This window comes from Paraclostridium sp. MRS3W1 (assembly GCF_032465715.1).
Lineage (GTDB): Bacteria > Bacillota > Clostridia > Peptostreptococcales > Peptostreptococcaceae > Paraclostridium > Paraclostridium dentum.
The window spans coordinates 1-47,750 of the sequence record NZ_JAWDJM010000190.1 but is presented as its reverse complement, the minus strand read 5'-3'; the positions used below and the strand labels follow the sequence as shown (position 1 = coordinate 47,750).

44 protein-coding genes are annotated in these 47,750 nt (G+C 27.6%); 2 read left to right on the top strand and 42 right to left on the bottom strand.

What is annotated here, in order from left to right; genetic code table 11:
* The 17 genes from RWY47_RS16705 to murJ (RWY47_RS16625) form a co-directional block, all read right to left on the bottom strand.
* Positions 1-2,572: glycosyltransferase (locus RWY47_RS16705; protein ID WP_316030377.1), on the bottom strand; the 2,572-nt coding region annotated here is incomplete at its 3' end.
* Positions 2,573-2,657: 85 nt separating this feature from the next.
* On the bottom strand, positions 2,658-3,470 hold the full coding sequence (locus RWY47_RS16700) for a flagellin N-terminal helical domain-containing protein (RefSeq protein WP_150843186.1): 813 nt from the start codon (positions 3,468-3,470) through the stop codon (positions 2,658-2,660).
* A gap of 111 nt (positions 3,471-3,581) precedes the next feature.
* Entirely contained in the window at positions 3,582-3,902 is a 321-nt protein-coding gene (locus tag RWY47_RS16695; RefSeq protein ID WP_150843187.1) for a flagellar protein FliT, read from the bottom strand.
* A 19-nt stretch (positions 3,903-3,921) separates the two neighbouring features.
* Complete coding sequence (fliD, locus tag RWY47_RS16690) at positions 3,922-5,496, bottom strand: flagellar filament capping protein FliD (RefSeq protein WP_150843188.1); 1,575 nt, start codon at positions 5,494-5,496, stop codon at positions 3,922-3,924.
* Between the two features lie 11 nt (positions 5,497-5,507).
* On the bottom strand, positions 5,508-5,888 hold the full coding sequence (gene fliS, locus RWY47_RS16685; protein ID WP_025162498.1) for a flagellar export chaperone FliS: 381 nt from the start codon (positions 5,886-5,888) through the stop codon (positions 5,508-5,510).
* A gap of 12 nt (positions 5,889-5,900) precedes the next feature.
* On the bottom strand, positions 5,901-6,113 hold the full coding sequence (gene csrA, locus RWY47_RS16680; RefSeq protein WP_224170389.1) for a carbon storage regulator CsrA: 213 nt from the start codon (positions 6,111-6,113) through the stop codon (positions 5,901-5,903).
* Entirely contained in the window at positions 6,097-6,495 is a 399-nt protein-coding gene (fliW, locus tag RWY47_RS16675) for a flagellar assembly protein FliW (protein ID WP_224170388.1), read from the bottom strand. The genes csrA and fliW overlap by 17 nt, the downstream gene beginning before the upstream one ends.
* Positions 6,496-6,505: 10 nt before the next feature.
* A complete protein-coding gene (locus tag RWY47_RS16670) occupies positions 6,506-7,438 on the bottom strand; it encodes a flagellin N-terminal helical domain-containing protein (RefSeq protein WP_224170387.1) in 933 nt (310 codons plus the stop codon).
* Between the two features lie 16 nt (positions 7,439-7,454).
* Positions 7,455-8,729, bottom strand: a complete 1,275-nt coding sequence (flgK, locus tag RWY47_RS16665) for a flagellar hook-associated protein FlgK (RefSeq protein ID WP_224170386.1) — start codon at positions 8,727-8,729, stop codon at positions 7,455-7,457.
* Positions 8,730-8,752: 23 nt separating this feature from the next.
* Positions 8,753-9,166, bottom strand: coding sequence for a flagellar protein FlgN (locus RWY47_RS16660; protein ID WP_224170385.1), 414 nt, complete (start codon positions 9,164-9,166; stop codon positions 8,753-8,755).
* A gap of 12 nt (positions 9,167-9,178) precedes the next feature.
* Positions 9,179-9,439, bottom strand: coding sequence for a flagellar biosynthesis anti-sigma factor FlgM (flgM, locus tag RWY47_RS16655; RefSeq protein WP_021429688.1), 261 nt, complete (start codon positions 9,437-9,439; stop codon positions 9,179-9,181).
* 20 nt (positions 9,440-9,459) lie between these two features.
* Positions 9,460-9,783 (bottom strand): FliM/FliN family flagellar motor switch protein, encoded by a 324-nt coding sequence (locus RWY47_RS16650; protein WP_142729896.1) that lies wholly within the window; start codon positions 9,781-9,783, stop codon positions 9,460-9,462.
* Between the two features lie 17 nt (positions 9,784-9,800).
* Positions 9,801-10,226, bottom strand: coding sequence for a YaaR family protein (locus tag RWY47_RS16645; protein WP_142729895.1), 426 nt, complete (start codon positions 10,224-10,226; stop codon positions 9,801-9,803).
* Between the two features lie 12 nt (positions 10,227-10,238).
* On the bottom strand, positions 10,239-11,558 hold the full coding sequence (locus RWY47_RS16640; protein ID WP_224170384.1) for a GGDEF domain-containing phosphodiesterase: 1,320 nt from the start codon (positions 11,556-11,558) through the stop codon (positions 10,239-10,241).
* Positions 11,559-11,621: 63 nt separating this feature from the next.
* Positions 11,622-12,320, bottom strand: coding sequence for a lytic transglycosylase domain-containing protein (locus RWY47_RS16635; protein WP_021429687.1), 699 nt, complete (start codon positions 12,318-12,320; stop codon positions 11,622-11,624).
* Positions 12,321-12,839: 519 nt separating this feature from the next.
* A complete protein-coding gene (locus tag RWY47_RS16630) occupies positions 12,840-13,769 on the bottom strand; it encodes a TraB/GumN family protein (protein WP_224170383.1) in 930 nt (309 codons plus the stop codon).
* Between the two features lie 261 nt (positions 13,770-14,030).
* Positions 14,031-15,572: a murein biosynthesis integral membrane protein MurJ gene (murJ, locus tag RWY47_RS16625; RefSeq protein WP_316030376.1), complete on the bottom strand. Its 1,542-nt coding sequence runs from the start codon at positions 15,570-15,572 to the stop codon at positions 14,031-14,033.
* 252 nt (positions 15,573-15,824) lie between these two features.
* Between murJ (RWY47_RS16625) and RWY47_RS16620 the strand changes: the two genes are divergently transcribed.
* The gene (locus RWY47_RS16620; RefSeq protein WP_021429633.1) at positions 15,825-16,688 is read left to right on the top strand and encodes a mechanosensitive ion channel family protein; all 864 of its coding nucleotides are present in this window, start codon (positions 15,825-15,827) and stop codon (positions 16,686-16,688) included.
* Between the two features lie 62 nt (positions 16,689-16,750).
* Here the strand turns inward: RWY47_RS16620 and galU are convergent, their stop codons facing one another.
* The 20 genes from galU to RWY47_RS16520 form a co-directional block, all read right to left on the bottom strand.
* Entirely contained in the window at positions 16,751-17,713 is a 963-nt protein-coding gene (gene galU / locus RWY47_RS16615) for a UTP--glucose-1-phosphate uridylyltransferase GalU (RefSeq protein ID WP_021429650.1), read from the bottom strand.
* Positions 17,714-18,018: 305 nt separating this feature from the next.
* On the bottom strand, positions 18,019-18,933 hold the full coding sequence (locus RWY47_RS16610) for a TraB/GumN family protein (RefSeq protein ID WP_224170382.1): 915 nt from the start codon (positions 18,931-18,933) through the stop codon (positions 18,019-18,021).
* 147 nt (positions 18,934-19,080) lie between these two features.
* Positions 19,081-23,256, bottom strand: coding sequence for a collagen binding domain-containing protein (locus tag RWY47_RS16605; protein ID WP_316030375.1), 4,176 nt, complete (start codon positions 23,254-23,256; stop codon positions 19,081-19,083).
* A gap of 249 nt (positions 23,257-23,505) precedes the next feature.
* Positions 23,506-24,288 carry a DUF169 domain-containing protein gene (locus tag RWY47_RS16600; RefSeq protein WP_224170711.1) on the bottom strand — a complete coding sequence of 261 codons (783 nt, stop codon included), beginning with the start codon at positions 24,286-24,288 and terminating at the stop codon, positions 23,506-23,508.
* A gap of 10 nt (positions 24,289-24,298) precedes the next feature.
* A complete protein-coding gene (locus RWY47_RS16595) occupies positions 24,299-25,135 on the bottom strand; it encodes a MetQ/NlpA family ABC transporter substrate-binding protein (RefSeq protein WP_224170710.1) in 837 nt (278 codons plus the stop codon).
* Positions 25,136-25,148: 13 nt separating this feature from the next.
* Positions 25,149-25,814 carry a methionine ABC transporter permease gene (locus RWY47_RS16590; RefSeq protein WP_224170709.1) on the bottom strand — a complete coding sequence of 222 codons (666 nt, stop codon included), beginning with the start codon at positions 25,812-25,814 and terminating at the stop codon, positions 25,149-25,151.
* A gap of 2 nt (positions 25,815-25,816) precedes the next feature.
* Positions 25,817-26,791 (bottom strand): methionine ABC transporter ATP-binding protein, encoded by a 975-nt coding sequence (locus tag RWY47_RS16585; RefSeq protein WP_224170708.1) that lies wholly within the window; start codon positions 26,789-26,791, stop codon positions 25,817-25,819.
* Between the two features lie 192 nt (positions 26,792-26,983).
* Positions 26,984-27,424, bottom strand: a complete 441-nt coding sequence (locus tag RWY47_RS16580) for a hypothetical protein (RefSeq protein ID WP_224170707.1) — start codon at positions 27,422-27,424, stop codon at positions 26,984-26,986.
* Between the two features lie 145 nt (positions 27,425-27,569).
* Positions 27,570-29,102, bottom strand: coding sequence for a murein biosynthesis integral membrane protein MurJ (murJ, locus tag RWY47_RS16575; RefSeq protein ID WP_224170706.1), 1,533 nt, complete (start codon positions 29,100-29,102; stop codon positions 27,570-27,572).
* Positions 29,099-30,430, bottom strand: a complete 1,332-nt coding sequence (locus tag RWY47_RS16570; RefSeq protein WP_224170705.1) for an O-antigen polymerase — start codon at positions 30,428-30,430, stop codon at positions 29,099-29,101. Before RWY47_RS16570 ends, murJ (RWY47_RS16575) begins: the two co-directional genes overlap by 4 nt.
* A gap of 15 nt (positions 30,431-30,445) precedes the next feature.
* Entirely contained in the window at positions 30,446-31,420 is a 975-nt protein-coding gene (locus tag RWY47_RS16565) for an SDR family oxidoreductase (RefSeq protein ID WP_224170704.1), read from the bottom strand.
* A 2-nt stretch (positions 31,421-31,422) separates the two neighbouring features.
* Positions 31,423-32,763: a nucleotide sugar dehydrogenase gene (locus RWY47_RS16560; protein WP_224170703.1), complete on the bottom strand. Its 1,341-nt coding sequence runs from the start codon at positions 32,761-32,763 to the stop codon at positions 31,423-31,425.
* A 20-nt stretch (positions 32,764-32,783) separates the two neighbouring features.
* Complete coding sequence (locus tag RWY47_RS16555) at positions 32,784-33,329, bottom strand: acyltransferase (protein WP_224170702.1); 546 nt, start codon at positions 33,327-33,329, stop codon at positions 32,784-32,786.
* Positions 33,330-33,359: 30 nt separating this feature from the next.
* On the bottom strand, positions 33,360-34,511 hold the full coding sequence (locus RWY47_RS16550) for a glycosyltransferase (RefSeq protein ID WP_224170701.1): 1,152 nt from the start codon (positions 34,509-34,511) through the stop codon (positions 33,360-33,362).
* 21 nt (positions 34,512-34,532) lie between these two features.
* Positions 34,533-35,639, bottom strand: coding sequence for a glycosyltransferase family 4 protein (locus RWY47_RS16545; RefSeq protein ID WP_224170700.1), 1,107 nt, complete (start codon positions 35,637-35,639; stop codon positions 34,533-34,535).
* 10 nt (positions 35,640-35,649) lie between these two features.
* Positions 35,650-36,783, bottom strand: a complete 1,134-nt coding sequence (locus RWY47_RS16540; protein WP_224170699.1) for a DegT/DnrJ/EryC1/StrS family aminotransferase — start codon at positions 36,781-36,783, stop codon at positions 35,650-35,652.
* Positions 36,784-36,794: 11 nt separating this feature from the next.
* Positions 36,795-37,421, bottom strand: a complete 627-nt coding sequence (locus RWY47_RS16535) for an acetyltransferase (protein ID WP_224170698.1) — start codon at positions 37,419-37,421, stop codon at positions 36,795-36,797.
* 11 nt (positions 37,422-37,432) lie between these two features.
* Positions 37,433-38,035, bottom strand: a complete 603-nt coding sequence (locus RWY47_RS16530; RefSeq protein WP_224170697.1) for a sugar transferase — start codon at positions 38,033-38,035, stop codon at positions 37,433-37,435.
* A 90-nt stretch (positions 38,036-38,125) separates the two neighbouring features.
* On the bottom strand, positions 38,126-39,961 hold the full coding sequence (locus tag RWY47_RS16525; RefSeq protein ID WP_224170696.1) for a polysaccharide biosynthesis protein: 1,836 nt from the start codon (positions 39,959-39,961) through the stop codon (positions 38,126-38,128).
* A 38-nt stretch (positions 39,962-39,999) separates the two neighbouring features.
* Positions 40,000-40,626 (bottom strand): YveK family protein, encoded by a 627-nt coding sequence (locus RWY47_RS16520; RefSeq protein WP_224170695.1) that lies wholly within the window; start codon positions 40,624-40,626, stop codon positions 40,000-40,002.
* Positions 40,627-40,878: 252 nt separating this feature from the next.
* On the opposite strand from RWY47_RS16520, the gene RWY47_RS16515 reads away from it, so the two are divergent.
* The gene (locus tag RWY47_RS16515; protein ID WP_224170694.1) at positions 40,879-41,412 is read left to right on the top strand and encodes a VanZ family protein; all 534 of its coding nucleotides are present in this window, start codon (positions 40,879-40,881) and stop codon (positions 41,410-41,412) included.
* Between the two features lie 126 nt (positions 41,413-41,538).
* On the opposite strand, the gene galE is transcribed toward RWY47_RS16515, so the two are convergent.
* The 5 genes from galE to RWY47_RS16490 all read right to left on the bottom strand — a co-directional run.
* Complete coding sequence (gene galE, locus RWY47_RS16510) at positions 41,539-42,540, bottom strand: UDP-glucose 4-epimerase GalE (RefSeq protein WP_224170693.1); 1,002 nt, start codon at positions 42,538-42,540, stop codon at positions 41,539-41,541.
* A gap of 103 nt (positions 42,541-42,643) precedes the next feature.
* On the bottom strand, positions 42,644-43,753 hold the full coding sequence (wecB, locus tag RWY47_RS16505) for a non-hydrolyzing UDP-N-acetylglucosamine 2-epimerase (RefSeq protein ID WP_224170692.1): 1,110 nt from the start codon (positions 43,751-43,753) through the stop codon (positions 42,644-42,646).
* Positions 43,754-44,069: 316 nt separating this feature from the next.
* Positions 44,070-45,299: a nucleotide sugar dehydrogenase gene (locus RWY47_RS16500; RefSeq protein WP_224170691.1), complete on the bottom strand. Its 1,230-nt coding sequence runs from the start codon at positions 45,297-45,299 to the stop codon at positions 44,070-44,072.
* A 64-nt stretch (positions 45,300-45,363) separates the two neighbouring features.
* A complete protein-coding gene (locus RWY47_RS16495) occupies positions 45,364-46,719 on the bottom strand; it encodes a hypothetical protein (protein WP_224170690.1) in 1,356 nt (451 codons plus the stop codon).
* A 59-nt stretch (positions 46,720-46,778) separates the two neighbouring features.
* Positions 46,779-47,750 (bottom strand): hypothetical protein (locus tag RWY47_RS16490; protein ID WP_316030374.1); only part of this gene is annotated, 972 nt, incomplete at its 5' end.

Here is a 47,750-nt window from a genome sequence, read left to right as displayed (position 1 = left end):
CTATTAAATCTAACTTTAATAAAATTTGTATTATATTCCTTAAAAAGAAAGGTTGTCTTTTTATAAATGCTTTATCTAATATCTTTAAGAGTTTTTTATTTTTATATAATATATTTTTAAATGTTTCATACGATAAATCAAATTCATAGTTTTGTATTGTTCTAAAAAATCTATAACATATAGATATAAATACTATTACATCATCTTTTGTTTCTCCATTGAAATTTTTTATATATTCAATCATATTATCCTTAGTTAGGTTTTTTCCAATTTTAAATTCTATAAATTTATATAAATCTATATCATTTTTAATTTGATATATTAGTATCAAATCTTTATAATTTTCATTTAATTTATCAATTTCATTCTTACATATACTTAACAATTCAAAATCTGTTGAATCTTTTATTATTTTTTTATAAAAAGCTTCAGCCTCTTCTATATCCATTAAACATTCTTTTACATATGCTATATTAAAAATAGTATCAAGATTTGAAACATCAAGCATATATGCTTGTTTTAATATACATTCTGCTTCTTTAAAATCTTGTGTTGATATTTTTATAATAGCTTTTATATTTAAAATTTGTATGTCATTTTCAAACATGAATTCATTTTCTATTAATAATTGTTCTGCTTCTTTTATATTTCCTTGATTTATACTTAACTCAATCATAGATTTAAATTGTTTTTTTAAAATTTTCATATCTAAATCTTCATTAAAGTCTTTTTCAAAATTTAAAATTAAAAATTCTAATCCTTTTCTATAATTAATATTAGATATTAATAAACTTTTCATTATTTTTAAATATTTAATTTTATCAAGTTCTTTAATTCTTTGAGCTCTAACTATATTTATTATTAGCTTTTGATCTTTATCATTTATAAATTCTACTAATTCATCTTCATTTAATTTATCATTATAAATTAATCTCAAATAGTCATAACCATACATTATATACATTAAAAATAAGTTTATATATTTTTCGTCTTCCAAATTTCCATATATCAACATTTGCTTCAATGCAGGAACATAAAATTTAAGCTTATTTATATCCAATGTCGTTTCTTGATTTATTAAGTATTCATATAAATCTAAAATAAAATCTCTTCTATTATTAATTAAATATTCAAAATACATTTCAATTTTATTAAAATCAATTTCTTCCAATAATAAATTCAAATCATATTCTTTAAATCCAAAGTAAATTATATCCCCATAATAATTTTCTTTTTCTTCACTTAAAATCATTATTAATTCATTTAAATTTAATTTTTCTCCTAGTCTTATCTTATTAAGTAAACCATAATTATCTTCTATATTGGCAAAAACTTTAAACAAATTTTTTTTATCTGATTTAGGTATGTTTAACAACATAGTTTCTATACTACTTTTAAATATATTTTTTTCAGTAATAGTTAATTCTTTTTTCATATACATATTAACTATTTCATATTCTTTTTTTAATTTCACCAAACTCATAAACAATATATTATATATTTTACTTGCTTGGTTAGAGTTTATTTTTTTTGATTCTATCTCAACTTTTTCATACATTCCTAAATTGTAATATATATTAATCATATCTAGTTTAGCGTTTTCTCTAAAGCTTATGGTATCGCATACGCTATATAAGTCATTAGCTTGAGTTGATATTTCATAATTGTCTAATAAATACAAATATCTATTGTAATTATCTAAGCTTTCCTTATATTTTTTAAGGTTATTTTGGCTTATTGCAATATAACAATAAATATCAATATTCTTATTATCATTTTTTATATAGTCTTTGCATATCTTTTCACATTTTTCGTGTTCATTTAACTCAATATATAATTTTGCTAGCCCTGAAATTACATATGAGTATGTAATTCTAGACTTATTGTATATTTCATGGCACTTTTCCATATAAATAAGAGCCTCTTCTTTTTCTCCAAAAGCTGAATAGTTCATAGCTAACTGATAGCATACGTAAGGGTTATTAGGATTGGCTTTTAATTCAGATAGTAAAATCTTCTCATTTCTATTAAGTTTTTTTTGTTTAACCTCTTCATTTTTATACATATATCCATAGTGATTAAAGTTAGCTATATCGTTAAATGTAGGTTCTTTGTATATTGGTTGTTCATGGATCGCACCTTCATATCTAAAATCTTTATCTTTTTTAAATAATCTAACAATAGATGCTTTGTTAAAAATGGTTCTATCTTCTGACATTATGTTTGTTAATTCTATAGATGCGCTATTATATTTTTTATGTCCTCCATTTTTAAAGAAATCAATTAAAATTTCACAGTTTACTAATTCTTCATCGGCATCTAATACAAGTATCCATTCTCCACTTGCATGTTTTATTGATAAGTTCCTCATTTGAGCAAAGTTATCATACCATTTTTCAAAATAAACTTTATCTGTGTATTTTTTAGCTATTTCAATACTTCTATCAGTTGATCCTGTATCTAAAATTATAAGTTCACTCTTTATATTATTCATTAAAGGATCTAATGATTTTAAAGTTGTATCTAAATATTTTTCTTCATTTTTTATCATCATAACTATACTCAGTAGCATAATATTATATCCTTTCAATTTAATTAAGTTTAAAAATAAAGAGTAAAGCATATGCTTTACCCTTTAGTTTAAAACTTAATTATAATTATCTTAATAATTGAGTTACAGATTCTGGTTGTTGCTTAGCTTGTGCAACCATAGCTTGAGATGCTTGGTTTAATATGTTTAACTTAGATAAGTTAACCATTTCTTTAGCAACATCTACGTCTCTTATTCTAGACTCTGCAGCTGATAAGTTTTCAGAAGATGTAGTTAAGTTAGAAGAAGTGTATTCTAATCTATTTTGGATAGCTCCTAATTTAGATCTTCCATCGTTTATAGATTCTAATGCAGTATCTAAAGCAGTTACTAATGCAGTAGCTTCAGCTTCAGTTCCAACTTTAACAGCTGAACTTAATGTATTTTGTATAGTTTTTAAGTTTATATTAGCTATAGCTCTTGTTTCTTGGTTTGCACCAGCTTGTATAGTCATAGTAGCATTAGTTCCATCTAATATAGTTTTTCCGTTGAACTTAGTTTCAGAAGCTATTTTACCCATTTCTTCGTTTAATTGAGTTAACTCTGTGCTTATTTTAGTTCTATCTTCAGTTGTTAAAGTAGAGTTTCCAGCTTGAACTCCTAATTGTCTCATTCTTTGAGCTATGTTTCCAGCTTCTTCTAAAGCACCTTCTTGAGTTTGTACCATAGATATACCATCTTGTACGTTTCTATCTGCTTGTTCCATACCTTTTATTTGAGCTCTCATTTTCTCAGATATAGCAAGACCTGCAGCGTCATCTCCTGCTTTAGTTATTCTTAATCCTGTAGATAATTTCTCCATAGATTTTCCAGATAAAGCAGTGTTTTTGCTCATTTGGTTAGTTGCTATCATAGCATTCATATTAGTGTTTATTCTCATGATTTTACTCTCCTTAGTTTTTTACGACATCCTTGTCTTTTTTTATTGTATTGCAATTACTTGGCCAAGTATCGCTTACAATATTATATATCGGAACTATTTATAAAAACTTTACACTTTTTTGTTAAAAATATTTAAATTTTCTTTACCTATGTTAATATAGGACATACTAGCTTTTTTTGATCTATTGTGTTCTTTTATTTCTTCTTTTGTATGTTCTATCTGTTTTTTTAATAAAGACTTTATAGTCTCATCTATATCAAGTATATTTTCTTTTAAAAGTATATCTTTGAATTGTTTTGAATTCGTAACATCATCTAGAATATTTTGTCTTATATCCAAAAGTTCATTTATATCTTCTACATCCTTATTTTTCAACTTATTTATTAGATCTAATGATATATCTTTATATTTATTAGCAAGTTCAATCATAATTTAACCTCTTTTAAATTTACATTTGTGCAAAATAATTCATCTGTGAATTAAGCTTATTCATACTTGCTTCTAATTGACCAAATTGTTTGTATAGTTTATTTTCTCTATCATCCATTTTTCTTTGAAGCAGTTTTATAGCTTCTTCCTGTCTTTTTATTTGCTCTGAGTAAAAATTATTTACAACTGAAGAAGTTTTTTCAAGCCCAGCCTTTTTGGCAAAGACAGATGATGATGTTCCTACATAATCATACATAGTATCTTTCATTTTTTCTAAAACACTATCATTTCCACCTGCAAATGCATCATATACTTTTTGGCTATTATTTTGAAGTTCTTTTTTAAACTTATCTTCATCTAAAGATAATTGACCTTTTTTCGTATAATCTTCACTTGAAGTTAAACCACAGTCCATTAAAAACTTCATATTATCTCCAAATATTGCATTTTGCATTTTGTCCATAAAGCTTCTCATCTCAGAATCATTTCTTAATAATCCTTCTTTAGCTTTCTTTTCCCATCTTTCAATCTCTTCTTCACTCATATCTTTCTTTTGAGCTTCTGTTAGTGGCGGATACTCTTTATTTCCTTTTTCTGTAACAAGAGAATATATTTTATCCATTATCTTATTGTAATCTTCTACAAACTTTTTCATATTATCAACTACAGGCTGTACATCTTCTTTTGAAGTTATATCACAAGTCCCTGTAGTATGTACATTATATGATATTCCATCTATACTAAATGAATTAGACTCTTCATTTAACGTTTTTGTAAACGATCCATCTTTTGCTTTAACTTCTATTTGTGAATTTGAACCTTTTGCACTTCTTGAAGTTGGTGAAGTTACTAAAAAATCTAAAGCTCCACTTTCATTCCCAGAAGAATCAACTATTTGCAGTTTAGAATTTTCTCCAGTTTTAGTACTTTCTATCGTAAATTTACCTGTCATTTCACTATAAGATGCTTTAACATTTCCATCTGTGCTATCATTTATCTTCTTTATTAAAGTGTCTACAGTATCAGCAGGCTCTTTTACTACTTTATTTCCATCTTTATCTAGTACAAAATTTCCACCCTTGTCTGTTTCATATAAAGGTTCTGTTCTTATTGTTATTTCTTTAGATACATCTTTATCTCCATCGCCAAATTTTATTGAAAATTTTTGTTCTCCACTTAAACCTAGACTTTCTAGTGTGCTATCATTTTTTATTCCTGCCTTAGTAGAGCTCATTTTAGCAGATTGAGCTAGCTTTACAACATCAAAACTATAATCAACTTTATTAGCTCCCGCACTTCCTGAAGCTGTAATTACATTCTCATTTGAACTTCCTATAGTTAATGTATTCCATGCTTTACTACTCATTATAGAGTTTGGAGAAGTTACTGAAAAATACTTATCTTGTAAAGATTTAATATCTTTCATCACTTCTCTATATATTTCTTGTTGCCATTTTACTGTCTGTTGTTTTTGCTTTACTTTATCAATTTTTTGTTGTTCTCCTGAAAGCATGTCTTTTATCATAGCATCAGTGTCCATACCTGTTGCAAGACCCGGGATTCTTACACTACTTGCACTTCCAACACTTGTCATAAAATTACCCCCTATTTACCAGTTTTAATTCTCATATCAACTTCATGCCACATATCCCTTATTTCCTCTATCAAAGGAAGTACTTCATCTATTATTTTTATATCTTTTTTCATGTTTGCTCTAGCTAATTCATTTTTTATGTATTCATATAATTGATATAAATCATCCATAGCTTTAGAGCTTCTATCCATAGTTATCATAAGCTCTAAAAATATATCTTGGACTCTAACTAATTCTTTATGAGCTCTTTCTATATTTCTATCAAGTATGGCTAATCTAGCTATTTTTGTATATTTAACTGCTCCATCTACTAGCATTAAAAGCAGTTGCTCTTTAGATGCCGTATTTACAGAATTTTGTTTGTACGCATTGTATGGATTTGCCGTGTACATATATTACCTCACCTACTTAAAATAATTTAAAATATCATCTAATTTAGCTATCGCACTTGAATTTTCTTCTTTTACTTTTTCATATATTTCTTTTCTAAGTATTATTTTATCCTTCGGTGCATCTATAGCTAATTTAACACTTCCGTCCTCAACCTTAACTATCTTTATTTCTATGTCATCTCCAATTAACAATGACTCATTTTTTTTCCTAGAAATTACTAACATCTTTACCACATCCTATTAAAGGTTCTTTTATATCGTACTTATCGTCTTGTAATATTAATTGCACACCTAATTTATTTTTTACACTCATTACTAAAGGTGCCTTTAGATTTACAGTGCTATCTTCTAGTTTTTTCCCAAGTGTCACTATATTTAATAATAATACTTCCTCTGGCTTATCTATTTTTAATGAGTTTATAGTGTCCGTATCTAATTTAATTTCATAATCTTTTTTTATATCAAAAGGTGATACAACTATAAACCCTACACTTTTATCATCTAAAGAATTTACAACTTTAAATTTTTGATTTTCTTCAATATCATTTATCTCAAAGTTTTTGTGGCTTTCAAACCCTGGAAGTCCTTTTTCAAATACTACTTTCATAATTCCACCTCTATCTTAAATAATCTAATATACTAGGTTGTATAAGCTTTGCTCCAACTTGAATTGATGCATTGTATACCATCTCTGCAGATTTTAATTCTATAAATTTATCTACATAATTTACATCTTGTTCTAATGATAATACACCTTTCATATTTAATATATTTTCATCATTAAGATCTTTTATTTTTTCTGCCGTATTTACCTTCACTCCAAATTTAGTTCTAGTATCAACAGTATGATTAAAGAAGTCATCTATATTTTTCTTTACATCTCCCAATAGTTCTTGTTTATTATCCTCTACATCTACTCCATTAGCTATATCATTCATAAGCTTTGATAAATCATTTATTGAATCTAAATAGTTCTTTCCATCTTTATTGAATATTTCACTTGCAGAAACATTATAATCTAAGTTTATTCCGTCAGAAATTTCAGCTTTTAAGTCTTCCGAATTTATATTTGGGTTTAATTTTAATGTAACAACTCCATCTTTTTCTTCTATTTGAACAGGTGGTTCATCTACAGAAGTTCCGCCAAACATATATCTTCCACCATGAGTAGTATTTAAAGTCTCTCCTAAAGCTTTGATTTTCTCATTCATCTCAGCTTGTATAGCTTTCATTTCTTCATCTGAATAAGTTCCGTTACCAACCTTTAATATACTATTTTTTATATCTCCAAGTAGAGTTCCAAACTCTTCTAGGTTGGCATCGGTATTATTCATCCAACCTACAACTTCCTCTACATTTTGATTATGCTTTTCTGCATACTTAATTTCATTATTTAAATTCATTATTTTTATAGCTTTATGAGGATCATCTGATACTCTATTTATTTGTTTTTGTGAATCTAATTGTTTATTTAAATTGTCCATTCTTTGTAAACCTTGTTGAACGTCATACATATGACTTCTAATCATTGATGAATTTGTTATTCTCATAACTACCCTCCCAAAATTATCTTACTAGTCCATTTATTACAACATCTAGTAATGAGTCTATAGTTGAAACTACTTTTGCACTTGCATTATACGCATGCTGAAATTGTATCAAGTTTATCATTTCTTCATCTAATGACACTCCTGATACATTTAATCTTGAATTATCTATTTCTTTTAAAACCTTGCTTTGATTTTTTTCATTTCTTCTAACTTCTTGAGTTTCATTTCCTAGTCTCTGTATTATACTATTGTAGAAATTATTTATAGTTATATCTTCTCCACCAATACTTACTTTTTCATCTTTTAATTTATACATTTTTTGCGCAGTCTCTGCTGTTATATTTAAATCTGTAGTTTTATCTAAAATATCATCTTTTACCTTTAGTATAGAGTCTGTTCCAGTTTCAAATATATCTACTCCTAAAGTATCATTTACACTTTTTTTGATACCTTCTGCCAATTCCTCTAAATCCTTTTTGTATCCCTCTATTTTATCAAGCATTTCAAAAGAACCTTTAATTTCTCCAGATACACCTGGTATCTTTTTTAGATCATCTTCAGTTATATTTTCTCCGCTTGCTATTTTATCCTTTAATAGCTTTTGAACATTTTCATCATTTATGTTCATTTTAAAACTTAAATCATCTAAAATTCTATCTCTTTCATCCATTAAATCATTAGGAGATTTTCCGCTACCCTCAACTAATTTAATTTGTTTATCAAGCTCTTTTAATTCTTTTAACTTTCCATTTATATCATCTATATTTTCATTTAATTTCTTTTTAGCATTTTCACTTAACTCATTTAATTTTTTATATACATTACTTATATTTTTAGCTAAGTAGTCACTATTTTGAATAACTATATCCTTAGATCCAACGTCATTAGGATTTTTTGAAAGTTCTTGCCAGCTCATAAAGAAATTATTTATAGATGAAGAAATACCTGTTTCAGATGGTTCATTAAATATATTTTCCATAGTACTATAATGATCATATTTCACACCTATTTGGCCATATGTATGACTTTCATTTCTAAATTGGAAATCATAAAATGAATTTCTAACCCTAACTATATCGGTAACTTCGACTCCTGTTCCTAATTGCCCAGCTCCTAACTGACTGTTATATCCAGGATAACTGTATGCACTTCTTGCTTTTTGTTCTACTTGTTGTCTTGAATACCCTGGAGTGTTTAAATTGTTGATATTGTGAGAAGTCGTTTGTATTGATGCCTGACTTGCACTCATACCAGTTCTTGCTGATTGTAAACTACCTAATAATCCTGACATATATTCCCTCCACTTATTTAATTTTACTTTCCTACTTGTCCACAATAATTATATGTACCTGTTCCTTGACTTGGCTTTATTACGTTTAACATTTTTTTAGTAAAAAATAATTTTTGCTTTAAAATAACATGATTTGATTCTTTTTGAACTTCTATCATTTTAATAGTTTGTTTTATTTCCTCATAAGCTTCTTTAATGTTTTTATCATCATTTGCTTCTATTAAAGTCCCCATACTAAAATCAGATCCAACTATATTTCTTCTTTGGATTTCTAACTTTGCTATATCTCTAGATACATTTTCTAGTTTTCTTGCAATTTTATCTAATAATGTTGGGTCTTTTCCAAGTATTAAATCATACTGTTCATCCAGCAAATTTAATAACTCTTTAAACATTTTTCTTTGTTCGTATATTATAACTTTTAACTCTGGACTCATTTTTTTCTCCTCCTACAATTTTTCTACTATTTTTTTAGCTAAAATTCTAGAATCAACTTTATAAGTTCCATTTTCAATTTGCTGTTTAAGTCGATTTATTTTTTCCATATCCATAGGTTCTTCTTTTGAACTAACTTTGCTTAAATATTTCCCTAGTTCTGATATTTGCACACTATCAGTATTATTTTGACTTTTATTTTCATTATTGTTTTTTAATTTATCCATCTTATATATGCTATTGAATGCTATATGTTTATCATTAGTAACTTTCAAAACGCTACCTCCTCAAGAATTTAATATTCTTCTTGCATTGATTTTATCTTTGATAATCTTACCGCTATTTTATCGTTTATTATCATACTTTCTCCGCTTGCTATAGTTACCCCATTTATACTTATATCTAATGGTTCTTCTAAATACTTATCTAACTCTAAGATATCTCCCTCTTTGAGATTTACTATACTAGAAATTTTTTCTCGAGTACTGCCTACTAAAACTTCTAATTCCATCTCTGCATGTGATATAGCTTCTATAGCGTTTATAGATGCTACTTCACCCTTTTGTAATTGTTCGAACTGAGGTTCATATATCTCTTTTATTTCGTTTTTGCTTTGCATAAGTGTCTCTCCTTATTTTACAAATATAGGTCAATTAAAAGCCCATTAATGTCATCTATTTCTGAAATAATATCTATATTGTCTTTTTCATTTTCTAAAACAGACTTGGTTAAGTTCTCTAATTTTTCATCAACTACTTTTACTGTTTTAAAATAATTATTGCTCCAAAAAGAGTCTTTTTTATCTGTTTCATAGGTATAGTCAACTACAGACTTTAAATATTTTTGTATCGCTTGCTTATATCTAATGACATGTGAATACCCTCTTGTATTTGCTAAGTCTTTTCCTATGTCTTTAATTTGATTTAAATATCTATCTACCTCTTCTTTGCTTTTAGATATACTCACCTTATTGAAACTATCACTAAAGCTTAGTGACTGCTTTGGCTTCTTTATATCTATTGAACTATTTTCACTAGAAATTTTAAATTCTCTTATTTTCATATTTACCTCTAATTAATAAAATTCCCCTACAGTTAATTCTTCCGCTGTTGTAAGTTTTTCTTCTTTTACTGACTCAATTAACTCATTTAAATCCATAGGTTTATAAAAATAGTATCCTTGTACTAAATCACACTCCATACTTTTTAATCTTAAATATTCCTTTTCTGTTTCTACACCTTCTGCAACAACAGTTGTTTGAGTTGTGTGAATCATATTTATTAAACTTTCAACAAACATAGGATTTCTATTTGAATATTCAACTAAGGATTTATCTATCTTTATTTCATCTACATTATAATTTTTTATATAGTTAATTGAGTTGAATCCTTTTCCAAAATCATCTATTGATATTTTTATTCCAGTTTTTTTAATATTATTTATTATATCATTTATCTTTATTATATCTTCTATATTTTCACTCTCTGTTATTTCTAATTTTAAAGATTTAGAATCAAATGTAGTTTCATCTAATATTTCAATTATATCGCTTATAAAATCTTTTTCTTCTAATTGTAGTGGTGATATGTTTACTGATAAATCTATATTTGTGTTTAATTTCTTATTTAAGTAATTTATATCTATACATGCCTTCTCTAGTATCCATTTGCCTAAAATATTTATATATCCACAATCTTCTGCAAAGGATATTATTTTTTCAGGGTGTATATATCCATGTGTTTTACTAAACCATCTTATTAAAACTTCTACACCTACTATTTTTTCTGTACTTAAATCTATTTTAGGTTGGTAATGCAACTTAATTTCATTACTCTTTATTGCACTCTCTATCGATTGTATACTTATATGTTCTTCATATGTATCATTATATATCCCAACCCTATTCCCCTTACTAATTAAATTTTTCATGCATATATCTAATTTGCTAATAGAATCAGCTATATCTAAATCATCATTTTTGTATATAACTGCAGCTATATTAAAATTGATGTAAACCTTATATATATCTTTTATTTCTTTTGTTAATATAGATTTAATTTCTTCCATGAATTCATAAATTCTCTCATTATTTGTATTTGTCTTATGAATTATAAAATCAAAACTTGAAAGCCTAGCTATTACTGCATTCTCACAATTACAGTTTTCTTCTAAACAAATAGCTATAAATCTCATCAATGTGTCTCCAATTTCCATTCCATAATGTACATTCACAAAATTTATTCCATCTACATTAATCTTTATAATAGTTCCATTTGGTTTATTTGATATATAATCAAAAAAGTAATCCTTATTGTATATACCTGTTAACGTGTCTTTTTTATTCATATGTGCTCTTACATTATTTTTAATTTCTATCAATTGCTTGTAGTTCATATTTACCCCCTTGCGCAAAAATCGCTAGATGTATATTTAAGTATCTACAAGGTAATATTTAGTTTATCCCTTATAATATTTCATAACTTTAGGCACATAATTTTGTGTTTCTTTTGGCATTAAATATATATCTTCTGGAGAATTAACTCCTCTTTTTCTCATTCTTGTCGGTCCTCCATTATACGCCATCAAAGCCATTTTCGTATCGCCATTGTACTTATCTAAATATTCTTTTATATGTCTTGTTCCACCATCTATATTCTCATATATATCATATGGATTTTTAACACCTAGATCTCTACAATTTTCAGGCATAAGTTGCATTAAACCTTTAGCTCCTGCTTTTGATGTACACTTAGGATTAAAGTCAGATTCTACTTTTATTATTGATCTTATTAAATTTTCATCAACCCCGTATTTCTTAGATGATATAGCTATAGCATCTTCTATTTGTGCATTTACATCTTTATTTTTAGATGTTGATGTAAGTTTATTACTATTATGCATAGAATTTACTGTATCTAAGTTTTCAGTTTTATTATTTGATGGTTGTATATTGTTATTGTTATTATGATTACAACATGTACAACAATTGTTTACATATTGATTAGTTCTACCTTGCGGCGTATTTGCTACTGCTTTTAATAAACCTAATATTAACATATCAAATGCTTGTCCGCTCTCTGTGTTATTGTAAGTTTTATAACTATTGTTATTTGACATTAATGCTGTCATTTTTAATAAATCTATATTGTCAATCATTTTATCACCTCTAATATATACTTATAAATAGTTATACGACATGTATTTTTAAAAGTTTAGTATAGTTATTTAAATTTTACTAAAATGATAGGTATTCACTTCCTTCAGACAAAGACTTTAAAAGCAGGCTTTAAGTCTTTCGTCAGTTAAATACCTATCATTTTTGTATTTAGAGTTTTGAGTTTTAGAAAAAAGGAAGTATTCACTTCCTTCAGACAAAGTCCTTAAAATCAGACTTTAAGCCTTTCGTCAGTTAAATACCTATCATTTTTGTATTTATGATTTTGAGTTTTAGAAAAAAGGGAAGTATTCACTTCCTTCAGACAAAGTCCTTAAAATCAGACTTTAAGTCTTTCGTCAGTTAAATACCTATCATTTTTGTATTTAAAGTTTTGAGTTTTAGAAAAAAGGGAAGTATTCACTTCCTTCAGACAAAGTCCTTAAAATCAGGCTTTAAGTCTTTCGTCAGTTGAATACTTCCCCTTTTTCTTATTTTATTATAATATAAAACTTATATTTTTACTTGATTTGAGTTACTGTATATCCCATATTTTCAAGATTTTTTAATATACTGTTTTCTCCGAAGAAGTGAAGAGCTCCTACTGATACAATATATTTTTGTTTTTGTTTTGCTAATTCATCAATTTTCTTTGCCATTTGTTCATCTCTTTTTAAATATTGTGTTTCATACTCTTTTGAGTTTTCTTTTTGTAGTTTGTTAGCTTCTTGTTCCATATATCCAGTATCCCCTTTTATAAAGGCATACATATTTTCATTCAAATCTTTAGTTGTATCTTTTAACGTTTTTGCGCTAAATGTATTTACAAAGTCTTTTAAATCTTGTGTTGATTTTTTTAATATATCTACTTGTGTTTCATTACTTTCTAGTGATACTATTGTCTTTTTATCTTCACTAAACTTATTTGCTAAATAACTATTTAAAGAAGTACCTGTTAATCCTGCTTTTTCTGCTTCTACTTGTTTAACTAATGATAAAAATCCACTTGGACTTAGATTTTCAACTTCTTTATATTTTAGTCCTAGTGATTCTAGAATTTTGTCTAGCTTTCCTTGTTCTTCTTTTGTAAGTAAGTCTTTTAGTTTTTTATCTTTTAAATATATTTCTTTTTGCTGTTGTTCTTGCAGATCTTTTACTGTTTTTTGATCTTTAAAATTTATTTCAAGTGCTAAGGCATCTGTTTCTTTCAATATTTTTTTCATTGTCTCGTTATTATAATCTAGATTTGGTTTGCTCGGTTGCATAGACCCAGTTAAATATATAGTATCATTTCCTTTTTTAGCTTCCCAGAAAAACCCTTTCATAGGCACTGTTGATTTTTCCGAAGTTTCGCTTTGATTGGTATTAGTACTTTTATTTGTACATCCTGCACCTAGGACTAAAATTACAATTGGTAGTGTTAATAATAGTAACTTCTTTATAAATTTCATGTAAATCCCCCTTGTCAATTATCTTCTGTTGTTATAATTGTAACATAGTTTTTTATTTATTGCGAATTTTAAGTATACTAATTAGGGAGATTAATATTCACTTCCTTCATCCCTATCCTACTTTATTAGATAAAAAAAGATGACTACCTATTTTTGAAAGTGGTTAATATATAAGTTGTAGATACCTTTAAAGCATCTTTTCAGCTTTGGTATCAAAACTTATATATTATCTACTTTCATTTATATTGAGTCATCTTTTTATTATCTTTTTAACTTTTTCTTTATCATATCTATTGCCATATTTACTTCTTCTACTTTAAATACTATTATAAGTGCTAAATATATTGCTCCACCTATAGCTATAGAAACACCTAAAGATATTACTTCTTGTATAAATCCTAATCCTAAAATTCCAAATAAGAATTTATATACAAAATATGTTACAACTCCCATTACAAGAGATGCTACTACTGTCTTTATAAATGTAGATCTTATTTTATCTTGTCCATAATACCCTATTTTCTTCTTTAAACTTATAAATAGAAGTATTATACATATGATAGCTGATAAACTTGTTGCTAAAGCTAATCCTCCATGCCCCATAACTTTTACTAAAGCTATGTTTAACACAATATTTAAAATAACTGCTATAATACCATTTACCATTGGAGTTTTGGTATCTTTTAATGAATAAAATACTTTTCCTAATATATCTCTTAATCCAAACCCTACCATACCAACTGAATAAAATACTAAAGCTGTTGCAGTTAGCGTAGTTGATCTATCATTAAAAGCTCCTCTTTCAAATAATATTCTAACAACTGGAGTTGCAAGTATCATAGCCCCAACTGATGCCGGAACAACTAATAAATTTACACAGTTTACACTATTAGCTACAGACTCTGCAAATTTCTCTTTATTGTTTTCAGTTGATAATTTAGATAAAGTAGGATATATAACTGCCCCTAAAGTTGCAATAAACATCCCCATAACAAATCCATTTAATCTATTAGCATTATTTAATGCTGTTATTACTCCATCTTCAAGCCCCGATGCTAAACTTCTATCAACCATTGCATTTATTTGATTTACAGCTACTCCTATAAGTACAGGCATAACTAACCATAACATTTTCTTTAAATATTCATCTTTAAAATCTATCGTAGGCTTAAACTTATATCCTTTTTTTATAGCAAATGGAACTTGGAATAAAAATTGAGATAACATACCAATTAATGTTCCTATTGCTAATATATATATATTTCCTGTAACTGCACTTAATATTATAGATGTTATTATTATAATGTTATTAGGAAATCCTATCATACCTGGTATAGTAAAGTTTCCTTGTATTTGTAAGTATGAAGTCATTAAATTACTCAATCCTATAAATACAACTCCACCTATCATTATTCTTACAAACTTAACTGCTAATATAAGTTTTTCTCCCGTATAATGCATTGCAAATAGTTTTACTAAAGGCTCTGCAAATATATATCCAAAAACTCCTAATATTATACTTAGTATAACAACTATACTCATTATATTATTAGAAAATTTTAAAGCTCTTTCTTCTCCTTTATCACTTAATACCTCTTGATATAATGGTATAAATGTTGTAATCAATGCTGTACCTATTGATGCAAATATTACCAAAGGTATATTCATTGATACTATATATACATCACTATACATTCCTGTTCCATAAAAATATCCTAATATGATTTCCCTTCCAAATCCTAGTACTTTCGATAACATAGTGACTACCATAAGCCAAAATGCTGATTTTGCCAAATTGCTCATATCTTCCTCCTAGTTCTAATTTCGCCTAATGTCTATTATATAAAATTTATAGAAAAATAAAAAGACTCGAAAGTGTAATATTTTCTTATTTTAAGTTACATTTAGTTTATTACTCCTCATATATTTTAACCTTAAACTTACACACATATATTTACTAGAAGTTTATACCAAGCGTCGTTTGTAGACTTTTGTTGAAAAATGTTATATCATATCTATTGGCTAAGTTTTTAAATAAAAGAGAGGTGTTAAGTTTTGGATGAAAATATAGTACAATCGGTTACTGAAAATGTTGAAAAAATAAGTAACATGCCTTTAGATATAATAACTCATAAGTTTTTAAATTGGATTACAACTTTTGGTGCTAAACTTATTATAGGATTACTTGTTATATTTATAGGTTTAAAAGTTATAAAAAAGGTTGTAAAGCACTTTACAACTTTCCTACAAAAGAAATCTGTTGATGTAACTCTTACTAAGTTTTTACATGCATTTGCTGAAGTAACATTAAAAGCATTCCTATTTTTAATAATACTTGGATATTGGGATGTTCAATTAACAGGACTTGCTGCATTGGTGGCTTCTGGAGGGGTTGCTATTGGTTTAGCTCTTCAAGGAAGTTTATCAAACTTTGCAGGAGGTTTTATAATTCTTTTAATTAGACCTTTTAAAGTTGGTGACTATATAGAAACAGGGATTTATCAGGGAAGTGTTGAAGAGATTGGTTTATTCTATACTAAGCTTACAACAGTAGATAATAAATTGATACTAATTCCTAATGGATCTTTATCAAATGGTAGCTTAGTTAACTACTCTGCTAAAGAAAAAAGAAGAGTAGACTTAACTTTTAGTGTTAGTTATGAAAATGATGTAAATCATGTTAAAGATGTTTTGATTGATGTTGTTAACAAACAAAATTTTATTTTATCTGATCCATCTTACTTTGTAGGTATAACTGCTCATGGTCCTAGTTCCATAGATTTTACAGTTAGAGTATGGTGTAAATCTGAACATTACTGGGATATTCATGGTAGTTTATTAGAAGAAGTTAAAATAAGATTTGATAAGGAAGGTATCAGTATACCTTACCCTCAAATGGATGTGCATATAAAGAAATAATTTAAAGGGTAAATAATAAGTTTTGCTCCCAAAGCTTATCATTTACCCTTAATTTTGATGTATTAATAATTAGTTTTATCAGATTCTTGTATTATCATTTCAAGTTCTTCAACTTCTTTTTCATCTACTTTTTTATGATTTAAATCCTCATTCCCATGGTTTACTCTGTGATTTAAAAATTCCATAAATTCTTTTCCTAAATCAGCTCTTTTTAGTGCAAAATCTACTGTAGCTTCTAAAAATTCTAATTTATTTCCAACATCATATCTTCTACCTTCAAAATTATACGCATATATTGCTTCATATTTACTTAACGTTTTCAATGCATCTGTTAAATGTATTTCTCCACATGTTCCCGGTTTTTGATTTTCTAAAACTTCAAAAATGGTTGGAGTTATTATATATCTACCTAATATAGCTATATTAGATGGTGACTCATTATATTTAGGTTTTTCTACTAAATCGTCAACTTTATAAACACCTTCTTCTATATACTTTGCATCTATTATTCCATATCTTTCAACCTCATCTTTTTCTACTCTTTGAACCCCTAATATAGAAGTGTTGTATTCATCATATACATCAATTAATTGTGCTAAGCAAGGCACTTCACTATCTACGATATCATCTCCTAAAAGTACAGCAAATGGCTCATCACCTACAAAGCTTTTAGCACAATAAATTGCATTTCCTAATCCTTTAGGTTCTTTTTGGCGTATGAAATATATATCTGCCATATTAGATATATCCTTCACCATTTTTAACATTTCTGTTTTTCCTTTTTGTTCTAACTCTAACTCTAGCTCTATACTTCTGTCAAAGTGATCTTCTATAGATTTTTTATTTTTTCCTGTAACTATTAAAATTTCTTCTATTCCTGAATTTACAGCTTCTTCTATTATGTATTGTAGCGTTGGTTTATCAACTATAGGTAACATTTCTTTAGGTTGAGATTTTGTTGCTGGTAAAAATCTTGTTCCTAGTCCTGCTGCTGGTATTATCGCTTTTCTAATTTTCTTTTTCATAATTGCCTCCGGGTTTAACTCATTTTTTATAGTTTTATAAATACCCTTTTAGTTTATGTATAAAAATGTTTTTTATTTTTATGTAAAGGTTTTATTTTAATCTCCGTATAATGTATTTGAGGGTTATGCCATTGACCCTTCATCAAAGATTTTTGTAATCTTTTTTCCGCATTGTTAGTATGAGCTTGATTGTTAAAGTATTCACTTTGACAACCAGGCTCATATTATTTTAAATAAAAGACTAATATTTCTTAAAATAAATATAGAGGTTAGATAAGTGTGTCTAACCTCTATATTTATGATTATTAATTTTGTAATTTAGTTATTTTATATCCTTTTTCTTCTAATTGCTTTAATATGCTGTCTTGCCCAAAATAATGCAATGTACCAACTGCTACAACATATCTCTTATCTCCTTGTACTAATTTATCAATTTCATTAGCCATATCTATATTTCTATTTTTACTTAACTTTTCGTATAGTTCTTTATTTGATTTACGTAAATATTCAGATCTTTTTTCCATATACTCCGCATCACCTTTTATAAATGCATTTCCAATTTCATCCATAGTTTTTTCACCTTTTCCAACTAAATCCGAGTTATACTCAGCTAAAAAAGTTTTCAGACTTCCTGTTAATTCATATACTAATTTAAAATGCTCCTCTGCATTTTCAAGCCCTACTATATCTTTCTTATTAGTTTCATAAATTTCTTGTAACCATAGATCTGAACTATATATAAATCCGCCATCTTCTTGTTGTTTTTCTTCAATATATGATGAAAAGCCATCAGGACTTAGATACTTAACTTCATTATACTCAATATTAAAATCTTTTAAAACCTTATCAAGTTTAACTTGTTCTTCTTTAGTTAATAAATCTTTTAATTCTCCTTTTTCTAGATATAAGTTTTCTTTATCTATCGACTGAGCTTTATCTAATACTTCTTTATCATTTAAGTTTACTTCTAGTGCCAGTGCATCCGTATTATCTAAAATTTTCTCCATTGTTGAATTTAAATAATTTATATTTCCTTTTGCCGGATGCAATGTTCCTACTAAATAAACTACTTTATCATCTTTTTTTGCTTCCCAGAAAAATCCCTTTGCCTTGTCTTTTTGTATGTCTATTTTTGTCTGCGCACTTGCACTACATCCAACTAAAAATGATGGTACTATTATTAACAACATCACTATTACTAGATTTTTCAACCTCTTCATATGATTACCCCCTATAATTTGCCCCTTTGACATAGATTATAGCATAAATTTTCCAACATGCAATTTTTAACAAAATTCACTATATTTTGTTAAATGTAAATAAAAAAAGTTAGTAGTTTACAAACTACTAACTTTTCCATTTAAACTTTATTTCTTTTTCTTTCTATTTATTCCAATCATTAAACCAGTTGCTCCAACTCCTAATAAAGAGTATGTTAAGATACTAGCATCTCCTGTAGCTGGAGATGTAACTCCTGGGTTTATTGATGGTTTATTTGGCTTACTTGTACTAGGTTTATCTATTGAAGGTTTTTCTGGATCAACAGGTTTTGGTTTTTCTGGATCTGGATCTGGCTTAGGTGTAGGTTTAACTTTTTCGTTTTCTATGTTTCCTAGATCCACTATTTCAAACTTTCCTTTTTCTATGTTAAGCTCTACTTTTTTAGGACTTAACATATAACCGTCTGGCGCTTTTGTTTCTACTAGATAGTATTTTCCTTCTCTTTCTACTGCTCCATATATCTTTCCGTCTTTGTCACTTACTAATTTCTCTATCACTACTTTTCCTTTTGCATCTTCTAATCTAAATTCTGCTCCTTGTAGTGCATTTCCATTTTCACTATCTACTTTCTTTCCTTCAAACTTGTATGCTTCTGGATCTACTTTGTTTTCTATGTTTCCTAGATCCACTATTTCAAACTTTCCTTTTTCTATGTTAAGCTCTACTTTTTTAGGACTTAACATATAACCGTCTGGCGCTTTTGTTTCCACTAGATAGTATTTTCCAGCTTCATTTACTCTTCCATAAAGTTTACCATCATCACCACTTGTAAGTTTTTCAATTATAACTTTACCTTTTTCATCTTCTAGTCTAAACTCTGCCCCTTGTAATCCTTTTCCAGTTTCACTGTCTATTTTTTGAGCTCCAAACTCATAATATTTATTATTAACTATATAAGGTAATTTTACAACGCTTCCAATAGACTCATCTTTAACTTCAAATTCTACATCTTTTTCAAGTTTATTATATCCATCTGGTGCTTTTATTTCTCTTAGTACATAGTTACCTGCATCTTTTAATTGAGATGAGATTAATCCTTTCTCATCACTAACAAGTTTTTTAATATGAACTAAATCTTTTGATCCATAAGGAATTAAATTGAATAATTTAGATTGATCTACTTTGTATAAATCAAATTCTACATCTTTTAAAGGAGCATTGTTATTGTCTCCATCAACTTTTACAGCTTCAAACTTGTATCCTTTTTTAACTATAGCTGGAGGTGTTTCTTTATCATTTATTTTAGCTATATTTTTAACTGTTTCTCCAACTGGAACATTTGTAAAATCTACTTTCAACTTAACTTCAACTGGCTTATCCTTGCTAGATGTAGGTATATCATCTATATTAACAATTTTTACAGTATGACTATTTTTATCATAATCTACTTTCATAAATTCTGGAGCTTCACAACCTTTGTATTCAACTCTAGAATCTAACTTATCAACTATATTTAAGTATTCAGCTGGGAAAACAGCATTACTCCAAACTTTTATAGTGTAATCTACAATTTGAGAGTCTCCATCTTTAAGCTCAGTTTTATTAGCATACTTAGTTGCATTTATTCCTCCTGCGCTCACTGCATAGTTTACCTCATCTTTAGATACTCTATCTATATCTCTTCCTGTAACCTTAGCTGTATTTTCATAAGATTTTTTTAATGCCGTTATTTCGCACATATATTCAATTCTATATTTACTATATGTATCACCAAAGTTTATTGTAAGTTTATCATTTTTTCCTGACTCATCTTTTCCACATATTTTATCCCAGTTATCTAGGAATTCTTGTGTGCGATTCATAACTTTACCACTATTATCTGTTTCTGTAACTTTAAATCCATCTTTTATTAATTTCATTCCAGTTGGAATTGTGTCCTCAAATACTAAATCAAAAATTCTCTTATTGTTAGGGTTTATATCCACATGATATTTTACTTTGTCTCCAACCTTTGAAATAGTATTTTTATCTGATCCTTTTATTACAACTCTTTCATTCTCTCCTGGATCTATACTTCCTGCTTTTATGTTTACAACTGCACTAGATTCTTCTCTTTGATCTTTGCTATGTGTTAATACCGCAGTATTTTTATACCCAGTTTCTACTAACTCTGTAACCTTAGTTTGATATTTAATCTTATATCTATCTGTTATATTACCAAGGTTTATAGTAAATGAACTTTTATCACTTTCTATTTTCAAATCAGACGTTACATCTTTATATACTCCTGATCCATAGTCTTTTAAAACTCTTATACTTTTATCAACTAATTCCATTCCTTTTGGAATACTATCTTTTAATACTGCATTGTCCTTTTGTTGCATCTTATCATTTACAATTATTTCATAATCAAATGTTTTTCCTATAAAGTTTTTGTCATATGATACTGTTATACTTGAATTCCCATTAACTTTTTTATTTAAATCAGTTTTCCCAGGTGTAGGTTTTATAGGTGTAACTGTAGATGAATCACTATTTTTTCCACCATCCCAAGTTATTTCAGCAGTATTTTTATAACTATCTTTTAACTCAGTTATTTCTGTTTGATAGTCAACTTTGTATCTTCTATTTGTATCTCCGAAATCTACAATAAGAACTTCTTTTCCATCAATAACTTTAACATGTCTTGGAACTTTAGATGCATTCACTTCACTAAATGAGTTATAGCCATTATCAATATATACTTTTATAGTATTTTCTAAAATTTTCATTCCTTCTGGGATAACATCTTTTAATACCAAGTTATTCTTTTGTTGTAGTTCATGATTTACTAATATAGAATACTTAAGTTTTTGTCCTATAAAACCTTGTTCATTATTAGAATTAGGTTTTAAATTTATATTGTCTTTTCCATTTACAGTTTTATTTAAATTTCCTTCACCTGGAGGTCTTGGCTTAGTAACAGTACTACTACCGCTACTTTCACTTCCATTATAAGTTATAGTTGCATCATTTTTATATTCTTCTTTATATTTTACGATTACAGTTTCATATTCAACTATATACTTATTGCTTATATCTCCAAATGCTATTTTAAGTAAATTATCCTGTTGAGTTGTTTTGCTTGAAAATTCAGAAGTTACATCAATGTTTTGACCTCTGACTTCTTTAAAAATCTTCACACTATTTTTCACAAGATTCATTCCATCTGGTATATTATCTTTAAATACAACATTTTCTTTAGACTCTTTAACAGAGTTTACTTCTACTCTATACGCAACCTTCTGTCCTATAATAGTTCCATCTGAACTTGGATTTATCTGACTTCCAGGATAACGTATAGTTTTATTTATATGTGAATCTCCTTTAGCATCTTCTTTAGGAATAGCTTTTACAGAATCACTTTCTGACCCTGTAGTGCTTGATGTGATAATTGCTCTGTTTAAATATTCATTCTTAAATTCCGTTACTTTTAATTTGTATGATATCTTATGTTTATGATTTATAGTATTTAAATTAATCACTAATGGATTTGTACTTTTAATTTCATAATCTTTTATTACCTGAGATGCTCCATTTACTATTTTTTCTACTTTTACACTTCCATCAACCAATTCCATTCCTTCTGGTATATCATCTGTGAATACAGCATTTTCCATATGTGTATATTTTTCATTTACCATTACAGAGTATGGAACTTCTTGCCCAACTACATCTCCATTACTACCTGGATTTATAGTGTAATCATTATCCTGACCATTTACTTTTTTATCTATTAACTTATCGTTAGAGCCTGGTGGGTTTGTTTCTGTATCTATTACAATCTCTTTTCCATTTATCTCGATTATAATTTTACCAGGAACTTCTACCTCTACCTGACTTACAGTTGCACCGATTTTAAGAAATCCACCTATTGCAGTATCTATGTCTGGTCCACATATTAAAGTTACTACAGTTTCTCCATTTTGTTCTTCTATTGTCATATCTTTAAAATGATTTTCTGGATAAACAGGTTTTATATCCTTAAACACACTAGGTAGTACAAATTTAAATTCGTCTCCCTCTTGCGGTACCGGAGCTTCATTATCTGCACTGTATGTGACTTCAAAATCGACTGTATTTCCCGGTGCAAGCTCAACTACAGAGCCTAAGTTTACAGGGTTTCCATTTACCTTCATAACTACGTCTGAGTTAAGTTTAAATGGAGTTCCCTCTGCATAAGCTACACCCATTTGAGTTACCGAAGTAAATATAATATTCAACAAAACTATAAAGAATGTAGCTATACTTATTTTTTGTTTACGTTTTTTCTTATTAAACAATTGCCCCTCCTAAAATTCTATATATTTTTAGACTAATAATTCAAATTGCCACCCCCACAGCATACATATTTAGTCTAAGTCCATGTATAATTTTATAGAGCTTTATAAGAGATTTATATTATACGGTAGTATACATTTTCTTCTACTTTTTAAGACTTTAGTAGTATACAATTCACTTCTCTTTAACATGAAAAAAGGATATACACTTAACAAAACACTGTAAAGTATTTTATTAGGTATATATCCTTTTTAAATATTATTATAATAATTGTAATTGTATTTAATATCAAAATTTTCAATATTATAATACTTCATTTTTTCTTTAATTTTTTCCTTATTCTCATTACTTTCCATTATGTTTATAGTCTTTAAAATACCATCTGCTATATTTTCAAATTGATCAAACGGTATACCTGCTGCTAACTCATCATTTAACCATCCGGCTCTATGCCTTGTTCCAATGCACAATGCTGAAATATTTAAGTCTTTAACTACAAACGGACGAGCAGTACACTCTAAGCAAATAGCCTGATTCCCAACAAAGTTTATGTTTTTAGCTATCCCATAATGATATGAATATCCTTGTACCAATCTCATAATATTATATGGATTAGTTACTATAATAATAATATCTGGTTTTTCTTCAAAATTTTCTATTGGTTGAGCTATAACTCCATAAGCTTTATCGCTCTTATAAGCTAGATTTACTCTTACATCCTTGCTAATTTTTTTATCTTTATATAGTCCAAGCCTTGTCCAGTTTTCTCCATTAGAGTTTTCCAAATCTAATGAATTAATACCAAGTACCTTTACTCCACTTTTACATGCTATTAAATTTTCATTTAATTTAACTTTATATCCACAAGTTGCACTTTTAATCATACCACAATAATTCATAGGATTTTTAGGTATAATAGCATCTGTATTTTCAAATTCAGTCTTTGACTGTAAAAATTTAACCCCAACTATTTTTCTTTTTAATTCTAATGATGCATATATAATATCTATTGATTTCTTCCAATTTTCACGCATATATTCTCACTTATTCCTTTACTTCACTATCATCTTTATAAAAAGTAAAAACTCCTGGTAATTCTCCATCTATTTCTTTTTGAACAGATTCAACTTTTAAACAAGATGCAAAATCTTTTGCCCATTTAGTTTTAGCATTTTCTTTTTTTACAATAGGACCCATAGGACAATTAATAGATTCTTCATCTCTTATAATATAAGATTTTGGATCTTTCCCTGCATTATTCATGTGAGTAAAAAATACTAAGGCTCCATCCATATCTTCTAAACTTCTAACTGTCTGTGCCTGTTCCATATCCACTATATTAACTTTTTTAGGATTCTCTATAATGTCAGCTATAGTGTAGGCTCCTGTATCCTTATCAGACAATTTAATCAGTCCTGATTTTTGTAATACTCTTAACCCAATATCCATATTCATTGCATCATTCATAATAGCTATAGTTGCTCCATTTGGGAATTGATCTACAGAATCATATTTTTCTGAATACAATCCTATCCCTGTGTAGTAACCATATGGTTTTACCATTTCTAAATCTCCATTGTTATTTTCATCAAAGCTTTTTACAAATTTACTATGTTGTCCTAATGCAATATCTACATCTCCATTATTACAAGCTTCTAAAACTACTGGATTTGAGTCAAAGCAAACAAATTCTGTTTTGTAACCCATTTTTTCAAACTCTTTATTCATTGCTTCATAAGATATTTGAGAAATCTCAGTTCCACCAATTTTAATTACCTTATCTTTACTTTCTTTTTTATCATTACTACATGCTACTAATGATAAACATAAAACGATACTCAATATAGCTAAAATTATTTTTCTAAATTTAATTTTATTCATCCTATATACCCCTTTATTGTAAATATTTATATAATTTATTTCCTATACCTTGAATAATTGCTACAAATATTAATAAAATAGCAACTACGAAATACATAATTGCATCATCAAATCTTTGATATCCATATGTAAGTGCTACAGCTCCTAATCCACCTGCTCCAACAGCACCAGCAATTGATGTTACATTCAACATATTAATTAAAAGTATAGTTAAATTTGATACTAATGTTGGTAATGCTTCAACAATCATAACCTTTAAAATAATTTGCCAATTTTTTAAACCAAAAGACTTTGCCATCTTTATAACTTGTTTATCAACAGTTTGCAATGAATTTTGAGTCATTCTCGCTGCAAATGGAGTACAGGCAACTGTAATAGTAAAAATTGCAGCATTAGCCCCAATAGTTGTTCCAACTATTATTCTAGTCAGAGGCATAAGAGCTACAATTAATATTAAAACTGGAAAGGATCTAATAATATCTATTGTTTTATTGATTATTGAATTAATTATTTTGTTTGGATTCAACCCGTCACTATCTGTAATAACCAGTACTATCCCTAAAAAAATTCCAAATATAATAGATAGTATCGCTGAAAAAAATATTATTTTAAGTGTAACAATTATTGATGGAATTATTATATTAGGAAGATATTTAAATAGCCTCGTATTTGTAAACATAACTACCTCCCTCCATTTTCAATTATTTTAAATAAAATGTTTTTACTTTTTAAATAGTTTGTTGTTACACATAAATCTTCTTTGACTAGATTTATAGTTATATTACATATTTTACCTGAAATAGAATTATAAAATTTAGCATCAACTATAGATATTTTATTTTCTGATATTTTAACTAGATCACATAAAATAGGCATATTTACTGTATCTGACAATAAATTAAAAGTCAAATTGATTCCTTCTTCAGGAAGTTCCATTTCTTCTTTTCCTAATAACCTCTGTAATGATTTAGGCTTATTAAGGAACATTTCTGTTACATATCCGCAATCCGAAATATTTCCATCTTCTAAAATAGCCATTCTTTCACATATATTTTGTATTACTTGCATTTCATGGGTAACAAAAACTACTGTTAATCCAATCTCTTTATGGATTTGTTTTATTAATTCTAAAATAGATAAAGTTGTTTTTGGGTCTAGGGCAGATGTTGACTCATCAGACAATAGATATTTAGGTTCTAAGGCTAACGCTCTTGCAATACACACTCTCTGCCTTTGACCTCCACTTAACTCATCAGGTCTTGAATTTAGTTTATTTTCTATTCCAACCATTTCAGCTAGCTTATATACTCTATCCTTTATAAAGGCTCTATCATATCCCCAACATTCTAATGGCAATGAAATGTTTTGAAATACATCTTTTCTTTTTAATAGTGAAGCATTTTGAAATATAACTCCAATATTCTTTCTCATCTCTCTAAGCTCACTTGTACTTAAACTTTCTATTTTAATTCCATCCACTAGTATAGATCCATTTTGGTATTCATCTATACCATTTATGCAATTTAGTATAGTTGATTTTCCAGCTCCACTGGCTCCAACTAATCCAAAAATTTCTCCACTATTTATAGTTAAATTTATATTTTTTAATATTTCATTTTCTCCATATTTCTTGCTCAAATTTTTTATTTCTATCATTTTCGATTTATCATCCCATCATTTTTCTCAATTATAATGTAAATTACATTTTTAATTATAACATTTAACAATTATTTCCTCTTATAGTTATTTTCTATATATATCTTTACTTATATCGATTACCTTTATATTAAATTGTTTTTTAACATAAAAAAGTTCATAGATTATAATCCATGAACTTTTTTCAAACTTTTATTTTAATGTCAAATCTATTCCTGCAGTCTTACTTAAATCATATTCATCACTATTTCCATTGTCTTTATATGGATGCATATATCTAACTTCAAACTCTATATCATCTGCTTTATATGTAACTGCTGTTACCCCAACCTCACTTTCATAAGTTCTATCAATTTCTTTTACACCTTCTGGTAAAATTCCTTTTACATATTCTAGAGAACCTTCCATACTGCGTTGTATTGGTTCTGATTCACTACTATACGATGCTGCAGATAATTTTTGTTCCAATTCTTGTATATTGATTTCTTTTAAATCTTCATCTTCTTGATTTTCAATTTCATTTTCTTTTGCTGTTTCTTGACTATCTTCTACAGTTTTATGTGACTTACTACACCCTACCGTAAATATAAATAATACTAATAATATCCCGATACTAGTCAATCTTAAATTCATATAATTTTCCCCTTGATTGTTAATTTTTTAATTTTTATATTTATTATACTATATATTTTGCTTAGTTATATCAACAAATCATTAAAAAGATGACTAAAATTGATATATAGCTTAGTCATCTTTTTTAGTTTGTTTTTATATAAAACTACATGTTCAATTTCTTTTTTGCAAAATCAATTATCATACTTACTTCTTCAACTTTTAATATTACTATTAATACTCCGTATGTTAAAGCACCTATTCCTATAGATCCAAATAATGATATAGCTTTTTGTATTGTTCCAATTCCCAACATACCTGATAACATACTATATATAACATACGTTGTGATTCCCATCAAAATAGATGATATAATTGATTTAATTGTAGTTTTTATTATTTTATCTTGACCAAAATATCCAATCTTTTTCTTAAGACTTCTAAATAAAATCAATATACATATAATCGCTGATAAGCTTGTAGCAAATGCTAATCCTGCATGACCCATAAATTTAACTAATATTAAGTTTAGTATTATATTCATTCCCATAGCCATAGCTCCATTTATCATAGGAGTCTTTGTATCTTGTAATGAATAAAATACATTACCCAATATATCTCTGAGCCCAAATCCAACCATTCCTATAGAATAAAATATCAATGCGCTTGCTGTAGTTTTAGTAGCATTTGCATCAAACGCACCTCTTTCAAACAATAAACTAACTATCGGTGTAGCTAAAACCATAGCACCTACTGATATTGGAATAACTAAAAGGATTACACTGTTAACGCTCTTATACACAGTTTTTGTAAAGCTCTCTTTATTACTATCAGACGACATTTTAGATAATGCCGGGTATATAGCTGTTCCTATTGATGCTATAAACAATCCCATTACAAAAGAGTTTAATCTGTTAGCATAATTTAAAGCTGAAATACTTCCTTCCAATAATGTAGATGCTAAGGTCCTATCTACCATTGTATTTATTTGATTCACCGCAACTCCAATAAATACAGGGCCTACTAACCATATAACTTTTTTTATATAGTCTTCTTTCAATCCAATTTCAAATTTATATTTATATCCATATCTACGAGCACTTGGAATTTGAAAAACCAGTCTACTTGCCATAGCAATTACAGTACCTATTGGTAGTATATATATATTTATCTTAAGGCTCAGTATAATAACTATTATTATAATAATATTGAATGGAATTCCTACAAGCCCTGGAATCATAAAATTTTCTTTAGCTTGTAAAAAAGATGTTATTATACTACTTGTTCCCATGAACAATGCTCCAAATATCATAATTCTTGTGAATTCTACGGTTAACTTGAAAGTATAACCATCAAATCCCATCGCAAATATTTTTACTACTTGATCTGTAAATAGTAGCACTAATAATACTAGTACCCCACTTAAAATCAAGGTTATATTAAAGATATTATTTACAAATTTATTGCTCTCTTTTATACTTTTATTATTTTCATAGTATAAAGGTATAAAGGTTGTAGCTAATGCAATTCCTATTAAAGAAAATAGTGTTCCAGGTATATTCATAGCAACTATATATGCATCGCTGTAAAATGTAGTCCCATAAATTCCCCCCAGCACTAATTCTCTTGCAAAACCCAAAATTTTAGATATTATAGTTATTATCATTAACATCAATGTGGTTTTGGCTACTTTATTCATCTTACTCGCCTTTTATATAAAATTGGTAACTTTATAAGAAGATATATTGCTATAAAATATATTGCATTTAATGGCATAGCTGCAAAGTATTTTTCTGCATTTAAGTAAGATACTAGAGGCATCATAAAAAACGCATTTAACACAGTCCATACACCTGCATCAATTTCATTTTTTGATTTATTATATAAAAAACCATGAAACATTCCTATTAACATATTGCATAATATAACTCCCATATATCCAAAATCAGCCATAAAGTTTAGATTTGAAGTATATACATTAGTTCTAAATCCACCAGTTCCATATATAGTAGTACTTATGGTGTTTTGAGTTTCAAAATCAAACAATGGAATTACATTTAATGCTTTATATATTATCCTAAATGTCTGTTGCCCAAATAAATCGCTTGTAAATATTAAGTTTTTATACACATGATCAAATGCACCTATACCACCACTTAGATAAATAGCAATATTGTTTAGACCTTCATTAGGATCTATTTTTCCTGCTAGTTTACCCGCTATAAAAAAGTAAGAAAAAATGAGCCCTATACACAAAATTCCCATGATAAGATACTTAATTTCTAATCTTTTTTTATCTCTACCATTTTCATATTTATCGCTATTTACTTGAATTTTATATGCTACAAATACAATAATTAATGAATATATTACAAGTATAGATCTTATCCCTAAAATATATCCCATTATAAATACAGCTATGGACGGCATTAATAAAATACTAACTTTTTTACTCCATCCACTAGTCATGTATTCTTTGACTGCAAAGTATAAATATACTACACCTAACATACGACATACTAATATAATATATGTCCATATACCTAAGTCCACATCCCCATTAGATCTAGTTTCTCCTTTGTATATCATTAAGTTTCTAGTAAACTCTTTTATATTGTCCGATCCTACTATATACTCACTCCCAATACTTAAATACACTATAATAGTTATTAAAATTAATATAGTTGATAAAATTGCCTTGTTGGTTGATATGTTTAATATCTTTTGTTCATACTTCTTATTTTGTAAATTATCATTGTTTTTTAAATGTAAATTTCCTCTCTTTGATGTATTTGCTATCATCATCGTAAATGCAAAACCTAAGTCCACCCACATAATTGCAGTACTCAATATAAAAACTGTCATAGCTGAAATATTAATACCCCATTCTTTATGAAATATTAATAATCCTATGGACCCTAAAAATACTACACTTTTTAAAATAACTAATGGATGTAGCGTTTCTTTTAATATGATAATAGCTATTACTAGTTGAATAAATATTATTATAGTAAATAGTAATTCCATAGTAATTTTCCTTTATTATAAATTTTTTTTGTACCAATCTATCGTCAATTTTATTCCATCCTCGAAGCTATAACTTGGATTATAATTTAATAATTTTCTAGCATTTGATATATCTGCATTTGAATGTTTAATATCACCTTTTCTAGATGGTCCATATATAGGTTTTATATCTTTACATAATAGTTTATTTAAATTTTCATATAATTCATTTAGAGAAACTCTACCTCCATAGGCTATATTGTAAGCTTTTCCACAAGCTTCTTTTGGAGCTAAACAAGCTCTTAAATTAGCTTCTATTACATTATCTATATAAGTAAAGTCTCTTGAATTCTCTCCATCTCCATTTATAGTAGGTGATTCATCGCTTAAAAGTAATTTAACAAACTTTGGAATAACTGCTGAGTAATACGAATTTGGATCTTGTTTCCTACCAAATACATTAAAGTACCTCATCCCAACAGTTTCTAATCCATATAAGTCAAAGTAATTTCTAGCGTATAGTTCATTAACTTTCTTTGTTATAGCATAAGGAGATAATAACTTTCCTTCTCTTCCTTCTACTTTAGGTAAGTTAGGTTCATCTCCATAAACAGATGATGATGATGCATATACAAACCTCTTAACTGAATTATCTCTAGCAGCTGTCATCATGTTTAGAGTTCCTTTTATATTTATTTCTTCATATAACAAAGGCATTTCTATTGATCTAGGAACAGAGCCCCAAGCTGCTTGATGCAATATATAATCTATATCTTTACAAATTTCTTGGCATATTTTGATATCTCTTATATCGCCTTCTACAAACTCAAAGTTTTCATTTTCCATAAAATCTTTTACATTCTCTCTTTTTCCTATTGAAAAATTATCTAAAGCTCTTACAAAATAACCTTTATTTAACAGTACTTCAATAAGGTTGGAGCCGATAAATCCAGCTCCACCTGTTACTAAAAACTTAGTTCCTTTAGGAAATTGTACGTCTTGGTATCCCAACTTTATAACCTCCAGTATAAGTAATTCTTTAACTGAGCTTCTTTTTTATCAAATATACCTTTAACGTCAACCAAAACTAATTTATCTTCATTGTTTAATGAATCAGGCTTTTCTTCATACAATTTTTTTATAGATTCTAAAGTTAATTCCATATATTCCTTATGCCCTACAGCCACTATAACTGCATCCATATTTTTTATATTTTCAAACTTAGTTAGCTCTATCCCATATTCTCTTTTAACCTCATTTTCATCTGCTATAGGGTCAGCAACAAACACATTTATTCCATATTCTTTTAATTCATTTATTATATCTATAACTTTAGAGTTTCTAACATCTGGACAATCTTCTTTAAACGTCATACCTAAAATTGCTACTTTAGCTCCCTTTACTTGCTTATTAGCTTTTATTAGATTCTTAACTGTAGATTCTCCTACATATTTACCCATCCCATCATTTATTCTTCTTCCTGATAATATAACTTGTGAATGATATCCTATTTGTTCAGCTTTGTGTGTTAAATAGTAAGGGTCAACACCTATGCAGTGCCCTCCAACCAATCCAGGATAAAATTTTAAGAAGTTCCATTTAGTTCCAGATGCTTCCAAAACTGCTTTCGTATCTATTTCCATTTTATTGAAAATCATCGATAACTCATTTACAAAGGCTATATTGATATCTCTTTGAGAGTTTTCTATAACCTTAGCGGCTTCTGCTACTTTTATACTCTCTGCCCTATGAACCCCTGCATCTATAATTAATTCATATATACTAGCTATATTTTCTAAACTTTCTTCATCCATTCCAGATACTACTTTAGTTATATTTTCTAATCTATGAAGCTTATCTCCTGGATTTATTCTTTCTGGAGAATATCCAATCTTGAAATCAACTCCACACTTCAGGTTAGATTCTTCTTCTAATATAGGTATACATACCTCTTCAGTAACTCCAGGATACACAGTTGACTCATATACTACTATAGATCCCTTAGTTAAATTTCTTCCTAAAACTCTACTTGCTCCAATTATTGGTCTTAAATCTGGAGTTTTATCATCATTTATTGGAGTTGGAACTGCAATTATATGAAACTTAGCTTCTTTTAACTTAGTTTCATCACTTGTCATTAAAGCTGTTGTTTCTTTTAAAGCTTTATTTCCTACCTCATTAGTAACATCAATTCCTTGTTTATATAGTTCTATTTTTTCTTTATTTACATCAAATCCTATTACATTTATTTTCTTAGCAAAAGCAATTGCTAATGGCATACCTACATATCCCAATCCAATTACTGATATATTTTCTTTTTTATCTTTTATTTTATGATACAATTCTAATGTCAATTTAAAATCCTCCTTTCAACTTATGATATATAATCATTAGTTGAAATAAATTTAGCGGGAACTCCGCCTACTATAATGTTGTTTTCTACATTTTTAGTTACTACAGATCCTGCAGCTACTAAACTTCCTTCGCCTATTGTTACCCCACTTGTAATAACAACATGAGACGCACACCAAGTTCCTTTTTTTATATGAATAGGCTTACTTATCCCTTTGTTTTTTACAACTCCATTTTCAAATACATGATTTGTTGTAGCTAATACACTCATTGGCCCAATAATAACATTATCATCTAATATAATTTTTCCCTTAGCATTTATATAAACATTGTGTGAGATATAGCAGTTGTTTCCCACATGTAAATTTTCTGGATTATTTATGGTAACTCGGGGTGCGATTTGTAGTTTTTTACCGCTTGATCCTATAAATGGTTTAATTAAAAAACCTCTAATTAGGTTGGTATATAAATGATTTGGAAATAATGATGTAATTAAAAACACCATGTGTATTGGTATGTTTCTGAATATAAAGTTTAAATATATTGATAGCTTTTTATTTAATCTCATAATATTCTCCATTACTTAAACTAAATTTATTTAATTCAATATATTTGCAAATTCTTTAAACATTTTAAAAAATTCACTTCTTCTAGCTTCTAATTTATTATTTTCATATTCTTTTGCTTTTTTTAAGTTTATAATTGCTAGTTCTTCTCTGTGCATATTTACATATTCAAAAGCATCTACAAATTCTTTATATGATTTTTTGGGATATATACTTTTATCTAAAAGCAACTCAGGTATTCCTCCTGCATCACTTCCTATAGCTGGACATCCTCTATTTAATGCCTCAATTAATGACCTTGGTAATCCTTCTGTTAAACTAGGTTGAACATATATATCTATATTATCTAGCCAATCAAATACTTCACTATGTGTTAGTACTCCCATAAATTTAACATTTTCATAAGAATCATATTTTTTAGCTATATTTTTAAGGTAGGAATTATCTCCTCCTCCAACTAGCTGATACTCTATTTCATATCCTTTTTCCTTTAAAACTTTTATTGCTTTAATTACATTTTGTTGTCCTTTATATCTGGACCCTACTGTTGCACATGTTCCTAAAATAATTTTTTTATTTAACTTTTCACTTTGTATTTTTTTCAATCTATCTTGTAATATATCTTTTTCATTTTTAGGTAACATAACATTTGAACAAGATATACTTTCACCTTTGGTTGGATATCTTTTTTGTAAAAACTCGTTAGTTACATAAACAACATAAGGAGCTTCTTTAATTTCTTTTTTACACAGCATATACATAATTGGTGCTAAAAATTTACCGGATATACTGTGATTCCATAAAGCATCAAATGGACAACCTACCATTTCAACTAAATAAGGTTTATTTAATTTTCTTATATATTTCAAAGACATTAACCCTATAAAGCTAGGCAATCTTACAATTAAATATCCACTTTGTTTTATCTCTTCTTCTATCTGTTTTCTAACTTTTCTTTTTAATATATCTTTTATACTATTAAAAGTAATAAATGATATATTTTTGCTTATTGTATCTGAAAACTTTGTTTCATTTATATTTGCTTTAGTATGACAGGCCATAATTTTGATTTTCCCAAAGTTTTGAATATATCTATCACAAAATTTATCATCAAATCCATATGAGCAAAAATACTCATATTTAAACTTAGGAAATTTATGATCATGTATAAATAAAAGACTCATATTTTATAAACCTCTTTCTATCTATAACATTTGTGTAATTTGATTTATCTTATCAATATAGCTTTTTATTACTATATCTCTATCAAATTCTTTTTCTGCTTTAGTCCTACTATTTAAACCCATTTCTTTCTTTTCTTCAAAAGATAGGTTTATAAATTTTTCCATAGAGTTTTGTAAGCTTTTATAATCTTTAACTTTGCACAAATATCCATTATATCCATCATCTACATTATCCTTACACCCATATGTGTCACAAGTTATCAATGGTCTTCCTATTGCTGCACCTTCTTGAAGTACAGTTCCCCTTCCTTCTCCATATGATGGCAGTACTATACATGATGATTTTTTCATTATCTCTTGGATATCTGATCTATAACCTAAATAATTTATAACTTTTAACTTTTCATATTCCTTTAATTTATTTAGATATATATCTTCATCAATTGCTCCAACTACATCAAACTCTACATTTGGATATTTATCTATTATATTTTTAGCACTTTCTAAAAACTCTTCTATTCCTTTATCTTTAATAACTCTAGCTATAAAGGTAAATTTGATTTTTTCATTATTAGGGTATTCATTGAATTGAAATTCTTTAAGATTTACTCCTGATCCTGGAACAACACTTATCTGATGTTGATTTGCTATTATCTTTATGTTTTTATAAAAATCTTCATTTTCTTTATTTAAGAAAAATATATGACATGCATTTTTAAATGAAAATTTATTTAACTTTATTAATATTTTCTTTATCCATAAATCTCGTATAAATACACTACCTAAACCTGTAACTGTATGAATTACTTTTTGGTTTAAACTTCTACACGCTATTCCTCCATAAATATTAGGCTTTATAGTGTACGTAAGAACTAAGTTAGGTTTGATTTTCTTTATAATTTTTATATATTGAATCAATAATTTTAAATCTTGTACAACATTCATACCTCTTCTGTTCATAGGAGTTTCTATAAAATTACATCCCATATCTTTAAACTTTTCAACTTTTTCTCCATATGGTAAAGCTATTGTTACATCATATCCAAGCCTTAGTAATCGCTGAGGTAATTCTTTTCTAAAGTTATACAATCCTATATCATAGTTAGCTAAAATTAGAATTTTTTTCATAAGACACTCCTTAAAACATTTGTGTAATTATATTTATTACCTTCTTTATATCCTCTTCGTTCATTTTTGTATCTGATGGTAAACATATGCCTCTATTAAATAAATCCGCTGATACACTTTCTATATCTAAAGAGCTAAAAAATTTATACTCTTTAAAAAAAGGCTGCATATGCATTGGTTTCCATACTGGCCTACTTTCTATATTTTCTTTTTCTAAAGCCAATATTATATCTAATGGTTTAATTTCAGATTTTACATTTATCGTAGCTACAGATAACCAGTAATTTGGCTTACCAAAGTTACATACATTCATCATTTGTATATTATCTATATCTTTAAAAGCACTTTTATAAGTTTCATAAATTTCTTTTTTCTTTTCTATTCTTTCATCAAGAACTTTCATCTGTCCTATGCCGATTCCGGCAACAACATTGCTCATTCTGTAATTAAACCCTAATTCTTTATGCTCATAATGTCTCTCATTTTCCCTAGATTGAGTAGCCCAAAACAAAGCTTTTTTTATATATTCTTCATTATCTGAAACCATCATCCCACCACCAGAAGTAGTGATTATCTTGTTTCCATTAAATGAATATATACCTATATCGCCTATAGTTCCACTTTGAGCTCCTTTGTAAGTTGCACCTAAAGACTCCGCCGCATCTTCTATAATTGGAACATTGTATTTATTACATATATCTTTTAACTTATCGTAATCTGCACTTTGTCCATATAAATTAACTACTATAACAGCCTTTGGCATTTTTTTATTTTTCTCTGCATCATCAAAAGCTTTTTGAAGTGCAATTGGACTCATGTTCCAAGATTCATACTCAGAATCTATAAACACAGGCTCTGCACCTTGATATATTATAGGATTTGCAGTAGCTGAAAAAGTTAATGTTGAACAAAATACAATATCTCCTTGTCCTACTCCTAAACACTTAAGTGCTAAATGTATTCCACTAGTTCCACTAGCTAAGGCTGTAGCAACTTTTGACTTTGTGTATTCACATACTGCTTTTTCAAAGTTGTTAACATTTGGTCCAAGTGGGGCAACCCAATTTGTATAAAATGCTTCATTTATATAATTTAACTCCTCTCCTCCCATATGAGGGGAAGATAGATATATCTTCTTTTCCATTTTTATAACCTCTATTGTTTTGGTTTTGCAGGACATCCAATTGCAACAACATTTGATTTTATATCATTTATAACTGTAGCTCCTGCACCTATTATTGTTTTTGACCCTACACTTTTATATTGAATAATAGTTGAGTTTGCTCCTATATGAGTTTCTTCTCCTATAGTCACTCCTCCACATAATGTTGCTCCAGGTGATATATGACAAAAATCACCTATTTTATTATCGTGTTCTATAATTGCTCCAGTGTTTATAATCACATGACTTCCAACTTCACTATTTGCATTTATTACGGATCTAGCCATTACAACAGTTCCTTCTTTTATAACTGAACTTTTACTTACAATGGCACTTGGATGAATGGCTGTAAAATATTTTAAGTTTTTAAATTTATTATATATTTTCTTTCTTGTTTGATTATTGCCTATTGCTATTACATACTCAGTGTCTTCACTATTATAAAGCATTGCATTTTCTATCTTGTCAATTATTTTATATCCCATAAATTCTGATATTTTTTCATTATCATCTAATAATCCTTTAATTTTTAAATCATTCCCAGAATCTATCATAGCTTCGATAATTTCAATTATTACAGATGAATGGCCTCCTGCACCTATAACAATAACTTCTTTCATACAATCACCTACTATTGATTACCTTTAAATTTATCCATAGTTACATGGCCATCTTTGCTTATTCCATCTCTTTTTAAAACCTTAAATATAGTTAAGAAAAGAATTTTTATATCAAGTAAGAGATTCACATTATCTACATACTCAACATCCATTTTAAATTTCTCATCCCAATTTAAATTATTTCTTCCATTAACCTGCGCCCACCCTGTCATTCCTGGTCTAACTTCATGTCTTCTAAATTGCTCTTTAGAGTATAAAACTATATATTCAACAAGTAATGGTCTTGGTCCAACCAAACTCATATCTCCTTTTAACACATTTATAAGTTCTGGTAACTCATCTAAACTTGTACTCCTAAGAAAATTTCCAAATGAAGTTACTCTTTCCTTATCAGATAGTGGCTCCCCAAACTTATAATAAGCTTCTAACATTGTCCTAAATTTTACTATTTTAAAGACCTTACCATCTTTTCCTACTCTATCTTGAGTAAAAAATATTGGAGATCCTAACTTAATCCTTATTAAAATAGCTATGATAATTAAAATAGGAGAAATTAATAATCCACCTAGCGAAGAACCTAAAATATCAATAGCTCTTTTTATAAACTTCTGCATAAATTCTTTCCACCTCTTTTAAGCTTTATTATCAGCATAGTCTAAGCGTAAATCATAGCTTATTGACGAAACACTTCAAGTCCGCGGTCTTCACTTACTCTTGTTTGCTTCTTCAGGTGTAATATAAGTTGGAACTAACTCTCTCATAATAATATCAATTAGCTCTACTCTTTCTTTGTCTACTATAGCTTTTAAAAATTCTAAATTCATCTTACATTTTTCTACGTTAATACTAATTGGTTTTCCTATAAATATTTTTTCATGACTTGTATCAGTCAGTCCTTCCTCACTCATAAGCAACTCTTCATATAACTTTTCTCCTGGTCTAAGCCCTGTAAACTCGATAAATATATCAACATCTATCTCAAATCCACTAAGTTTGATTAAGTTTTTTGCTAAATCAACTATCTTAACAGGCTCTCCCATATCAAGTACAAATATCTCTCCACCTTTTGTCATTGCGCCTGCTTGTATAACAAGTTGTACAGCTTCTGGAATAGTCATAAAATATCTAGTGATTTCTGGGTGAGTTATAGTTATTGGTCCGCCTTCTTCAATTTGATTTTTAAATAATGGAATAACACTTCCGTTACTACCTAAAACATTTCCAAATCTAACAGCTACAAACTCTGTTTCACTTTTCTCATTCATAGTTTGTATTATCATTTCTGCAGCTCTTTTTGTTGCTCCCATTATATTGGTTGGATTAACAGCTTTGTCTGTAGATATAAGCACAAACCTTTTAACTTTGTATTTATCAGCTAAAACTGCTACATTCTTTGTTCCAAATATATTATTTTTTACAGCTTCACTTGGGTTTTTTTCCATAAGTGGAACATGTTTATGTGCAGCTGCATGAAATACTACATCTGGTTTATACTTTTTAAATATATCATCCATACGCTCTTCTTCTCTAATTGATGCTATTACTGTAATTAAATTTAGGCTCGTACCATATTTTCTTACTAATTCTTGTTGAATTGCGTATGCGTTATTTTCATAGTTATCAAGTATTATAAGTTGTTTTGGGTTTAAGCTTGATACTTGTCTGCATAATTCGCTACCTATGCTTCCACCTCCACCCGTAACTAATACTACTTTATTTTGTAAATATCCACTTATTTCATCTAGGTTTACTTTTACTGGATCTCTACCTAGTAAATCTTCAATTTGAACATCTCTAATTTTTTTTATATCTACAATTCCATCTATAATTTCAAATATACCTGGAATAGTTTTTAATTTACATTTTGTTTTCTTACAAACTTCTATAATATTCTTTTTATCTTTTCTACTTATATTAGCTATAGCTATTATAATTTCATCAATATCATATTTAGTTACTATAGTGTCTATGTCTTTTACCATACCTATAATAGGTACGTTATGCATTCTTCTACATTGTTTTTTTATATCATCATCTACTATTCCTATAGGCTTTTTTAAAAGTTTAGGATTATTTTTAAGTTCTTGTATTACTATATCTCCTGCACTTCCTGCTCCTACAATAAGGACCTTAGATGGTTTTTCTTTTAATCTACTTCTTATTAAAACTCGCCTTCCTGTTCTGTAGGTAAGTCTTGCCCAACTGATTAGCGAGGTTGTTATTATTAAATTCAGTATATAAAAAGTTTGTTGAAATTCTATTCCTATCAATAAATGAATTGAATAAGTTGCAATTATTGATAATATACATGCAAATACTATTGCTATTAATTCTTCTTCTCCTGCATATCTCCATAGATTTCTATAACATTTGCAGATAGATAAAACAACTATACTTACAATAATAAAAGTTAAAATTTCATATAATCCTACATCTTGTAATTTATATTTAGAATATATTATCCAGTTAGAAATTAGAAAGGCTAATACTATACATACTATATCTGTTGCAATTAAAATTAGTTGCCTAATTTTGCACATGCTTATATCCAACTACCAATATAGTTTTATATAAATTTTTATTTATCATTTTTTTTGACACCTTCCTTAGGTCTTATATATTCAAGTAAAAATATAATAAATAAGGATATCATGATTCCTAATATCGCTGATATCGCTATGATTGTTGCTTTGTTTGGTTTTATAGGTTGGTTTGGAACTACAGCTTTATCTATTACCTTAACGTCATTAGCTTGTGTTATTCTTTTTACTTCTTGTTGAAATGCTGTTGGTATAGCATTAGCTATGTCTGTTGCTCTTTTTGGATTTGTATCTTGAACTGATACTGAAATGATTTGCGTTTTATTGATTGATGAGACGTTTACCTTGTCTGAGAGTTCTTCATATCCACATTTTAAATCTAGTGAATTTTCTACTTCATTTAATACTGATTTTGATTTTATTATTTCTCCATAAGTTACTGCTAATTTTTCAGAAACACTGAGCTGTTCAGTTGTTATCATTTCAGACCCAGTTTTTTTATTAATATCTACTAAAAGAGTTGTATTCGCTTCATATACTGGATTTACTCCAAAGAAGCTTACACCTGCACTTACAAATATTGCTATGAATGTTATTAAAAATATTATCCATGATCTTCTTTTTATAATTTGTAAGTATCCTTTTATGCCAATATTATCCTCCATTTTTGACCTCCATTGACTTTATTTTACAATTCCATTGTTTATTCTACATATTTTTCTACCCTCTTTATCTTATTAAATTGATTTATTTTATGTGACTATTTTTTTCATTTTAAAAAGATACATTTTACTACCAAGGCTACAGTAAAGCTTTAAAGGTAGCTACAACTTATATTTTTTATTTTTCGCTAACTTATTTTCGTTATGTTATAATATTTAAGTTGTTTTAAATTTTATTACATGGGGGGTGTAATTTTGGTAATACGGTTTAATTTTGTAGTTTTACTATGTTTTTTATGGGCTTATATATTTCTTAGAAGTCTTTTATGTTTTATAAATAGTAAAAGTTTTAATTTTAAAAATGAATGCATTAATCTTGGTTTATATATGTCTATAGTTGCAGTAGTTGCTATGACATTATTTCCAATTAGATTAGACGTTCCTTTTTCTAAGTTTGAGATTTTTAATTTAATACCATTAAAAGTTCCTATAAGTACGTATTTAACTCGTGGCTTAATGTACTTTTTATATCAAAACGTAGGAAATCTAGTTTTATTTATGCCATTTGGTTTCTTTGCTTGTGCAAAAACTAACTGTAATATCAAAAAGGTTGTTTTTGCTAGTTTAGCATTAACTTTATTTATAGAATCTACTCAAGGATTTATCCCTTATAGATTTTGTGAAATAGATGATGTTTGGTTAAATACTTTAGGTGGATTTTTAGGATCTTATGTGTATATTAAATTCATAAACTATTTTAGAAATTTAAAAAGAGATGACCAATCTTAGTTGGGCGCTTGAACACAAATATAAGTTTTGCTACCAAATCTAAAATAAAGCTTTAAAGGTAGCTACAACTTATATTTGTATTCTTCGCTAACTAATATCTCATCTCTTTTCTTATTTTTAAATTATTTATATTCTACACTTTTCCTTAGAATATCCATTAGGATTGTTCTTGTGCCAATTCCAAGCATCCTCTATTATCTTTTCTAGAGAATCAAACTTAGGATTCCATTTAAGTATATCTTTAGCTTTTTCACTAGAAGCAATAAGAACAGCTGGATCTCCACCTCTTCTTTCTTCCGCTATTGCAGATATATTAAAATCAGTTACCTTTCTAGCTATATCTATAACTTCTTTAACTGAATATCCATTGCCATTTCCTAAGTTGAAAATATCACTTTTATTTCCTTTTCTTAAATACTCTAATGCTTTATAATGTGCATCTGCTAAATCCATAACGTGAATATAATCTCTTATACATGTACCATCCTTTGTATCATAATCATTTCCAAATATACTTATATGTTCTCTTTTACCTAAAGGAACTTGCAGTATTAATGGTATTAAATGGGATTCTGTTTTATGATCTTCACCTATACTTCCATCAAAGTAGGCTCCTGCAGCATTAAAATATCTTAATGATACATACTTAGTTTTATAAGCATTATCAAACCATTTCATCATTTTTTCCATTGCTAATTTTGTTTCCCCATAAGTGTTAGTTGGATTTGTCTCATCAGACTCCATTATAGGTATATTTTTAGGCTCTCCATATGTAGCCGCCGTTGATGAAAATACAATTTTATCAACATTGTTTTCTTTCATAACATCTAGTAAACACATCATTCCATATACATTGTTATGATAATACTCATATGGTTTTTCCATACTTTCTCCAACTAATGAATTAGCGGCAAAGTGTATAACAGCTTCTATTTCATTTTCTTTAAATATTTTATCTAAACTTTCTTTATCTCTTATATCACAGTTATAAAACTTATCAGTTGATAAAGCTTTTTCATGACCTGTTAATAAGTTATCTACTACTATTACATCTTCATTTTGTTCAATAAAATATTTAGTTGTATGACTTCCTATGTATCCTGCTCCCCCAATTATAAGAATACTCATCTATGTTCCTCCTAATTTATAGAATATTTTAAATTTAATTTATAAATAGATTTTTAGATTTTAAAAGTCAAAGGTTCTATTTTCCTTTGACTTTTAAAGTTTATTAATTCTTAAATTTATTAATTATTGCATCAACTATATATTTGCTAGCATTTCCATCACCATATGGGTTGCATGCTTTTGCCATAGAATCATAAACAGATTGATTTGTTAATAATTCCTTTGTCATATTATATATTGTTTCTTCTTCAACTCCTGCTAATTTTAAAGTTCCAGCATCTATACCTTCTGGCCTTTCTGTTGTGTCTCTCAGTACTAGTACAGGCTTACCTAAAGATGGAGCCTCTTCTTGAATTCCACCACTATCTGTCATTATTATATAAGCTTGATTCAAGAAGTTATGGAAATCTAATACTTCTAAAGGCTCTATTAAGTGAACCTTACCACTATCTCCAAATATTTCATTTGCAGTATCTCTAACTAAAGGATTTAAATGAATTGGATATACAACTTGAATATCTTCAAACTCATCTACTATTCTCTTTATCGCTTTAAACATACCTTTCATATTTTCTCCCAAATTTTCTCTTCTGTGAGCTGTTAAAAGTATCATTTTGTCATTTCCTAATTTTTCAATAACTTCATGCTTAAAATTTTCTTTAATAGTAGTTTTAAGTGCATCTATAGCCGTATTTCCTGTTACATATATATCCTCTTCTTTTTTTCCTTCTTTTAATAAATTTTCCTTTGAATTTTCTGTCGGAGCGAAGTGCATATCTGCTATAACTCCTGTAACTTGTCTATTTACTTCCTCTGGATATGGTGAATATTTGTCATACGTTCTTAATCCAGCTTCAACATGCCCTACCGAAACTTGATTGTAAAAAGCAGCAAAACTTCCTGATAAAGTAGTTGTAGTATCTCCATGGACTAATACTATGTCAGGTTTAACTTCTTTTATAACTTTATCTAAGCTTTGCAGTGCTCTAGTTGTTATATCAACTAAAGTTTGACCTTGCTTCATTATATTTAAATCATAATCTGGTTCAATATTAAATGTATCTAATACCTGATCCAACATTTGTCGATGTTGAGCCGTAACACAAACTATACTTTCTACTTCATTTCTACACTCTAATTCTTTAACTAAAGGAGCCATCTTTATAGCTTCTGGTCTAGTCCCAAATACTGTCATAACTTTTAATTTTTTCATATTTTCTCCCTACTATATTAAATATTTTTTGTATTAAACATATAATAGATTCATATAATATAATATATATTACTTTGGAGGTTTCTTATGGAAAAACATCTTTTAACTCATAGAAACTTAGAACATAATGAAATTCTATTATATTCTAAACATATACGTAGTTTTCTGGATATTAAAGAAAATAATCTCTATAAAAAAAATCATATATATGAATCAAATGATATTGTTTATTTAAAAAACATACTACTTAATATATTAAATTTAAGTTAGTGTGCATAACTATAAATATATACCTAGGGAATACCTAGGTATATATTTATAGTTTATATACTTTTTTATCTATATCTAAAATATTTCTAGTGTCATATATTATCTTATTTTTTAATAAGTTAATATTTTCTTTTATATGACTATGTGCAACTAATATTACTACAATCTCTACATCATTTATAAATGTTTCAAAATTATTAAATTGATTTTCAAATTTTTTATCCTTTATCCATGGATCATATATTTTTACACCTTCTATATGATTTTGTTGCATTAAGTCCATAAGTTGAAGGGTTGGACTCTCTCTCATATCATCAATATTTTCTTTATATGTCATTCCATATAAACCTACCTTTTTGAAACTATCTATATTGTTTTCATTCATTATATTTTGAATTCTTTCTAATACGTACTTAGGCATAGAATCATTTACAACCCTTGCAGATAATATAGTATGTACTATTTCTGGGTAATCACCTACTAAAAACCAAGGGTCTACAGATATACAATGTCCTCCTACACCCGGCCCTGGTTGAAGAATATTTACCCTCGGATGCTTGTTGGCTATCCTTATAAGTTCATAAACATCCATACCTTCTGATCTACAAATTTTAGCTAATTCATTAGCAAATGCTATATTTATATCTCTGAAAGTATTTTCAACAACTTTGCTCATTTCAGCAGTTTTTATATCTGTAACAACAATTTCTCCTTTACAGAAATTTTTATACCATGATTTAACCTCTTCTCCAATAGATCTATCATCTGCACCTATAGTTCTTGAATTGTGTTCTAATTCATAAACCATATTTCCTGGAATTATTCTCTCTGGAGCATGAACTAAATGAATATCTTCTCCTATAACTAATCCCTTTTCCTCTACTAAAGGTCTTATATGTTTATCTATAGTTCCTGGAGATACAGTTGATTCTATTACAACTATACTTGGAATTTTACATGTCTCTAATACTGTATTTACAGCTTTTATTACATATGATGGATCTATCTTTTTGTTTTCCTCTATATATGGAGTAGGAACAGTTATTATATACTTATCAGTTTCTACGTATTTATCTGAAAATTTTATGCCACTTCTTACAGCTTTTTCGTATAAATCTTCTAATCCATTTTCTTCAAATGTTAATTTACCATTATTTAAAGTTTCTACTAAGTTTGTATTTAAATCAGTTCCTATTACATCTACATTATTAGCTGAAAACATTAGCGCTGTAGGTAATCCAATATATCCTAACCCTATTATATTTAAGCTTTTCATACAACTACTCCTTGATTCTTTTTATTTTTTATTTAAATAAATTTATTTATATTTTCTATTCATTTTAAAATAATTCTTTAAACTGATTACAAATTGATCTATAATCATGTAATTCTACTTTTTTCACATCAGCTTCATATGAGCAAACGCCATTTTTAGACCATTCTAAATATTTAGTATATATATATTTTTTTAGATTCTCATAATCTAATTCATCATTTACTTTTTCATAAGCAATTCCTAAGTTATATTCTCTTATAATTGAAGTCATTTCACTACTTTCTAAATTACCGTTTATAATTCCTATAATATTTTTCTTATATGACATATACTCTAAAAATTTTCCTGGTAATACGCCTTTATGGTTATTATCATTCCATGTTGATACAACTAATAAGTCAGCCTGTGATTGCAAATTTATTGACTCACTTCTTGAAATATACCCATAATTCCGAATAATTTCCGTTAAATTATATGCATTTGCCTGTTTTTTTAAATAATCAATTTCTGTTCCTGCATAATTAAACATAATATTGTTTTTGTCTATTTTTTTTTCATTAATTAGCTCTCTTATAGATTTAAAAATTGGAGATAAATCTCTTTTTCCTGCATATGTAGTCCCTGTATAAACAAATGATAGTTTTTTTAATTCTAAATTATTTTTTGTTAATTTTATATCTTCCATATCATATCCATTTGTGATAGTAAATGACTTCTCTTTATACTTACCTTCAGTTATCATTTCTAAATTTCCATTAGATACAGCGGTTATATAATTTGCTTTTTTACACATTTTAGATTGTATATATCTACTAATTTTATTTTGAATATTTTCTTCTGAATTCAGTACCATAGGGTCCCTAAAATCGCATATCCAATTTATATCTGGCACAATTTTTTTTATCGCTTCTCCAACTAAGTGGCTTCCTAGTGGTCCATATGTAGATATAACCACATCATAACTATGAATATTAATTTTTTCTTTTTTTATACTTTTTAAAACTTGTGATTTATAGTCCATATCTTGTCCTAATGTAGTCAAGTACGTTAATAAATGTATAGAATTTTTCAAAAACTTTTTTAGTGTATTTGATTTATTATTATTTTTTTTATCGTTGTTATTGTCTTGAATTGTCCCTTTGGGAAAAATTTTCTTATTTATTTTATATAAAATAAAAGCTATTTTTTGATATGCATAGGAATGACCTATTCTTATACATTCTATATTCTCTATGTCTTTTTTCAAATTAACATCCTCTTTTACATCTATAGGCATAAATAACAATTTATTATCTTTACTGCAAATAACTGTTACATTGTAGCCTAAACGACTAAAATATTTTGCTAACTTAGTTCCTCTTACTGCTCCCATCATATTTGCAGGTGCAAAAAAGTACGATACAATTAATATATTTTTCATTTTATGTACTCCTAAAAAATTACTTTTATAAATAATCATATGATTATTTATAAATTCTATTATACTTTTCTTCTATAAAATTCTCCGCTTATAATATACATTGTGTAGAATAGTACTCCAAAATTTATTATCATTTCACTTCCTGTAGATGTAATTAAAATAATTATAGCCAATGCTCTTGGGAAGTATTTAGTTTTTACAATCAAATTCACCATCATCCAAAGATATATTCCAAATCCAATTATCCCATTGCAATATATCAAATACGGTATAGCTGTCATGTACACATCATTTGTGCCTCTTCCATATCCGATTATTCTATATATAGTTGGAATATGGTTTTCTAAAATTAATTCTAATGATTTGAATCTATATCCAACCGCAGCTCCATTAAGTCCACCATCCGTTATTACTCTAGTAAATATTTTTTCAATGTATGGCAATTTTAAAACGATAGGTGAAATTATTACTAGAATAATACATGCAACTATACTTCCTAAAATGAAACTAATTTTTAAATTTCTATTAAAAGCTTTTTGAATTGCCCACATTCCCCAGGTTACTATTAGTAAAAACATACCTAAGGAAGACCCTGAACACACAATAGCTGTAGAAATTATAATTGCATTTTTTAAATCTAGTTTACTGTCTACTCTAAATAAAATATATACTAGGTATACAAAGATATATTGTACCAAATGAGTTGGCTCTAAAAAAACACCTGTAGGTCTATAAAAAGTTAGATAATATGTAGACGCTTCTTTTAAAATAAAAGATTCATCCATTACTTTTAATCCAGGAACTCTCCACGGTAATGTTACATGTAATATAATAAAAAAAGAAAATTGAATAATTGTGTATATAGAAATTATTAATGTTGCATATTTTAAAATTTTTATACCAAATTTAAAATCAAAATAATCAAACCCCATAATTAATATTAAAATGTATAATAGAAATCTTATAGTAGATAATATTTCTACTCCACTATCTAAAATTAATTGAATTAAAAATGAAATAATAATATATAT

Excerpts from the sequence above, each read along its gene's own strand:
- RWY47_RS16700 (WP_150843186.1), bottom strand. The coding sequence starts at position 3,470 with ATGAGAATAAACACTAATATGAATGCTATGATAGCAACTAACCAAATG.
- RWY47_RS16695 (WP_150843187.1), bottom strand. The coding sequence starts at position 3,902 with ATGATTGAACTTGCTAATAAATATAAAGATATATCATTAGATCTAATA.
- fliD (WP_150843188.1), bottom strand. The coding sequence starts at position 5,496 with ATGACAAGTGTTGGAAGTGCAAGTAGTGTAAGAATCCCGGGTCTTGCA.
- fliS (WP_025162498.1), bottom strand. The coding sequence starts at position 5,888 with ATGTACACGGCAAATCCATACAATGCGTACAAACAAAATTCTGTAAAT.
- csrA (WP_224170389.1), bottom strand. The coding sequence starts at position 6,113 with ATGTTAGTAATTTCTAGGAAAAAAAATGAGTCATTGTTAATTGGAGAT.
- fliW (WP_224170388.1), bottom strand. The coding sequence starts at position 6,495 with ATGAAAGTAGTATTTGAAAAAGGACTTCCAGGGTTTGAAAGCCACAAA.
- RWY47_RS16670 (WP_224170387.1), bottom strand. The coding sequence starts at position 7,438 with ATGAGAATAACAAATTCATCAATGATTAGAAGTCATATGTATGACGTT.
- flgK (WP_224170386.1), bottom strand. The coding sequence starts at position 8,729 with ATGTCAGGATTATTAGGTAGTTTACAATCAGCAAGAACTGGTATGAGT.
- RWY47_RS16660 (WP_224170385.1), bottom strand. The coding sequence starts at position 9,166 with ATGAGTCCAGAGTTAAAAGTTATAATATACGAACAAAGAAAAATGTTT.
- RWY47_RS16650 (WP_142729896.1), bottom strand. The coding sequence starts at position 9,783 with ATGCAAAGCAAAAACGAAATAAAAGAGATATATGAACCTCAGTTCGAA.
- RWY47_RS16645 (WP_142729895.1), bottom strand. The coding sequence starts at position 10,226 with ATGAAAATAAGAGAATTTAAAATTTCTAGTGAAAATAGTTCAATAGAT.
- RWY47_RS16640 (WP_224170384.1), bottom strand. The coding sequence starts at position 11,558 with ATGAACTACAAGCAATTGATAGAAATTAAAAATAATGTAAGAGCACAT.
- RWY47_RS16635 (WP_021429687.1), bottom strand. The coding sequence starts at position 12,320 with ATGATTGACAATATAGATTTATTAAAAATGACAGCATTAATGTCAAAT.
- RWY47_RS16630 (WP_224170383.1), bottom strand. The coding sequence starts at position 13,769 with ATGAAATTTATAAAGAAGTTACTATTATTAACACTACCAATTGTAATT.
- murJ (WP_316030376.1), bottom strand. The coding sequence starts at position 15,572 with ATGAGCAATTTGGCAAAATCAGCATTTTGGCTTATGGTAGTCACTATG.
- galU (WP_021429650.1), bottom strand. The coding sequence starts at position 17,713 with ATGAAAAAGAAAATTAGAAAAGCGATAATACCAGCAGCAGGACTAGGA.
- RWY47_RS16610 (WP_224170382.1), bottom strand. The coding sequence starts at position 18,933 with ATGAAGAGGTTGAAAAATCTAGTAATAGTGATGTTGTTAATAATAGTA.
- RWY47_RS16600 (WP_224170711.1), bottom strand. The coding sequence starts at position 24,288 with ATGCGTGAAAATTGGAAGAAATCAATAGATATTATATATGCATCATTA.
- RWY47_RS16595 (WP_224170710.1), bottom strand. The coding sequence starts at position 25,135 with ATGAATAAAATTAAATTTAGAAAAATAATTTTAGCTATATTGAGTATC.
- RWY47_RS16590 (WP_224170709.1), bottom strand. The coding sequence starts at position 25,814 with ATGTTTACAAATACGAGGCTATTTAAATATCTTCCTAATATAATAATT.
- RWY47_RS16585 (WP_224170708.1), bottom strand. The coding sequence starts at position 26,791 with ATGATAGAAATAAAAAATTTGAGCAAGAAATATGGAGAAAATGAAATA.
- RWY47_RS16580 (WP_224170707.1), bottom strand. The coding sequence starts at position 27,424 with ATGAATTTAAGATTGACTAGTATCGGGATATTATTAGTATTATTTATA.
- murJ (WP_224170706.1), bottom strand. The coding sequence starts at position 29,102 with ATGAATAAAGTAGCCAAAACCACATTGATGTTAATGATAATAACTATA.
- RWY47_RS16570 (WP_224170705.1), bottom strand. The coding sequence starts at position 30,430 with ATGGAATTACTATTTACTATAATAATATTTATTCAACTAGTAATAGCT.
- RWY47_RS16555 (WP_224170702.1), bottom strand. The coding sequence starts at position 33,329 with ATGAGATTAAATAAAAAGCTATCAATATATTTAAACTTTATATTCAGA.
- RWY47_RS16550 (WP_224170701.1), bottom strand. The coding sequence starts at position 34,511 with ATGAGTCTTTTATTTATACATGATCATAAATTTCCTAAGTTTAAATAT.
- RWY47_RS16545 (WP_224170700.1), bottom strand. The coding sequence starts at position 35,639 with ATGAAAAAAATTCTAATTTTAGCTAACTATGATATAGGATTGTATAAC.
- RWY47_RS16540 (WP_224170699.1), bottom strand. The coding sequence starts at position 36,783 with ATGGAAAAGAAGATATATCTATCTTCCCCTCATATGGGAGGAGAGGAG.
- RWY47_RS16535 (WP_224170698.1), bottom strand. The coding sequence starts at position 37,421 with ATGAAAGAAGTTATTGTTATAGGTGCAGGAGGCCATTCATCTGTAATA.
- RWY47_RS16530 (WP_224170697.1), bottom strand. The coding sequence starts at position 38,035 with ATGCAGAAGTTTATAAAAAGAGCTATTGATATTTTAGGTTCTTCGCTA.
- RWY47_RS16525 (WP_224170696.1), bottom strand. The coding sequence starts at position 39,961 with ATGTGCAAAATTAGGCAACTAATTTTAATTGCAACAGATATAGTATGT.
- RWY47_RS16520 (WP_224170695.1), bottom strand. The coding sequence starts at position 40,626 with ATGGAGGATAATATTGGCATAAAAGGATACTTACAAATTATAAAAAGA.
- galE (WP_224170693.1), bottom strand. The coding sequence starts at position 42,540 with ATGAGTATTCTTATAATTGGGGGAGCAGGATACATAGGAAGTCATACA.
- wecB (WP_224170692.1), bottom strand. The coding sequence starts at position 43,753 with ATGAAAAAATTAAAAGTTATGACAGTATTTGGGACTAGACCAGAAGCT.
- RWY47_RS16500 (WP_224170691.1), bottom strand. The coding sequence starts at position 45,299 with ATGAAAAGCTTAAATATAATAGGGTTAGGATATATTGGATTACCTACA.
- RWY47_RS16495 (WP_224170690.1), bottom strand. The coding sequence starts at position 46,719 with ATGAAAAATATATTAATTGTATCGTACTTTTTTGCACCTGCAAATATG.